Raw genomic sequence first — 43,814 nt, 5'->3', positions numbered from 1 at the left:
ATCACCGGCGCGGTCGCGTCGATTTCGCCTTTGTCTTGGGCGGTGCTGCTGTTGCCAGCTGCGTCGCTCACGCTCGCGTCAACGGTGTACACGCCGTCTGCCAAGGCACCCGGTACTTCAACTTGGTAGTCGCCGTTGGCGTCGGTTTGGGCGGTGACGGTCTGGCTTGCGCCTTGGGCATCGGTCACCACCAGGGTCACGGTGCTGCCCGCAGGTACGCCTTCAACGTGGCCTTTGATCAGCGGAGTGTTGTCTGTGCTGACGCCGTCCGGTGCGTCTACGGTAATCACCGGCGCAGTTGTGTCAACAGAACCAGGATCTTGTGCTACTGCCTGATTTTGCGCAGGATCAATTACCACAGCATCAACAGTATAATTGCCATCTGGTAATGCTGCCGGCACCTCAACTGAATAATTGCCTTCCTCATCTACTGGCACACGAATTGTTTGCTGATTTCCTTTGCTATCAGTTACAACAAGCGTCACTATAGAACCTTGAGACGCATTCGTCGTGCCTGTAATAATGGGGGTGTTATCAGTAGTATTATCAGGAGCATCAACCGTAATTGTAAGGGGTTCAATGACAGAACCAGGATCACTAACAGCAGCACGTTGTCCGTTGTCAGAATTAACAACAACAGCTGAAGCAGTATAATCACCCACAGCCAACGGATTAGGCATCCGAACCGCAAATTTACCTTCCTCATCAACCGGTATCGTCACTTCTTGGACATCACCATTGGCATCCTTAACAGTGACAGTTACCATGCTACCTGGCACGGCCGTCGTTGTACCTGAGATAACAGGAGATTTATCAGTTGTTAAATCAGGAGCATTCAAACTAACAGTAAGTGCCTGATTAGTATCCCCTCCTCCTTTGGAGGCAGAAGCAGCCCCCCCTATTGCTGCCAATGATGCGGCACCAGCAGCTCCCCACAAAGGACTCAACGCTCCAGCTGCGATAAGCTCACCACCCAGTGCCTGACCTGCTGCAACATCCTCGGCCAGCATTGTCACAGCTTCCTCTTGCATTGTACTTTCCGGAACATAAGGGTACATACTGCCATTTTCATGCTGCCCTACCAATATACTTCCACTTTCCGCCGCAGCAGCATCAGCATAATATCCCTCAATAATTAAATCCGGATTAGATATATCCGTCCCTTCAAATGCGATTTCCAAATTATCGCCAACGCGTTTAGTCATAATATTCTCAGGACCAAACCCTGTCGCATCATCAATAAATTGATAATTAACTTTATTTTGCGCCGGAATACGGAGCGCTTGACCACCAGCCGTCTTAAACTGCATTGTCTCAATAGTTGATTTAGAATTATTGATATTTAATGTAATATTTTTAGACATTATTTTCACCTATTTATTAAATGTTTTATTACTACTGACTTATTTTCCCAAACCATGCACAACAATTTCTACACGACGATTTGGCTGATCACATTCCTGCCGATCTTTTGCATTATTCGGGTACTTAACACGACAGTTAGAAATTACCAACTCCCGAGCCCCCTTACCCTCAAGTAATATCAAATGGGAAGAAACACCATTTTCCTCCAATACTTGTTTTACCGTAGCTGCCCTTTGATAAGATAATTTATCGTTATAATCATGCCGACCTTCCGGATCTGTATGACCTATCACAGAAATACCACCAATCTGTCCTGCATTTTGCTGAATCTCTTGAGCAATGGTGGCAATCTCCTCCTTACCTTTTTGCAACATATCTTGATACGACGACTTATTAAAATAAAACAGCGCGGATGCCTCCAACGTATATTTCTTCATAACAAAAGAGGAGCAATCTTGATTTGCAGATACCCTAGACAAAGTATGATTCTGGCGCTTTACTCCCTTCATTTCGCTTTCCGCCTGCTCTGGAGAAACAGCTTCTAACTCAGGGTGTCCATTCTCATTTTTAACAACCCTAAAAAATGAGACAGCCCCTTCAGGAAGATTATAGTAATTCCCTTTACTCGCCTTCTCTAAATAAGCCTTATCCCACTTAGTAAATTCAGCAAAAAAACGTTGATTTTTGGCGCATACAATTTCTTGACGGTAGGCATTAGGCTGCAATGAACCCATATATTGGTTATTTGTATATATATTTACAGTAGGTCCATCAAGTGCATCCGCCTGACGATAAAATACAACCGATGCCCTATCTGCCGGCACATCCGTGTTGTATCCGCCATCTACAACATCAATCCATCTTTCCCTTTGACCACTGGTAGAACAACCTGCCAAGATTACAGATAAAACCAGCAGGCTAATTTTATTACACGTTTTCATTCACCCATAAACTCCAGTTTATACAATTTAAATTGCTAAATTTAAGTGACAAACCACCAACAGAATTTAAAATATCATGCCATACAAATATGGCGCAGTAATAAAAAACAACCGCCAGTGGAATAAATTATCAAATTCAACCTACTGACCATAACTCAAAAGTAATAGGCGCAGTTAGATTTACTTTATCCTACATGATATACGAATTTACACTCCGTTTACCCTTGGTGGAATTAAACGGCAGTTTATTACAGACAAACGGTTATTCCGCAAAATTCTTCGTAATATTATTACCATATTATTCAACCTCCAGACTCAACAATCGAAATCCCTGTTATCTGACAGATTTTTTGTTTTCATTTAGAATACCCCGCTTTTCTCCCCGTCCTTATCCCATGCGCCTGACCCACATCAAACTCTCCGGCTTCAAATCTTTTACCGACCCGACCACGATTCATGTGCCGGGGCAGCTTGTTGCGGTTATCGGGCCGAACGGCTGCGGCAAGTCGAATGTGATTGACGCGGTGCGCTGGGTGTTGGGCGAGGCTTCGGCTAAGCAGCTTCGCGGCGAGAGTATGCAGGACGTGATTTTTAACGGTGCGGCGACGCGCCGTCCTGCGCCGAGGGCTTCGGTGGAGCTGGTGTTTGACAACAGCGACCACAGTTTGCAGGGGGCGTGGGGACAGTATGCCGAGGTGAGCATCAAGCGGCAGTTGACGCGTCAGGGTGAATCGACTTATTTCATCAACAATCAGACTGTGCGCCGCCGCGACATTACTGATTTGTTTCTGGGTACGGGCGTGGGCGCGCGCGGTTATGCCGTTATCGAGCAGGGAATGATTTCGCGCATCATCGAAGCGCGGCCGGAGGAGTTGCGCGCCTATATCGAGGAGGCGGCGGGTGTGTCCAAATATAAGGAACGCCGCAAGGAGACGGAAGGTCGTCTGAAAGACACGCGCGAGCATTTGCAGCGTTTGGGCGATTTGCAGAACGAGTTGGCGCGTCAGGTGGAAAAGCTGGAGAAACAGGCGGAAACCGCCGAACGCTACAAATCCCTGACTGCGCAGTTGAACCAACAACAGGATTTGCTCGATTACGCCCAATGGCAGCAATCGCTTGCCGCCGCCGACAAGGCGACCGCGCAGCATCAGTCTTTGCAGGCGCAGCAGGACGAAACCGCCGCGCAGGTTCAGGAGTTAAATGAAGAAGTGCACGCCTTGCAGACCGCCGAACAATCGCAGCAGCAGGCGGTGCATGAATTGAGCAACAAACGCGGCGTGTTGCGCGAGCAGATTGCCCGTTTGGAAGAACAAATCCGCCATCAGCAAAACCTGCACCAACGCATCGAACGCGACAAACAGGCGGCGCAGGCGCAGATGCAGCGCATCCATCAGGAGCAGCAGCAAATCCGCGTGCAGCTTGAGGAAAACGAGTTGCAGGCCGAAGAAAAGCAAACCGAGTTGGCAGAATGGGCGATGCAGGTTGCCGAACACGAAGAGCGTCTGCCCGAATTGGAAGAAGCCCAAGCCACGCTCAACGCCGCCTTCCAAACCCAGCAGGACGAGGCAAACCGCATCCGCCGCGAACTGGCGTTGAAACAGCAGCAGCTTGCCCATGCCGAACAAACCGTTGCCAAGCACGAAGAGCGCAAAGGTCGTCTGAAACAGGAAAACCAAGCCCTGAACCTGCCCGACGAAGCGGAAACCGCCGCCGCGCAGGAAGCCGCCGCCTTGTTGCAAAGCCAGCAAGAGCATTACGAAGAACAAATCATCGCCGCCGAAGAAGCCTTACACGCCGCCCGCGAGGCATTTCAGACGGCCTCGAGCCGCTTCCAAAGCCTGAAGCAGCAACACATCACCTTGCAGGCGCAGCAGCAGGCGTTATCGCAAATCCTGTCGCAACAGCAGGAAACCGCCGACTTCTGGCAGGCAACCGACCACGCCGCCGCGCCGCAACTGTGGCAACACATCACCGCCCCCGCCGAGTGGCAACACGCCTTGTCCGTCATCCTGGCCGAACGCCTGCACGCCCGCGCCGTGCCACACGGCTTTGTCCCGCCCGCGCCGTTGCCGCAAGGGCAGGCGGCATGGCTTTCAGACGACCTCTCCGGCGGCATCAAAAAATCCCTGCCCGTACAGGCATTGCTGAACCAAATCCAAACGCAGCCGCCGTTTCAGACGGCATTGCACCACTGGCTCGACGGCGTATTGTGCGCGCCCGATTTGAGCTACGCCTTCGCTCATCAAAGCGATTTGGGCGCACACCAAATCTGGCTCACGCCCGAAGGCCATCAGGTCGACAAAGTCAGCGTCCTGCTCTATGCCAAACCCGCGCAGGAAAGCCTGATTGCCCAAAAAGCGCGCCTCGACGGCATCGCGTCCGAACTGGAAAACCTCGCTCCCGAACTCTCCGCCGCCGAAGCCGCGTTCAAACAGGCGGAGGCTACCGTGCGCTCGTCCGAAGTGCAGCACAAAAACCTGATGCAGCAGCAACAGCAGCACACGCGCCAATACAGCCAAGCGCAGCAACGCGCCGCCGAACTTCTGGCGCGCACCAACCAAGGGCAAATCCGCCGCGAACACATCGAGCGCGAACTGGCGCAGTTGGCGGAAGAACAGACCGTGTTGCAACACACGTCCGACGGGCTTTCAGACGACATTGTTACTTTGCAGGAAGCCGCCGCCGAACTCGAACACCAGCAGCAAACTACCGCACACAGCCGCCAAGAGCAGCAAGGCCGTCTGAAACAGGCGCAGCTTGCCCTGCTGGAAGCCAACCGCCAATACGGGCTGGCCGAAGTCGCCGTCCACAAACTCAACCAGCAAAAACAAAACTGCCAACAGCAAATCGTCCGGCTCGAACAGCAAACCCTGGACTGGCAAGAACGCCAGCAAGAGCTTGCCCTCGCCTATGAAACCGAGTTCCAAAACGACGAGCAGCACATCAAGCTCGACGAGCTGACCGAAGCCGTGCACACGCTGGACGAAGAATACATCGCCGTGCAGGAAAAACTCGCGCAGATTCAGGAGCAGGGCAGGGAGCAATACGCCCGCGTACAAGCCCTGCAAACCAAGCTGCCGCAGCTTCAGGCCGCCACCCAAACCGCCCTGTTGCAGCAGCAGGAAGCCCTGATCAACGCCAAACGCTACCATCAAAACCTGACCGAACGCGCCGCCGATTTGGACGCGCTCGAAGCGTTGGCGAAAGAATCGCCGAAAGTATTGAACAGTAGCATCGGCAGCCTCACCCAGCAAATCGAAGCCCTCGGCGCCGTCAACCTCGCCGCCCTGCAAGAACTCGAAGAAGCGCGCGAACGCGACGGCTACTACCGCAGCCAGAGCGAAGACGTGCAGGCAGCCATTACCCTTTTGGAAGAAGCCATCGCCCAAATCGACGACAAAACCAAAGCGCGCTTCAAAGAAACCTTCGATGCCGTCAACGGCAAAGTCCAAACCTTCTTCCCCACCCTGTTCGGCGGCGGCGAAGCCACCCTCAAAATGATAGGCGACGACCTCCTGACCGCCGGCGTGTCCATCATGGCGCGCCCGCCCGGCAAGAAAAACAGCACCATCCACCTCCTCTCCGGCGGCGAAAAAGCCCTCACCGCCATGAGCCTCGTGTTCGCCCTGTTCAGCCTCAATCCCGCCCCCTTCTGCCTTCTGGACGAAGTCGACGCCCCGCTGGACGACGCCAACACCTCGCGTTTCTGCAACCTGGTCAAAGAAATGTCGGCGCAAACCCAGTTCCTCTACATCTCCCACAACCGCCTGACCATGGAAATGGCAGAGCAGCTCGTCGGCGTAACCATGCAGGAAAAAGGCGTATCGCGCGTCGTCGCCGTAGACATCAAACAGGCGTTGGAAATGGCGGAACCGGCCTGACAGGGTTTTCCGGCACACAAAAGGCCGTCTGAATCTTTCAGACGGCCTTTTTTCAGATATTTACACTGCGGATTTAATCGTCGTCGTAATCGTCCCAATCATCGTAATCATCGTCCCAGTCGCGGTGTTTGCGATGATAGTGGTGTTGACAGTATTGTCTGCGTTGTTTTTGCAATACGAACGCCCCGAAGCCGGAATGCGGTTTCGGGGCGGTGTTTTTTTTTCAGACGGCCTATAAGGCTGGGGCGGCTTATTGATCGACGAACGCGCGTTCAATCAGGAAATCGCCGCGCACGCCGACTTTGGGCGATTCGACCAGGCCGAAATCGTTCAATACGCGGCGTGTGTCTTTCAACATGGCGGGACTGCCGCACAGCATGGCGCGGTCGTCCTGCGGGTTGATTTTGGGCAGGCCGATGTCTTCAAACATCTTGCCGCTTTCCATCAGGTCGGTCAGGCGGCCGTGGTGTTCGTAGTCTTCGCGGGAAACGATGGGGTAGTAAATCAGTTTTTCACGGATCATTTCGCCCAGGTATTCGTCGTTCGGCAATTCTTTGGTGAAACGGTCGTAATAGGCCAAATCTTTTTTGTACCGCACGCCGTGCACCAAAATCACTTTTTCAAACATGTCGTAGATTTCAGGGTCTTTGGTAACAGCCAGGAAGGGGGCGATGCCTGTACCTGTGGAAAGCAGGTAGAGGTGTTTGCCGGGATTGAGGTCGCCGGCCACCAGTGTGCCGGTGGGCTTTTTGCTGATGAGGACTTCGTCGCCGACTTTGAGGTGTTGCAGGCGGCTGGTCAGCGGGCCGTCCTGCACTTTGATGCTGAAAAATTCGAGGTGTTCTTCGTAGTTCGCGCTGGCGACGCTGTATGCGCGCATCAGCGGTTTGCCGTCCACCATCAGGCCGACCATGACGAACTGGCCGTTTTCAAAACGCAGGGATTCGTCGCGGGTGCAGGTGAAGGTGAAATAGGCGTCCGTCCAGTGGTGTACGGACAGGACTTTTTGGATGTTGTAGGCTGCCATTTTGGGTTTCCTGTAAATAAGGTTAATCGGTTGGAAGGGTATTTGAGGCCGTCTGAAAGACAGTTTGCGGAAAATCGGTTTTCAGACGGCCTTTGTCTGTCGGCCGAAGTCAGGCTTCGGCGGCGGCGTTGCCGCTTTTTTTGCGTTTGCGCGGGCGGCGGCGTTTTTTCGTGCCTTCGTTCGGGTTTTGCGGGGCGGCGGCGGTCATGGCGGCGCGTTCGGTTTCGTCGGCATGTTGGAATGTCGTCCACCAGTCGGCCAGTTCGCGGGCGGCTTGGCCGAGCTGGGCGCGCAGCATGAGGAAGTCGTAGGCGGCGCGGAACCGTGCCTGCGCCAGTAGGCGGTGCGGCCGTGCGCCGCGGCGGTTGTCGAACTGGGGCTGCAATACCCAGATTTCGCGCATGGTGGCGGCGTATTTTTGCGGCACGCCCCAGCCTTTTTCCATGGTTTCGCGCAGTTCGGCAATGGCTTCCGTCAGGGCGGGGGCGGCTTTTTCGCCGCGTTCCATGCGTTTTTGCCAATAGCCGTTGAGCGGTTCCCACATCAGGGCGGCGAGGACGAAGCCGACGGAAACGGATTTGTCGGCGCGCAGGCGTTCGTCGGTGCTTTTCAGGGAGGCGGTTACCATGTTCGGCCTGCCGCCGCGCGATGCCTGCTGCAATGCGTCGAGCAGCGGGTGGATGGGGGTGTCTATGCCCAATGTGTGAAACTGGTCGAGGCAGCGGCGGGCGTAGCCTGAAAAGAGGAGTTTCATGATTTCGTCAAACAGGCGGGCGGGCGGCTCTTCTTTCAGACGGCCTGCGTATTTGGCAATCGGTGCGGCGGTGCGTTCTTCCACCGTAAAGCCGAGTTTGCCCGCCAGTCGAACGGCGCGCAGGATGCGGACGGGGTCTTCCTGATAGCGTTCGGCCGGGTCGCCTATCATCACCAGCCTGCGGGCTTTGACATCTTCGACGCCGTTGTGGAAATCGATGATTTCGCCTTTCACAGGGTCGAAATAGAGGGCGTTGCAGGTAAAGTCGCGCCGCCCCGCGTCTTCGGCCAGCGTGCCGTAGGTGTTGTCCTTCATAATCCGACCCTGCTCGTTCTGCACTGCCTTGCCGCCGCCTCGGAAGGTGGTAACTTCGATGGTTTCGGGCCCCACCATGACGTGGACGATGCGGAAGCGGCGGCCGATGATGCGGCTGCGGCGGAAGACGGCGCGGACTTCTTCGGGCGTGGCGTTGGTGGCGACGTCGAAGTCTTTCGGTTCCGCGCCGATCAGGAGGTCGCGCACTGCGCCGCCGACCACATAGGCTTCATAGCCGGCCTGTTGCAGGCGTGAGACGACTTTTTCGGCGGCGAAGCTGATGTGGTCGGCGGTAAAGCCGTGCCGCTCTAACGGCAGGACGGTTTTGACGGCTTCGGCGGCGGGTTTGCCCGCCACTTTGCGCCAGAGTTTTTTCAGCATAGGGATTCCGTGAAGCAGGCCGTCTGAAACACTGCTTCGGCGGGAAACGCGGCGGCAAGGCCAAACCGCGGCTCAAGCCGGGAAGCGGGGTTTCCATACGCCGGAAACGCCGGAACGCCGACGGGCGGCGCGGTCGTTTTTCCGAATAAAACCTTTGCCCAATCTTGTGCGCACACAATGTTCGGCAAAGGTTTCAGACGGCCTTTGTTGAAAATAGGCCGCATTATACCTGCTGCATGACGGGAATTGAAACAGGCCGTCTGAAAACCGCGCCCGCGCAGAAGGCGCAGCAACCTTGCCCACCCCGAACTGCGCCCCGCTGCGGATGCTTCGTTTTCAGACGGCCTTGGCCTATAATGCGCGCCTCGCTGCGGACGCTGCGTTTCATGCTTTTCCCGCCATCGGCAGGGCTGCAATCCGCCGTCCGCCGGCTTCATTTTAACTTTCGCGACAACCGCGCCTGTTGCGGAAGCCCCGTTTGGGCATACGCAGCAGGCGGGGTTTTCAGACGGCCTGTCCGCAACCGTTATGGATATAAAGATTTGAAAAATGGATAAAACCAATCATGCCCTTCTGCCGCAGCGTTTGGCGGTGTTCAGCCTGTCGGCCTTGATTGCGCTGTGCCTGGCCTGGGAATTGTGGTTCGCGCCGTTGCGCGAGGGCGGCTCCTGGCTGGCTTTGAAGGCTTTGCCCTTATGCCTGCCGCTGGCGGGGGTGTTGAAAGGCCGCGTATATACGTTTCAGTGGTCGTGCATGATGATTCTGCTGTATTTCGCCGAGGCGGTGATGCGTTTGTTCGACCATACGCCCGCCGGACGGTGGTGTGCGGCGGGGGCGGTGGTGCTCAGTTTGCTGTATTTCGTTTCCTGCCTGCTGTATGTGAAACGGATTCGGGAGCGTACTCATGCGTGATGATTTTTCCCTGACCAACAAGGGCGGCGCGTGGGCGTTTGCTTGGCTGTTGTCCGCCTTTTTCCTGATTGCGGCGGTGCCGTTTTTATCGATTTTGCGCGTCGGCCCTTTGAGCAGTTTTTATTTGGAAAGCGGTTCGCTGGTGTTCGCGCTGCTGTTGGTGCTGCTGACTTTCGCCACAGGCCGTCTAAATGTATTGCCGCCGCGCGGAACGGTGTATTTCCTCTTGCTGGCGGCCTTTTGGCATGTACAGGCGCGGGTGATGGGGCTGGATTATCTAGGCATGAGCGATATGGCGGCCTGGGCGTTCGTCGTGCTGTCGCTGGCGGCATGGGCCTGCCGGGGTTGGGTAGCCTCGCTGGGGCAGGAACGGGTTACCGCCGCGCTGGCCTGGGTTTTGCTGATCGGCGGCTGCCTGCAGGCGGCGGTGGCGGTGATGCAGTATGCGGGCTGGACAAGCCATTTCACGGGTTATCTGGCCTTGGGGGCGAAAAACAATATTACCGGCCAGCTCGGCCAGCGCAATCATTTGGGGCATTACCTGATGTGGGGCCTGCTTTCAGCGGCGTGGTTGTGGTCGCAACGCCGCCTGCATGCCCTGCTCGGCGCGGCGGCGGTGCTGTTCCTGTCGGGTACTATGGGGCTGGTCAATTCGCGCACGATTTTGCTGTATGTGGCCGCCGTCGGCCTGCTGGCCTTGTTTTGGCGGTGGCGGCAGGGGCGCGGAGGCAACCGCCTGCTGTTGATTACTTTGTTTGCGCTGGGCATGGTGGTGGCGGTGCAGTTTTCGCTGAACGCCGTCTTGGGCTGGCTGGGCATCAGTCAGGTGGAAACCGCCTTGCAGCGGATAGAGGGCAGCTCTTTCGCCATGTCCGCCCGCGACCTCGAATGGCGCAACGCCTGGCGCGTGTTCCGAGATGCGCCGCTGTGGGGGCACGGCTGGGACAGCTATCCCCTTCAGGGCTTCCTTGCCGGCAGTTTTCCCAACGGTTTCAGCCCCAACGGCATCAGCGTGTTGTTTACCCATTCGCACAACATCGTTTTGCAGCTGTTGTCCGAAATGGGGCTGGTCGGCACGCTGCTGGTATTCGGCGGCGCGCTGTGGGTGATATGGCCGTATTTCAGACGGCCTGCTTCCGCCGAAAGCATGCTGCCGCTCGCGCTGATGACCGTCAGCCTGTGCCACAGCATGTTGGAATACCCGCTGTGGTACATCTATTTCCTAACCGCCTTTGCCGTCATGATGAGCATCACGCCGTCTGAAACCCGCATTCGGACGGGCTACGGCATCAAAGCCATGCTGCCCGCCGCCTCCGCCTTCCTCATCATCTGCGGCATCGTCAAACTCGGCTTCGTTTACAACGATTTGGTGAAATTCGACCACCATGTAAAAACCGACACCGCCGAAGAAGTTGTCCGCAAAGTTGCCGGATTGGAACGCATCGCGCGTACCGAACCACTACTGGCCTACTACGCCGACCTCTCGCTGACCCGACGCGGCACGCCCTTCGACCCGGAAATCCGCCCCTGGGCGGCCGAAGCGTCCAAACGCGCTCTGCGGCACCGCCCCTACGCCACCGCCTATCAATACGCCCTCTACGAATACCGCGAGGGCAATACCGAAAAAGCGGCCGAATGGCTGGAAAAACTCTATCACTACTACCCTTCTTCGCTGAACTATTACGCGAAGCAAATCCACGCCTCGCCGTATTTCAAAAACCTCTACCCCGACCTCTACCGAGCCTGCGAGGCCTATCAGAAACTCAAACCGCGCACCGAAAGCTGCCCGAGGCCTGAAGCGCAGTAGGCGCAATCCAAAATCGAGGCCGTCTGAAAACCTGCGATACGGGTTTTCAGACGGCCTCTTTGTCAAACCGACGGCCCAAGATTTATTGACCGCCGGTTTTCAAGCGGATTTTGGCTAAAAAGCGGCAAATTCAAAGCGGAAACCGCAGTAAGGTCGGACACCTCGAATTTGCCGCTTTTATTAGTGAACGGATGCGGAAACCGCAGCGGCCAACTCACAAACCCTATCCCAGCGACACCATTTCAATCTGCTGCAAACTGCGCCCCAAAAAGCGTTCGCCTATGGTTTGGAAACGCAGCGGGATATCGCTGACGTAGAAACGGTAGTCGGCAGTCTGCCCCGTACCGTCGTTAAGCAGCCCTTCGGCCTGCAAGGCCCGGGCGGCAGCTTCGGCAGTGGTCAGTGCCGAATCGACCAGTTGCAAATGCGGCGCCTCCTGCTGCAAAAGCGGCTTGAGCAGCGGATAGTGGGTGCAGCCCAACACCAGCGTGTCCACGTCTTCGGCCAACAGCGGCTTCAAATATTCCCGCGCGGTCAGGCGGGTAACTTCGTGATCCAGCCAACCCTCCTCCACCAACGGCACGAATAGCGGACAGGCCTGCGATTGCACGCGCGCGGCGGGATTACGGCGGTGGATTTCGCGCGCGTAGGCGTTGCTGTTTACCGTAGTGTTGGTGGCAATCACGCCGATGTGGTTGTTGCGCGTGGTGGCCAACGCCGCCTGCGCCCCAGCACTGATTACGTCCAAAACCGGCATATTGCCCGCCATCTGCCGTACTTTATGCCCGGCCACGGCCGCGATGGTGTTACAGGCGATGACAAGTGCCTTTACGTCGTGTTCGAGCATGAAGCCGACGATTTGGGCGGTAAAGGTTTCGATGGTCGCCCGCGACTTCACGCCGTAGGGCACGCGGGCGGTGTCGCCGAAATAAACAATGTTTTCCAGCGGCAGGCGTTCCATCAGGGCGCGCACGTTGGTCAGGCCGCCGACACCGGAATCAAAAACGCCGATGGGGCGTTGGTTGGGTGTATTCATAACAATCAGCCGAAAGAGGCCGTCTGAAAAAAGAAAACGCGCATTCTATACCAAACCGCTTCCGCGCCTAAACGCCTTTCACGCCGTTTGCCTGCCGCTTGTCGGGAAATACGGGTATTTTTGCCGTTTCTGCCGTTTCAAAGGTTTGCAAGGGCGGCGGTTTGACGCATAATCCGTGCTTTTTTCAGGTCAGGCCGACATGTCCGTTTCCCACACGCCCGTTTTCCTGCCGGATGAAACCGCCACCGCCGCTTTCGCGGCCGCGTTTTCAGACGGCCTCTCCGCACCGCTGACGGTTTGGCTCGAAGGCGGATTGGGCGCGGGCAAAACCACCTTTACCCGCAGCCTGCTGCGCGCGCTCGGTTTTGAAGGAGCGGTCAAAAGCCCCACCTACGCCATCGTCGAATCCTACCCCCTGCCCCGCTTTACCCTGCACCACTTCGACCTCTACCGCTTCTCCGCGCCGGAGGAATGGGAAGACGCGGGGCTGGACGATTTGACCGGCGGCAACACCGTCTGCCTGATAGAGTGGCCGCAAAAAGGCGGAAACTTCACCCCGCCCGCCGACCTGACACTCACCCTGACGCATTGCGCCAACGGCCGCAATGCCGCCCTATCCGCACAAACCGAAAACGGCCAAAGAAGTTTAGAAGCATGGATAAAAAATTTACCCGTCGCCAAATAGTCCGCAGCGCCGCCGCAGGCCTGCTGTTTACCGTTACACCGGCCGCTTTTGCCAAAGCCGCCCCGCAGTTTGTCGCCGTCCGTATCTGGCCGGCCAACGCCTACAGCCGCATCACGCTGGAATCGACGGAAAAGCTGCAATACAACTACTTCACCCTCGACAACCCGCGCCGCCTCGTACTCGACCTCAAAGGCGTGCAGCTTAATGAAGTTTTGCAGAGCATCAACAGCAAAGTCCAACGCAGCGACCCCTATATCGGCATCATCCGCGTCGGTCAAAACACCGCCGACACCGTACGCATCGTCATCGACCTGAAAACCGACGTCAATCCGCAGCTTTTCACCCTCGCGCCCGTGGCCACCTTCAAACACCGCCTAGTGGCCGACCTCTACCCGATGCACGCCCAAGATGCCAACGACCCGCTGATGGCACTGTTGGAAGACTACTCGAAAGGCAAAATCAGCAACCAAGGCACAGGCAGCAGCACCCCGCCGGTACAGCCGCCCCCCGAAGTACCGAAGCCGCCGAAAACGACCAAAACGCCGGACGATACCCCGCCCCCCCCACCGGCCGACCGCAGACATAGCCGCCAGCCGGTTATCGTGCTCGACCCCGGCCACGGCGGCGAAGACCCCGGTGCCATCGGCAAGAGCGGCCTGCGCGAGAAGGACGTCGTCCTTTCCATTGCGCGCGAAACCAAAAAACGCATGGAAGGCATGGGCTACAAAGTCTATATGACACGCAACGAAGACGTATTCATCCCGCTGGGCGTACGCGTGGCCAAAGCGCGCAAACTGAACGCCGACCTCTTCATCTCCATCCACGCCGACGCATTCACCAGCCCCAGCGCGCGCGGCACCGGCGTTTATACCCTCAGCACCAAAGGCGCCAGTAGTGCTGCGGCCAAATTCCTCGCGCAAACGCAAAACAATGCCGATGCCATCGGCGGCGTCAAAACCGGCGGCAACAAAGACATCGACAGCACCATCCTCGACATGACCCAAACCGTTACCAACAAAGACAGCGCGATTTTGGGCAAAAAAGTGCTGAACGAATTGGGCAAATACAACAAGTTGCACAAAGGCGACATCGATCAGGCCAACTTCGCCGTCCTGCGCGCGCCCGACATCCCGTCCATCCTCGTGGAAACCGCCTTCCTCTCCAATCCGGAAGAAGAGCGCAAACTCAGCGGCATGGTCTTCCGCCGCCAGTGCGCCGACGCGATTACCGCCGGCGTACGCTCCTACCTCGCCGGAGCCGTATTGGCCAGACGTTAAACATCAACGGACAACAGGCCGTCTGAAAATCCTCTTTCAGACGGCCTGTATTTTTTCCAGCCTTCCGTTACAATAACGCCCCGCCTTATCCTTACTGAGAAAGAAATCATCATGCAAAATAAAATCCTCTCCCAAATCACCCGCACAATCAGCCGTTTCCTGCTGGTTATCGGCAGCATCGCCGCACTTGCCGCCTGCGGCAATCCGCAGCAATCCGACTTAATCTCCATTGCCGGCGCATTGAAAGATGCCGGATTCCACCCGAATCTGGAAGCCGAATACCGGCAACGCATCAGCCAAGCGAAGAATGAAGAAGATGTCCGCGGCGTTTTGCGCGATCAGCTCGCCCTTACAGAAAAAGTTGCCCCCAAACTCAAAGCCCTCAAACTGAAAAGCGACGAAGGCCGCTCCATCCAAAACAAACTGGCCGGAGGTTTTGAAAAAATGGGCAACGGCTTGAGAACCGCAATCAATGCCGACTTCAACAGCCAAAGTACAATGCTGTCCGCCCAAAACGATATGCGTGCGGGCGGCCAGGATATTTTAGCCGGCATGCAGGAATTCGCCACAGTGGCCAAAACGCATGGCCTGAACCTCGACGAAACCTTATTCCAGGACAAGATACAAGGTTTGAAGAACAGCTTGAAATAACCCCGTGCCACTATCAAAAAGGCCGTCTGAAAACTGTTCCAAGCAGTTTTCAGACGGCCTTTCCGCATTATCCGGCAAATCAGCGGCAACGGATTAACCAATATTCGTCCAAACGGCGAACCGCAGAACATTGAAACCCAATAAAGCCGATTGGGCAGACGTTTCCGATATTTTAGAAATTACTGCCTTTCGGTTCGGATAAAACAACGCCACCCAACAGCCCGACCAACCTGCGCCGGCGCAACATTGCCGCACGGCCGCCATCATTTCCCACCGCCCGCAACAGTTTCGACAAACACGCCCTGAACGTCATTCTCGGCCAAAGCCGCCGACACAGCCTCGCGCGCCGCCCGTTCCGCATCATCGTGCAAACTACGCCGAACATAATCCAAATGGGCTTCTGCCGCCCGTTGCGCCGCCGATGCATCCTGCCTCTCAATGGCGCGGAAAATCGCCTCATGCTGTTCCGACAACTGCGCGTAACGGTCGGCGGCAAACATATTGGCCAAATTACGCCGCGTATGCCCCTTCAGCAAACGCAACAAACTCTCCGACAGGCGCGTGAACATCACATTATGTGCCGATTCCGCCACAACCTGATGAAACGCCGCATCGGCCGCCGCCTGCCGTTCCGAATCATGCTGCCCGTAAGCCGACTCCAGCTCCGCAAGCCAATAGCGCAGACGCTGCAAATCCGCTTCCGTCCGCCGCTGCGCCGCCAAACCTGCAAGCAAACCCTCCACACTGCGGCGGAAATCCAATACCTCGTCGGCCATATCGTGCCTGCCGGCCACCTCCTCCCAACCGAGTTGCAAAGCCTGACTCACCCGCGCGGAAACATAATGTCCGTCCCCCTGCCGCGCATAAAGCATCCCGCGCGCCGACAAAATCCGCAAAGCCGCCCTCACCGACTGGCGCGACACACCGAACTCTTCAGCCAACTGCCGTTCAGGAGGCAGCTTCCGGCCCACCGGATAAATATTCTGCAAAATCCGTTCCTCAAGAATATCGGCAATCTGTGTACCGACACACTGTCTGCCGACCGTTTTTTCTTTCTGCATCACACCCTCCTCCGCTTATGGCCGCCCGACAGATTTTTCAGACGGCCTAATTGTCGTCAATTTTACTTAATTCACCGCAAAACCTTATTTTTTATCAGGTTAAAAATATAAAAAACCACATGCCACTTGACCGCTTACATAAGATTACTTAAAGTAACCCTACTCCAATAAAATTGGTCTGACCAATTTACCAAAACACAAACCAAAAGCCAAACCATGAACACAAATACCGAACCCACTGTCGGCAGCAAACCTGCCGATGTGTATTTTTTCGGCACATGCCTGCTGGACATTTTCATGCCCGAAGCGGGTATGGATGCGATTACGCTGATCGAGCAGCAAGGCATCCGCGTGCATTTCCCGATGGCGCAAAGCTGCTGCGGCCAACCCGCCTTCACATCGGGGCATCCGAAAGAAGCCTTTGAAATCGCCAAAGCCCAACTGGACCTGTTCCCCGAAAACTGGCCGATAGTCGTGCCTTCCGGTTCCTGCGGCGGCATGATGAAACACCACTGGCCGGACGTATTCAAAGGCAGCCGGTATGAATCGCAAGCGCAAAAAGTGGCCGACCGCGTGGTCGAATTCACCCACTTCCTGCTGGATATCGGCTATACGCCCGAAGACAAAGGCGACAACATCAAAGTGGCCGTTCACACCTCCTGCGGCGCACGGCGCGAAATGGGCGTGCACATCACAGGTTGGAAACTGATAGACAGCCTGAAAAACGTCGAACGCGTGGTACACGACCATGAAAGCGAATGCTGCGGCTTCGGCGGCACATTCTCCGTCAAGCAGCCTGACATTTCGGGCGCGATGGTGGCCGACAAAGTAGCCTCCTTAAAAGCAACCGAAGCGGTAGAAATCGTCAGTGCCGATGCGGGCTGCATGATGAATATCGGCGGCAAAATCGCCAAAGACGAACCCTGCATGCCCAAACCCAAACACATTGCCACCTTCTTGTTGGAACGCACGGGAGGCAAAGCATGAGCGCACGCGACAACATCCTGGCCAAACTGAGAAAGGCCAACGCCTACCCGATGATCGAACCAAAGGTGGACGAATACTACCGCGAAACCTCGCAGGAATGGGACAGCGAAACCGAACGCCTGAAACACTGGGCGAAAACCATGCGGGCGGTCAAAACTGAAATCTACTGGGTAACACCCGAAACCTGGCCGCAAACCATGGTGCGCGTAGCCGGAGAAAAAGGATTGAAAAACATCCTGCTGCCCCTGAAGACCGAGCACGGCCAAACCGCCGAACGTGCTTTTCAGACGGCCTCGGATATCGAAGTCAAATCCTTCGACAAACCGATTGAAGATTGGAAAGACAGTTACTTTGCCGACATCGACGCAGGCTTTACCTCCGCCCGCTGCGGCATCGCCCTCACCGGCACGCTGGTGTTGTGGCCGGACGTTGAAGAGCCGCGCAGCCAAAGCCTGGTTCCGCCGGTACACTTCTGCCTGTTTGATGCGGCAAAAATGTACAACACCTTCCACCACGCCATGAGCGGGGAAAAAATGGCCGACGGTATGCCGACCAACGTCGTATTGGTATCCGGCCCGTCAAAAACCGCAGACATCCAACTGACCCTGGCCTACGGCGCGCACGGCCCGCGCGATTTGGTGGTACTCGCACTCGTACCGCCCCACATCAACCCGGCAGACCTGGAGGACGCGGCATGAGTACGCAAACCATACATTTCCATCCGAAACCGGAAACCTTCAAACAAAACGCGAAAGACGCCCTGTCCGACAAACCCCTGCGCAAAAGCCTGCGCACGGCCATGGACATGCTGATGACCAAACGCAAGGCCGTATTGTCGGACGAAGAAGAACTGCAATTATTGCGTACCCTTTGCGAACACATCCGTCAACGTTCCCTGTCCCGCCTGCCCGACTTATTGGAGCAGCTGGAAGAAAACCTGACCCGTTTGGGCGTGAAAGTGCACTGGGCGGAAACGCCTACGGAAGCCTGCGAAATCATTCACGGCATCGTCAGCGCCCACAACGGCAAACTGATGGTCAAAGGCAAATCTATGGTCAGCGAGGAAATCGAGCTGAACCATTATTTGGCCGACAACGGCGTGAAAGCGGTGGAAAGCGATTTGGGCGAATTCATCGTTCAAATGGCGGGTGAAAAACCCACCCACATCGTGATGCCCGCGATTCACAAAACCAAAGAGCAAGTCAGCGAACTGTTCCACCAAAACCTCGGTACACCGCTGACCGACGACGTAGATCAACTGACCGGCTTCGCCCGCCAAGCCCTGCGCGACGTATACCGCACGGCAGATGTCGGCCTGAGCGGCGTAAATTTCGCCGTCGCCGAAACGGGAACGCTGTGCCTGGTCGAAAACGAGGGCAACGGCCGCCTGAGCACCACCGTGCCGCCCGTGCATATCGCGATTACCGGCATTGAAAAAGTCGTGGCCAAGCTGTCGGACGTTCCGCCTTTGTACAGCCTGCTGCCGCGTTCGGCCATCGGTCAGAACATTACGACCTATTTCAACATGATTACCGGCCCGCGCCGCAGCGGCGAACTCGACGGCCCGCAGGAAATGCACTTGGTGCTGCTGGACAACGGCCGCAGTCAGGCCTATGCCGAAGAGCAAATGCGCCGTACCCTGCAATGTATCCGTTGCGGCGCGTGCATGAACCACTGCCCGGTTTACACCCGCATCGGCGGCGCGGCCTACGGCACGACCTACCCCGGCCCCATCGGCGAAATTATCTCTCCGCACCTGTTGGGCTTGGACGCCACTCGTGACTTACCGACCGCCTGCACCATGTGCGGCGCGTGTGACGAAGTTTGTCCGGTAAGAATTCCGATTACCGCTCAAATGCGCCGCCTGCGCGAAGAAGCCCAACGCTCGCCCGACGAAAAAGTGGCACACCCGATACGCGGGCAAGGCGCATCGCATACTTTGGCCGAAACGCTGGCTTGGCGTACGTATAACGGCATTTTCAGCGGCAAAAAGGCCTATCGTGCCTTCGGCTGGGCGGCCACCACATTCCGTATGCTGACACCGGGCAAACAATTGGGCTGGACAGATCACCGCAAACCGATGAAGCCCGCCGCGAAAACGCTGCACGAACTGATTAAGGAAAAGCAGCAACGTTAAGCAAATAGGGCAACAGGCCGTCTGAAAACACTTTCAGACGGCCTGTTTAGAAAGTCCCTTTGCTTCATTCATACATTAAATTTAATTTGCCATATTTTTCAAACGGCCTGTTATCCGCAATAGGCCGTCTGAAAACGGTTCATACGAACCGTTTGGGTTTCAGACGGCCTGTCCGAAGAGGGCAGACAAATACGATAAGGCTGCGCCGTGCCGTATCCGCCGTCCGAAAAGCAGCCGCACGACACCGGTCAGAGGCCGCACAGCGCATATCGACTGCGATATGAAATTAACAACAACTTGTCCGCAAAGGATATTTTTATGCCTTTATTTTTAAGCATCTTCCCCATCGTGCTGCTGATTTGGCTGATGGTGAAGAAAAACAGCGTTCCATCCTATATCGCACTACCCGTTACGGCGGTACTGATTTACATCATTCAGATGTTTTATTTCAACAGTCCGACATTGGCACTCAACGCCAACGTTGCCGCCGGCCTTGTCGCCACCCTCACACCGATCACCGTGATTTTCGGCGCCATCATGTTCAACCGCATGATGGAAACCACCGGCTGTATCGACACTATCCGCAAATGGCTGGCCAATATCAGCCCCAACCCCGTTGCCCAGCTGATGATTATCGGCTGGTCGTTTGCCTTCATGATTGAAGGCGCATCAGGCTTCGGCACACCCGCCGCCATTGCCGCCCCCATCCTGATGAGCCTGGGTTTCAACCCCTTGCGCGTCGCCATCTTTACCTTGGTGATGAACTCCGTACCGGTATCGTTCGGCGCGGTCGGCACACCGACATGGTTCGGCTTCGGCCAACTGAATTTGAGCCACGACGAAATCATGGCCATCGGCAAACAAACCGGCATTATCCACTTTGTCGCCGGCTTCATTATTCCGCTGATCGGCCTGAGCTTCATCACATCATGGCAGGAAATCCGTAAAAACATCGGCTTCATCTACATCGCCATCCTCTCATGCACCATCCCTTATGTCATCTTGGCACAGGTAAACGAGGAATTCCCATCGCTGGTGGCGGGTGCCATCGGCCTGTTGATTTCCGTATTCGCCGCCAACCACGGCATCGGCCTGAGCAAAGAATACCCGAAAGACCCGAATGCGGAAAAACCGTCCTTCGGCGCAGTGGCCAAAGCACTGGCACCGCTGGGTATGCTGATCGGCATGCTGGTGGTAACGCGCATCAAACAAATCGGCCTGAAAGGATTGATGACCAGCACCGAGCCTTGGTTCTCCTTCTCACTGCCCGGCTTGTCCGAGATTACGGTTACCGAATCGCTGACCATCATCTTCGGCAACATCTTCGGCTCCGGCGTGGCGGAAAAATACCAAACCTTGTACGTTCCCGCGTGGATTCCGTTCGTGATTACCGTCTGGATCTGTATCGTGCTGTACAAAACCAAATTTAAAGATGCCTGGACTTTCTACGTCGCCACTTTTAACCAAACCAAAAAACCGCTGTTGGCCCTGATGGGTGCGCTGATTATGGTGAAACTGATGCTGGTCGGCGGCGACAACTCGATGGTGAAAATCATCGGCCGCGAATTTGCTTCCGTTGCCGGACAACACTGGGTGTACTTCTCATCCTATCTGGGTGCGATCGGCGCATTCTTCTCAGGTTCCAACACCGTATCTAACCTGACCTTCGGCTCGATTCAGCAACAGATTGCTCTCGACACAGGTCTGTCGGTTACACTGATTCTGGCCTTGCAATCGGTTGGCGGCGCCATGGGCAACATGGTCTGCATCAACAACATCATCGCCGTGTGCTCGGTATTGGACGTCAAAAATTCGGAAGGCGCGATTATCAAGAAAACCGTGGTTCCGATGTTCCTCTACGGCATTATCGCCGCACTGATGGCCGTATTGATTATCCCGCTGCTGCCGTTGTAATACCATAAGCAGATAAGGCAAAAGGCCGTCTGAAACCCTGCAAAGGAGTTTTCAGACGGCCTTTTCGATTACCACAATAGGACAACTTAAAGTTCATCCGCAAAACGGCTGTAGCCGCTCGTCAGCCTTTCCGGCATCATAGGAAAAGCAACCCACAATAGGCAGGCAATCTTTGCCGCATATTGCCCGTCCGATCTTCAACCTTGACTCCCAACCTTTCAGACGGCCTCCCGCAACACGGAAAAATTGAAACGCAAAACAGGAAGGTAATCGCAGGCAAACCGGGCAGTAAAAAGGCCGTCCTCCCTACTGGTAATAGCCAAACTCTCCACCCTCAAACCGCATTCGTCATCGCCGTCCTCGGCACAAACGGCGGCATATTGCCGCAACCAGTGTTCGAACACGGAAACATCGGTACAACCCTCAAATTCAAGCCGCACTTCTTTTCCGCCCGGGTAATACACCGGATACAGCAACACATCCAAGCTGAACACCCTGCCCGCCAATGCCGCTTTCAACAGCACGGCATCGTGATAAACATATTCGGTTTCCATTTTTCCAATCCACCAAAAAGGCCGTCTGAAAACATCGGCTTTCAGACGGCCTCCATCTTGCGTCAACCCGTCAAACCGTGCCTTGCGCCTTCATTTTTTCTTCGCCGAACTCCAGCTTGCTCAAAGCGGCCAGATAGGCTTTGGCCGTGGCGGCCAAAACGTCGGTATCCGCGCCCTGCCCGTTGACGACGCGGTTGCCGCGCGCCAGACGCACGCTGGTTTCGCCTTGACTTTCCGTGCCCTGCGTTACCGCGTTCACAGAATAAATCTGCAAGGTCGCACCGCTTTGCGCCACGCTTTCAATCGCTTTGAAAATCGCATCGACGGGGCCGGAACCGGTGGCGGATGCGCGTTTTTCTTCGCCCTTGATGCTGAACACAATGTCGGCGCGTGGCTCTTCGCCGGTTTCGGTGCTGATTTTTTGGGAGATGAATTTGTAGCTCTCGGCGTTCAGGCTGCCCATTTCGTCGGACACCAGCGCGTGCAGGTCTTCATCGAAGATTTCCCGTTTTTTGTCGGCAAGTTCTTTGAAGCGGGCAAACGCGGCATTCAATGCTTCTTCGCTTTCCAATTCGATGCCCAATTCGGCCAATTTGCTGCGGAACGCGCTGCGGCCGGATAACTTGCCCAAGGTCAGGCGGTTGGTGGCCCAGCCGACCGATTCGGCAGTCATGATTTCATAAGTTTCGGGGTGTTTCAGCACGCCGTCCTGATGGATGCCCGATTCGTGCGCGAAGGCGTTTGCGCCGACCACCGCCTTGTTGGGCTGCACGGGATAGCCGGTAATGGTGGACACCAGTTTCGATGCCGGCACGATTTGCGTGGTGTCGATGCCCGTTTCCAAGCCAAACAAATCGTGGCGTACTTTCAACGCCATCACAATTTCTTCCAAGCTGGCATTGCCCGCGCGTTCGCCCAAACCGTTGATGGTGCATTCCACCTGGCGCACGCCTGCCTGAACGGCAGCCAGCGAGTTGGCAACCGCCATGCCCAAATCGTTGTGGCAGTGTGTGGACCAGATGACCTTATCGCTGTTGGGCACGCTTTTGATGATATTGCTGATACGCTCGTACCAAACGGAAGGGATGGAGTAGCCGACGGTATCGGGAATATTGATGGTGGTTGCGCCCGCCTCAATCACCGCCGTAAAAATTTTAGCCAAAAAGTCCAAATCGGAACGCACCGCGTCTTCGGCGGAAAACTCTACATCATCCGTATATTCTTTGGCGATTTTCACCGCTTTCACCGCCGCATCAATTACCTGCTGCGGCTTCATTTTCAGCTTGTACTCCATATGGATGGGGCTGGTGGCGATAAAGGTGTGGATGCGTTTTTTCGGCGCGGGGGAAACGGCTTCGCCCGCCTTGCGGACATCGTTTTCAACGGCACGCGCCAACGAGCAGACGGTGGCGTTGGTGATGATTTTGGCAATCGCGTTCACCGATTCGAAATCTCCCGGGCTGGCGGCGGCAAAACCCGCTTCAATCACGTCCACGCCCATTTTTTCCAACTGGCGGGCAATACGGATTTTCTCTTCTTTAGTCATGGATGCGCCAGGCGACTGTTCGCCGTCGCGCATGGTGGTGTCGAATATAATGACACGGTTGTTTTGGCTGGTGGTCATGGTGTTTTTCTCCAAGGTGGTTTGCTGCTGCATAAAGGCGTTCAAATCCAACGGCCGCCCCTGCGCTTCGGCCAGCGCGGTCAGCTTTTGCAGTTGCGCCAAAGGCAGCGAACCGCGCGTGCGCCATTTATAGATGGCAGCCGTGCTGGCGGCATTTTGCGGGTCTTGCTGCTTCAAGGCTTCGGCCAGAGCGTTTACACCGCCGAAATAGGCAATTAAGCGGTCGATATTCAGTTGCATATTTTGTCCAATCGTCATCGGGCATTTTCTTCAAAGAAGCGGCGATTATACTTTTTTTAGACATTTTAGCAATGAATTTTTTAAAAACATGCCAAAAATCCCATTTCAAAATTAAAATTTAAGACTTTTTGTCTAATTTTAGGCAGTAGTTTTCAGGGAAAAAACGCAAACATTTTTTCAAATCAATCTGTTAAAATATACCCCTTTTATTTACGAGTTACGAGTACCACCATGCCTGTTGCCGCCGTCGAACAAATCAACCGCCTGCTGCCGCAAACCCAATGCCGCGAATGCGGTTACGACGGCTGCCTGCCCTATGCGCGCGCGTTGGCGGCAGGAGAAGCGGCAGTCAATTTGTGCGCCCCCGGCGGGGAAGCCGTGATGCTGGACATCGCCGGCCTGTTGGGCAAACCGCCGGTTGCGCCCGCCAAAACCCAAGCCAAAGCACTGGCATGGATAGACGAATCGGCCTGCATAGGCTGCACCGCCTGCATCCGCGCCTGCCCGGTTGATGCGATTATGGGCGCGTCGAAGCTGATGCACACGGTGATTGCCGAAGAATGTACCGGCTGCGGCCTGTGTGTCGCCCCCTGCCCCGTCGATTGCATCCACATGCTGCCGAACGGTGCCGACTATTTGCCGCAATCACGCAGCCTGTCGGGCGGGGAAACCGCGCCGCGCTTTGCCGCCGCCGCCCATGCGCAAGCGCGTTTCGAACGGCACGAAAGCCGCAAAGCGCGTGAAGACGCGGAGAGAAAAGCCTACTATGCCGAACGGGAAGCTGCCACCCGCCGCGCCGCCGCAGCGGCTGTTCCGACCGCGCCGTCCGCCGTGCAGCCGTCGGCCAAACCCGCCTTCAACCCCGCCGACCTGATTGCGCAGGCCATGGCGCGCGCCAACGCCCAGCAAACCCAACGCAGCGTACCGTCCAACCGCGAACATTTCAAACAGGCGCAAATCAAGGCGGCTCAGGAAAAGGCAACCTTCCGCCGCTACCAGCGCGACGCGCAATACGGCAACGAAACGGAAAAAGCCGCCGCCATCGAGTGGCTGCGGCAATACAAAGCGGCGCAGGAGCAGGCAGACGAAATCTGAATACGTCCAAAGGCCGTCTGAAAACTGATTTTCGGTTTTCAGACGGCCTTTAATCTATATCTGATGAATACTATACGCTTTACCTGTTGATTCACCCTCAATTTTCCTGAAAACTCATCGCCCGCTTCATTGAACCTATCGGTGCAGTCCAAGATTTTTGCGGCTTTCACGGCCTGCATCCCTCAAGCACGGACAACAAGCATGAAACAAAAAAAGACGGCGCGGCAAGGCCGCCCGTCCGATACGGTTGAGGCCGTCTGAAAACACCAAAACGGTTTTTCAGACGGCCTTTTGATTATACGGCTGCCGCCGTGTTGTGCTCAAAATCCAACACGGCTTCTTCCTTCTCCGCATCCCAATCCAGCCGCACGAAACCGCCCTCGGCCAGCCGTCCGAACAGCAATTCGTCGGCCAGCGCGCGGCGCAGTTTATCCTGAATCAGGCGGCGCATCGGGCGCGCGCCCATTTGCGGGTCGAAGCCTTTTTCGGCCAGATAGGCGCGCAGGGCGGGGGTGAACTCGGCCTCCACCTTTTTCGCCAAAAGCTGCTGTTCGAGTTGCAGCAGGAATTTATCGACGATGCGGGTGATGACTGTGCCGTCCAGCGGTGCGAAGGGGATGATTGCGTCCAGGCGGTTGCGGAATTCGGGCGTGAAGGTTTTGTTTACCGCCTGCATCTCGTCGCCGCGCTCATGCCGCCCGGTAAAGCCGAAGCTCGGGCGGCTCAGGCTTTCCGCACCGGCATTGGTGGTCATAATCAGCACCACGTTGCGGAAATCCGCGCTTTTGCCGTTGTTGTCGGTCAGCCTGCCCGCGTCCATGACCTGCAGCAGGATGTTGAAGATGTCGGGGTGGGCTTTTTCGATTTCGTCCAAAAGTAAAACGCAGTGCGGCTGCTTATTGACCGCTTCGGTCAACAGGCCGCCCTGTTCGAAGCCGACGTAGCCCGGCGGTGCGCCGATGAGGCGGGAAACGGCGTGGCGTTCCATGTATTCGGACATGTCGAAACGTTGCAGCGGCACGCCCAGCGAGAAGGCCAGTTGTCGGGCGACTTCGGTTTTACCCACGCCGGTGGGGCCGGAGAACAAGAAGCTGCCTATCGGCCGATCTGGCGAACCCAAGCCCGAACGGGACATTTTTACCGCCGATGCGAGCGCGTCTATGGCGGCATCTTGGCCGAACACCATGTTTTTCAGGTCGCGCGCCAGATATTTCAGCACTTGTTTGTCGTCGTGGGAAACGGTTTTTTCCGGAATACGGGCAACTTTGGCGATAACGGCTTCGATTTGGGCTTTACCGATGACTTTTTTCTGTTTGGATTTGGGCAGGATTTTCTGCGCCGCACCTGCTTCATCAACGATGTCTATGGCTTTGTCGGGCAGGAAGCGTTCGTTTATGTAGCGGGCGGAGAGCTCGGCCGCCGCTTCGAGTGCGCCGTTGGTGTAGCGCACGTCGTGGAAGTTTTCAAACACGGGCTTCAGGCCGCGCAGGATTTCGACGGTTTCGGCCACGCTGGGTTCGGCGATGTCGATTTTTTGAAAACGGCGGCTCAGGGCATGGTCTTTGGCGAAGATGGTGCGGTGTTCGTCGTAAGTGGTCGCGCCGATACAGCGCAGCGCACCTTTGGCCAGCGCGGGTTTGAGCAGGTTGGACGCGTCCATCGTGCCGCCGCTGGTGCTGCCCGCGCCGATAATGGTGTGGATTTCGTCGATAAAGAGTATCGCGCCGTCCACTTTTTCCAAGGCTTTGACCACGGCCTTCACACGCGCTTCGAAGTCACCGCGGTATTTTGTCCCCGCCAGCAGCGCGCCCATATCGAGCAGGAAGACGGTGTGCCCGGCCAGCACTTCGGGCACGTCGCCGCGGACGATTTGGTATGCCAGGCCTTCAGCCAGCGCGGTTTTGCCCACGCCCGCCTCGCCCACCAAAAGCGGATTGTTTTTGCGGCGGCGGCACAATACCTGTACCAGCCTCTCCATTTCGTTTTTTCGGCCGATTAACGGATCGATGCGTCCGGCCTGCGCCTCGGCATTGAGGTTGACGGTATATTTCGTCAATGCATCGCCTCCGGCTGCGGCATTTTCTTCCTCTCCGCTTTCAGACGGCCTCTCCGCGCCGTCGTCTCCCGCGTCGCCATGCGCCAGATAACGCAGGATTTCGACGCGGCTGACAGATTGCAGTTGGAGGAAATAAACGGCCGGACAGTCTTTCTCGCTCATCAGCGCCACCAGCACGTCCACCGGCCGCACTTCGCGTTTTTCCACCGACTGCGCGTGAACAATCGCCCGCTGCATCACACGTTGGAAACCGAGTGTGGGCTGGGTTTCCACCTTATCCATCAGATTGGGCGGCAGCGTGGGCGTGTTGTCCTGAATGCTGCTGACCAGCTGGCCGGACAGGACATCCAAGTCCACATGCAAGGCTTCCAGCACCTGCTGCACGTCGTCCGACTGCTCCATCAATGCCAGCAGGAGCTGTTCCAAAGTAATCAGCTCGAAACTGCGCGCGCGGGCATCGGCATAAAGTTCTTGCAAAATCCGTTCCATCGCATCCGAAATCATGAAACCTCCTCCAAAATACATTTCAACGGAAATCCGGTGTCTTCGGCGCGGTGGTGTACCTGCATCTGCTTGGTCTGCGCGATATCGCGGGTATAGACGCCGCACAAGCCCTTGCCTTCATGATGCACCAGCAGCATCACCGCCACCGCCCTGTCTTCGGGCAGCCGGAATACTTCGGTTAAAACCTCCACCACAAAATCCATGGTGGTGTAGTCGTCGTTGAGTAGGAAAACGCCGTATTTGCGCGGCGGGCGAAGTTGCAGCGCGCTGCCGCCTTCGGCCTGTTGGTGTTGTGTTCCCATGATGTTCTTTTTTCTGTCGCGATTCGGAAGCCGCCTATATTTTGTCTGCTTAGGCGTTTTTCAATCTTTTCAGACGGCCTCTTCAGCCTATAAATAGGAATGGTTATACTTTATCACAAATCATCAGAGGCCGTCTGAAAATCACCCGATCCATCCTATCCCCCTTACACCCGCTTTTAATCTGCTAAAATCCCGCTTTTACAACCCACCACGGCAGCCCGAAAAATTTTCCGGCTGCCGCAAGCCATTGTCCCTACGCCATGACCTACCCTATCCCAAAACCCCGTGAAAAATCCCGTTGGCTCAATCTTTCGCAAGGCTCGCTGCCGCTGGCTTTGGCGCGTTATCTGCCGCATAAGCGGCTCAAAGTCGTGCTGACCCAAGATGCGGAACAGGCATTGCGCCTTCAGACTGCATGGCGTTTTTTCCGCCCGCACGATACGGCGGTGTTCCTGCCGGACTGGGAAACGCTGCCTTACGAGCGTTTTTCGCCGCATCAGGATTTGGTGTCGGAGCGGCTCTCGGCGTTGTGGCAGATTAAAAGCGGCACGGCGGACGTGTTGTTCGTGCCGGTTGCCACGGCAATGCAGAAGCTGCCGCCCGTGCCGTTTCTGGCGGGGCGCACGTTTTGGCTGAAAACGGGGCAGACTCTGGATATAGGTCGTCTGAAAAGCGATTTGGTGGATGCGGGCTACAACCATGTTTCCCATGTTGTCGCGGCAGGCGAGTTTGCCGTGCGCGGCGGCATTGTGGATTTATTCCCGATGGGCAGCGAAATGCCGTACCGCATCGATTTGTTCGACGATGAAATCGACAGCATCAAAACCTTTGACACCGACACACAGCGCACCATCTCCCCCGTTTCCGAAATCCGCCTGCTGCCGGCGCACGAGTTCCCCACCGACAGCGAGGCACAAAAAATCTTCCGCAGCCGCTTCCGCGAGGAAGTCGATGGCAATCCGAACGATGCCGCCGTGTACAAAGCCGTCAGCAACGGCCACTTCGGCGCGGGCGTGGAATATTACCTGCCGCTGTTTTTTGAAAACGAGCTGGAAACGCTGTTTGACTATATCGGTGACGATGCGCTGTTTGTTTCATTGGGCGACGTTCACGCCGAGGCAAACCGCTTTTGGAGCGACGTCAAATCGCGTTACGCCATGGCGCAGGGCGATGAAACCTATCCGCCTTTGCTTCCACAGCATTTGTATCTCTCTGCCGATGTGTTCGCAGGTCGTCTGAAAAACTACGGACAAGTGCTGCCCGATGTTTCCGGCAAGGAACACATCCTGCCCGACCTTGCCGTCAACCGCCAATCCGACGAACCTTTGCAGGCATTGAAGGATTTTCAGACGACCTTTGACGGGCGGATTTTGCTGTGCGCCGAAAGTTTGGGACGGCGCGAAACCATGCTCGGCTTCTTGCAGCAAAACGGTTTGAAGGCCAAACCTGTGTCCGACTGGCAGGGCTTTTTATCGGCACACGAGCCGCTGATGATTACGGTCGCGCCGTTGGCATACGGATTCAAACTGGGCGGGCTGCAATCTCCGAACCAACAGCAACCTACTCCCGACTCCGAGGGAGAAGGTTGGGGAGAAGGCAAAACGGTTACCGACCAAACCAAATTTTCCGCAGCCGCAACAAACCCTCTCCCTAGCCCTCTCCCGCAGGAGAGGGAACAGAATGTCGCTGCCATTTCAGACGACCTGAAAACTGAAAGCAGCCTACCCCCCATCGAAAATAGTCTGCATGGGCAAATCCGACAGCAACCTGCTCCCTCCCCCGTGGGGGAGGGTTGGGGAGAAGGCAAAGCGGTTGCCACCCAAACCAAATTTTCCGCAGCCACAACAAACCCTCTCCCACAGGAGAGGGAACAGAATGCAGCCGCCATTTCAGACGACCTAAAAACCAAAAGCAGCCTGTACCCCGTCGAAAGTAGTCTGTACGGGCAAACCCGACAGCAACCTGCCCCCTCCCCCGTGGGGGAGGGTTGGGGAGAGGGCAAAGCGGTTGCCGACCAAAGTGCCATCGCCGTCATCACCGAATCCGAGCTCTACCAATACGTCGCCCGTTCGCGCGTCCACAACCGCCGCAAGAAACACGCCGCCGTTTCAGACGGCCTGTTACGCGACCTTGCCGAAATCAACATCGGCGACCCCGTCGTTCACGAAGAACACGGCATCGGGCGGTATATGGGCTTGGTAACGATGGATTTGGGCGGCGAAACCAACGAAATGATGTTGCTCGAATACGCGGGCGAAGCGCAGCTTTATGTACCTGTTTCGCAACTGCATTTAATCAGCCGCTACTCCGGCCAGGCGCATGAAAACGTCGCCCTGCACAAGCTCGGCAGCGGTGCGTGGAACAAGGCGAAACGCAAAGCCGCCGAAAAAGCACGCGACACCGCCGCAGAGTTGCTCAACCTCTACGCCCAGCGCGCCGCCCAATCGGGACACAAGTTTGAAATCAACGAGTTGGACTATCAGGCGTTTGCCGATGGCTTCGGCTATGAAGAAACCGAAGACCAGGCCGCCGCCATCGCCGCCGTGATTAAAGACCTAACGCAGGCGAAGCCGATGGACCGCCTTGTTTGCGGCGATGTCGGCTTCGGCAAAACCGAAGTCGCCCTGCGCGCCGCGTTTGTGGCGGTGATGGGCGGCAAACAGGTCGCCGTACTCGCCCCGACCACGCTTTTGGTCGAGCAGCACGCGCAAAACTTCGCCGACCGCTTCGCCGATTTCCCTGTGAAAGTCGCCAGCCTTTCGCGTTTCAACAACAGCAAAGCCACCAAAGCCGCGCTGGAAGGCATGGCGGACGGCACGGTCGATATCGTTATCGGCACGCACAAATTGGTGCAGGATGACATCAAATTCAAAAACTTAGGTTTAGTGATTATCGATGAAGAACACCGCTTCGGCGTGCGCCAGAAAGAGCAGCTCAAACGCCTGCGCGCCAATGTCGATATCCTCACCATGACCGCCACACCGATTCCGCGCACCCTCAGCATGGCGCTCGAAGGCCTGCGCGACTTCTCGCTGATTACCACCGCGCCCAGCCGCCGCCTTGCCGTCAAAACTTTTGTCAAACCCTTCAGCGAAGGCAGCGTGCGCGAAGCCGTGTTGCGCGAACTCAAACGCGGCGGGCAGGTATTTTTCCTGCACAATGAAGTGGATACCATCGAAAACATGCGCGAGCGGCTGGAAACCCTCCTGCCCGAAGCCCGCATCGGCGTGGCGCACGGACAACTGCGCGAGCGCGAGCTGGAACAAGTCATGCGCGACTTTTTGCAGCAACGATTCAACGTGTTGCTCTGTTCCACCATCATCGAAACCGGCATCGACATCCCCAACGCCAACACCATCATCATCAACCGCGCCGACAAATTCGGGCTGGCGCAACTGCACCAGCTTCGCGGGCGCGTCGGCCGCAGCCACCACCAAGCCTACGCCTACCTGCTCACGCCCGAATACATCACCAAAGACGCAGAAAAACGCCTCGACGCCATTGCGGCAGCAGACGAACTCGGCGCAGGTTTCACCCTCGCCATGCAGGATTTGGAAATCCGCGGCGCAGGCGAAATCCTCGGCGAAGGGCAATCCGGCGAAATGATACAGGTCGGCTTCACGCTCTACACCGAAATGCTCAAACAAGCCGTGCGCGACCTCAAAAAAGGCCGCCAGCCCGACCTCGACGCACCGTTGGGCATCACCACCGAAATCAAACTGCACAGCCCCGCCCTGCTGCCCGAAAGCTACTGCCCCGACATCCACGAACGGCTCGTCCTCTACAAACGCCTCGCCGTCTGCGAAACCGTGCAGCAAATCAACGCGATACACGAAGAACTCGTCGACCGCTTCGGCCTGCCAGAACAACCCGTCAAAACCCTCATCGAAAGCCACCACCTGCGGCTCGCCGCAAAAGAATTGGGCATAGACGCCATCGACGCGACCAGCGAAGCCGTCACCGTTACCTTCGGCAAACACCACCAAATCGACCCGACAGAAATCATCCTGCTGATTCAAACAGATAAAAAATACCGGCTGGCTGGGGCGGATAAGCTGAAGTTTACGGCTCAGATGGAGGATGTGGAGACGCGGATTAAGACGGTGAAAAGTGTCGTAAAGACTTTGAAAGAAAGAGTGATAGCAAAGTAGAGGATAGTGAAAAAAGGCCGTCTGAAACGATTTTTCAGCTTTCAGACGACCCTTTATAAAGACGATATGGAATATAAACGCAATTAATCTTGTCAAATTTTCTAACCGCGTGCGTCCCAAACGTTCACTATAAATAGACTTCATGTAGGCTATGGCTTGCTTAAACGCTCCCGTCATCGCAATTTATTGTTATTTCACCGATAATATCGGGTTATAATTTAACATTTAGATTAAATTTATTTAGACAAACAATTATTTGGAGACAATAAAATGCTAGATGAAAAAAATAAGCTAATTTTTCAAACTTGTTTATTGCTGGTTCGTCATATTATAAATTTAGTTGAACATGAAAAGAGTACAGGAATACGAATAGGTTATCATAGCCGAATATTCGATTCTTTATTACACCCACAAGAGTATTTTATTTCTTTAGGGAAATCAGAAAAACTATTAGATGGTGTTCAGGGTCGTATTGAGCACGTTGTCCCTTGTGCGTATATAGTTGAAAAGCTTGAAGAGTTAATTAAGAACAAAAATATACACAAGAAGAATTGGCGCATGCATTACAGAAAAATTGGAAGGTAGCACATATTACGAAAGAAGAAGCAAAGTTTATGGACTTCAATTTAAAACTCAAATCCACCATGCCCAAAGATTGGGATTTTATGACAGGAAGGCCTGAAATTAGATTGGAAGCAGCAGGAATCAGATTAGTCCCTAACAATCCACATTAAACAACACACGCTCATATTTACGTTGTTTATTTCAAGTGGCACACGATAGCAAGCCGTAGCCCGCATTAAACCTGCAGGCAGGGTGTGCGCGGCACGCACGCGGGCTTTAAGTGTAAATACAGAAGCAGTATAAAAAGGTCGTCTGAAAATACCAAAAATGTCAGATTCGAGTACCGAATCTACGGCTGCTTTAATGTACCTATCAATGTAATCTGTTTTAAGCCTAAGAGATTTATTGGGGAAAATATCCAACAGATCGTTCCTCAATGACTCAAATTAAAACGAAGCAGTTCTGCAGCTTCATGCTTAGGCTGTTCCAACATCGCCTGCATTGCATCGATTGTAAAACGGCACATTAAAGCCTGCTCTTCAGCCGTATATTGCTTTATTTCATCCTCATTGTCGTTATTGATTAACGCCAACTCCTGTTCACTATATTTCGTCCGTAAAATCTGATGTACTTTATCTTGTGTTTGCGCTATTTCAGTTTCGTCCGGCATTTTTCGATGAATATCGGCAGATTGCAAAGCACGTACTCTGGCTTGTTTAATAGGGACAAGATACGGCTTTATCTGTTTTGAAAAAAGCAAAACATCAGGAGCTAAATGCGGGTAATCCAAATAAAAGCAATTTGTCGTATCCTTTTCGTGAAGAAGTTGGGTGCGCAACTGCATATCTTCCCGAAACACAGCAATTAAGCTGTCATCATCCGCATACGGCAGTTTTTTCAATGCAATATCAATTATATTTGAAAGAAAAAAATCTAAGTCTTGTTTAGAATTATTTGACTTCATAAATTTTTCAGTTTGCGCCACAATTTGGGCATAATCCTGTGGAAACTTATCTTTGAAAATTAAGAAGATTATTTGATTTCCCGAATCTTCCATCATCAATTCCTCCGCTGTATGCGTCGGACGCAGAGTTTTGCTTGCAAAATGGTAAACAGGATTCAAGCCAAGAAACAGAAAGAATAAAATAGGTACGCCCAAAAATTTTGCCAGCCTGCTTTTACAATATTTTTTCACACAGATATAAGTTAACCATACTGATAATAATAGGCAAAATAGAAAAAGAATATAAGGCATTATATTGCACCCTTAATAAACAGCGAAATTTGGATATTGGAGGAATGAATATCTAGATACCGAGTCATTTATACTGAGCACAGACAAGCATAACGGGGTGTCACACCTGAATGCGATACCCTACAACATAGTCTGGCAAAATTTTTAGACTGCCTCCCGCATTATACATACCTATGGTAGCAAGTATGTCTTACGGTGTTGCCATGGTACTTAGATTTTTAGGGTTAATGCACACTAACCCATCTTTAAATAAACCTTACAAATTAGTTGATAATTATTTTTAATTCAATAATTATTGGTATTGTAGCAAAAGCACCATATTTTACAAAATAAAAATTAAAATCTTTAGGAATATGATTTATTGATGATTTACCCAATATAATAGCCCAAATCAATTTATTACTTTCTAAGTTTTTAGTAATAAGCATTTCCCAGATAGAGTTTATTTTTTGGTATTTTTTACATATTTTGTAAGCGAAATACCAATATGCAGCAACCCACGATAGGGTAAGTAATAAAATTAATAATTCTGATGTATTCATCTTTAAGCTTAAAACCTCATATTATTAAATATATAATTAGGATGCGGATCATTTAAATCTATTATCGGCGGTAATTAAATTCTCTTCGGCAAGTATCGTGGTTGGGCTTTAAAAAATAAATTATTTTATCAAATTGTTATATTAAAACCACACTAAAAAACGATACAAATTCCTACCTGGCCTAGAAATTATGCGCCATAACTAAAATTGCCATTCTATCGCTCCGATTCAACATGATTAGAAGCTAATATTTCAGGCCGTCTGAAAAATGTAGGAAACAGCCATAAATTTAACTTAAACACTTCCGGCTACGACAAAACAACCGAATCATTTGAATGAAAAGCAAAAAATATCCCCGTTTCCCCCGTCTGAAAGAAGAAACAGTCCGCATCAAACGCGTGCTTCCACTCAGCCCCGCTTATTGCGGCAATGTCGCCCACCTGATCCGTCTGTACCTACGGATTTGCCGCAATCCCTATCTGCATCTGCCGCGCGTACACGCCAACCGTACGCCATGGCATTTTATCGAACTGGACGGTCATTTTTACTTGGATTTGGGTCTGGATTTACCCGCAGGCCAAAGAGAATGGGGCTTTACGCTTCAAACCTGCCAACTGCCCGCTTGCCTGCAAGAGGGAGATGGGGAGGCTGAAGAGCATTTCTGCGACATTCTCAAGGCAATGTTGATGATGTTTTATCTACCCGTATTTGCGCTCAAGCAGTCTCAGTCCTGCGTATGCAACAAAACCGTGCTGCTGCCTGAGGCCGCCAATCCTCCACAAGACGATGAACAGCGCACCGATTTGATTCAAAATTTGTTTTTTAACAGCCATATAATGGATGCGCGCCGCAGGTTGATACAAGAAGGGGGAATTCTGTATTTTACGTTAGACGAAACCGCCCCCGTCAAACGCCGCCCATTGCGCAAATTGATAGATGAAATAAACATTCAGCCTCAAACAAGCGAACCGGAGCGGCAAAAAATACAAACCGTTATGGCGTTTTATCGGGAAATGGCCGATTTCCTGCAATCCGGCCTGCCCAAAAAACTGCCTGAATATTAAGGCCGTCTGAAACGTTTTTCCGGCTTTTAGACGACCTTTTATCAAATGATGCGGAATATCACTTATCTAACCTTCTAACCTCGTACCTACCTCATCAAGTTTTGGGCAGACTACGACTTGTATCGTTTGTTGATTTTTATAATTGCCAAAATTTCCAATAATCCCGTCCTTCAATTTTCCAATAACAAAATTCATCTGGTATTAAATACCCAAAATCCATCGCCTTTGAAAACCAACCGTCATAAATATAATCTTCATGACATCTGTCCCAATCCATATGTAAGTACACTTCAGTGTCAAAATTGACATAGAATAAAGGCAGCCTCGAGGAAATCTGATTGATTTTTAAGAAATCACTTTGCTGGCCAGAGTCTGAGATAGGATCATTGTACGACAGCTTGTTCTCGACAACGGAATATAACCTTACCGCTTCATCAGAAGTAAACCCCTGAAACATCAGTTCCTTCAATTCATCCTTTTTTAATTCAATGACTGAATCTGATTGAAGATAGCTTTCAAAATTGTCCTTAGTTAACTGCCAGATACCATTACGGTAATTTTTATAATCATAATTATATTGTTCTTTAGTTATAATTCCTTCTCTTAGGTAAATATCAAAAGATATTTTTGCGTTTAATTCAAAATTTTCCTTATAATCAATCAAATAATATATCTTTTTCTTATGGACAAAAATAGATATACACTGAATGTACTCAAAGATGTTATCTAATAATTCAGATTTAAATTTCTCAATCTTTTCCATATTTGCCAAATTCCTTAATAACTTTTATCTTCAGCAAGCCGTAGCCTGCATGAAATCTGCAGGCAGAGTGTGCGCGGTACGCACGCACGCGAGCTTGAGTTTAATAAAAAAGGTCATCTGAAACAATTTTCCGACTTTCAGACGGCCTATCCAACCGAAAAACCATGCTATTTCGAATAGCACGGCAATGTAAGTCATGAGTCTGACGAATTGCCCGTCCTGCGCGCCTACTGCTCGCGCAACCATCCCGTCTTTCGCGCAGCACTTTGCACCACAGGCCTGACCAACGGTTGATTACCGTGCGCCATTCGGGTGATGAACACTGAATTTGTTCGGCGTGTTCCAAGCCTGCATGAAGCGTGTCTGACTTTAAATTACCTCACCTTGCCGTAATCAGTTCAGGCCGTCTGAAAATTTGTTTTCAGACGGCCTGAATGGCACATGTGCAGTCGATAAGGCCTGCCGTTCTATGTTTGGCGGTTTCAGACGGCCTTTCGCCTACAAAATATCGCAGGTGCCGTCCACTTCGCAGTTGGCGCGGCGGTAGAGGCGGATAAGGCGTTCGGTGGACGCGTCGTGCGGCTGCGGCGGGATTTCGCCCGTCAGTTCGGCCAGAATGGTTTTGGCCAACTGTTTGCCCAGCTCCACGCCCCATTGATCGAAGCTGTTGATGCCCCATACCACGCCCTGCACGAAAACTTTGTGTTCGTATAAGGCAATCAGGCTGCCCATGTTGCGCGGGTCGATTTTGTCGAGCAGCAGGATATTGGTCGGGCGGTTGCCGCTGAATGTTTTGTGCGGTACGAGTTTTTCGATTTTTTCGCCGTCCATACCCTGCGCTTGCAATTCCATGCGCACTTCTTCCGCCGTTTTGCCGCGCATAAAGGCTTCGGCCTGGGCGAAAACGTTGGACAACAGGATTTCGTGATGGCCGGGCAGGTTGCTGCGTTTTTCCAGGCTGGCAATCAGGTCTATGGGGGTAATGTGGGTGCCTTGGTGCAGCAGTTGGAAGAAGGCGTGCTGGCCGTTGATGCCGGTTTCGCCCCAGATGATGGGCCCGGTATCCGTACCGACGGGTGTGCCGTCGCAGGCCGTCTGTTTGCCGTTGCTTTCCATGTCGAGCTGCTGGATGAATCGGGGCAGGTGGTGCAGGTGTTGGTCGTAAGGGGCGATGACGTGGCTGCCGCCGCCGAGATAGTTGATGTACCAAATGCCTATCATGCCGAGCAAGACGGGCATATTTTGTTCGAAGGGGGCGTTGATGAAGTGCTGATCCATCAGGTGTGCGCCTTCGAGCATTTCGATGAAGTTTTCTTCGCCCAGGTAAATCATGATGGGCAGGCCGATGGCCGACCACAGGCTGTAGCGGCCGCCCACCCAATTCCAAAACTCAAACATATTGACCGTGTCTATGCCGAAGGCGGATACGGCTTCTTTGTTGGTGGAAACGGCAACGAAGTGTTTGGCGATATCTTCTTCGCGTCCGGCTCGCAAAAACCAGTCGCGGGCGGTGTGGGCGTTGGTCAGGGTTTCCTGCGTGGTGAAGGTTTTGGATGCGATGATGAACAGGGTAGTTTCGGGGCGGACTTGTTCCAAAACGTCGCGCAGTTGCGTGCCGTCCACGTTGGAAACGAAGTGCATGTTCAGACGCGGGTGGCCGTAGGTTTGCAGGGCGGTGCACATCATCAGCGGACCTTGGTCGGAACCACCGATGCCGATATTGACGATGTCGGTGATGGCTTGCCCGGTATAGCCCGTCCAATCGCCGTTGCGGACGGCATGGGAAAACTGCCCCATATGCCGGAGTACGGAATTGACTTTGGGCATGACGTTTTCGCCGTCCACATAAATCGGCGTGTCGGCGCGGTTGCGCAGGGCGATGTGCAGGGCGGCGCGGTTTTCGGTGTTGTTGATTTTCTCTCCGGCAAACATGGCGCGCATTTTTTCCGGCAAACCGCTTTCGCGTGCCAACTCGAACAGGCCGTTCAAAGTTTGGCCGGTGATGCGGTTTTTGGCGTAGTCGAGCGTCAGGCCGCCGACTTCGAGCCAGTAGCGGCGGGCGCGGTCGGGGTCTTGGGCGAAAAGGTCGCGCATGTGCACGCTTTTCATTTCTTCATAATGCGGCCACAGTTGCCGCCATGCGGGCAGTTCGGACAGGTGTTTCATGATGTTCCTTGAGTGTGGGCGGTTCGGGTGTTTTCAGACGGCCTGCGCCGTTTATTCTTTGGTTTTGGTTTCGACATGCCGCCTGCGCAGGCTGCGTTTGCCTTTTTCCAGTTGCAGGCTGGCGGTTTCGCCCAGCCGCAGTGCGAGGCCGATGGCTAAAATGTCGATGACGGCCAGTTGCAGCAGGCGTGAAACCATGGGGGTGTATTGGCCGCTGTCTTCGTGCGAAAACACGTTTAACACGCAGTCGGCCAGATGCGCCAGCGGCGAGCCCATGCGCGTGATGGCGATGACGGCGGCACCGTTTTCCTTGGCCGTGCTGACCGCGTCGAGCAACTCGATGGACGCGCCGGAATTGGACACCACCACCACCACGTCCTGATCGCTCAGCACGGATGCCGCCATCAGTTGGATGTGCGGGTCGGAATAGGCCACGGTGGACATGCCGAAGCGAAAGAATTTGTGCTGCGCGTCCTGCGCCACAATGCCCGAATTGCCCACGCCGTAAAACTCGATGCGGCGGGCATGGGTCAGCATGGCGATGGCGTTTTCCAGTTCGGCTTCGTGCAGGAAGCGGCGCGCGCCCAGCAAGGCGGCGGCGGTGTTGCCCAACACTTTTTCCATCACGCCGCCCATGTCGTCGTCGGCATTCAGTTCTTCGTGTACAAACGGCATCCCTTCGCTGCCCAATCCGGCCGACAGGGCGAGTTTGAATTCCGGCAGGCCTTTATAGCCCAGCGTGCGGCAGAAACGGATAACGGTGGGCTGGCTGACGGTGGCGCGTTCGGCAATTTCGGCCACGGCGGCATGGACGAACCATTTCGGCTCGGCCAGGGCGCATTCGGCCACTTTGCGTTCCGCACCCGACAAGTCGTTCAAGGCTTGGCTGATTTTATCCAACATATTTTTCTCCTTATTTTGCTTTTTGATTTTCAGACGGCCTCCCGTCATACGGTGAGGCCGTCTGAAAACACAGTTTGCCGTTTCCTTACGACCCGAGTTTGCCCGCCAAAGCCGCCGCCGCGCCGGTGATGCCGGGGAATTCGGCCTGCACGATGTACACGGGGATTTCGGCCAAATAGGCGGAAAAACGGCCTTTGTCTTCAAACCGGCGGCGGAAGGGCGAGGTTTTGAAATACGGGATGAAACGCGGAACGATGCCGCCGCACAGGTACACGCCGCCGCGCGCGCCCAGAGTCAGGGCCAAGTCGGCCGCAGCCGTACCCAGCGCGGCACAGAAAATATCCAACGCGCGGCCGCACAGCGGCGAATCGCCGCGCAAGGCGGAGGCGGTGATTTCGGCGGCGGTTTGCGGCCTGCCGCCCGTTTCCTGCCTCAGGGCTTCGTGTATCAGTTCCAAACCCATGCCGCTGATCAGGCGTTCTGCCGACACATGGCCGAATTTTTTCCGCGCATAACGCCACACTTCGGCTTCTTCCTCGTTACCCGGCGCAAAGCTGACGTGGCCGCCCTCCCCCGCCAGCGGGATATAGCCGCCGCGCCCGTCAGGAATCAGCCCGCTGACACCCAGCCCCGTGCCCGCGCCCAAAACCGCTTTGGGCGCATCTTTTGCCGCCTCGCCGCCGCCGACCTGTATCAGCTGGTCGTCGGACAACAGGGTAACGGCCAAAGCCTGCGCGGTGAAGTCGTTCATCAGCAGCAGGGTATCCAAGCCCAAGGCGCGGCGGGTGTCGCGGATGGAAAAATTCCAATGGTGGTTGGTCATCTGCACATGGTCGCCGGTAACGGGGTTGGCAATCGCCACCGCCGCGTGCTTCACCTCGGGTTTGCCCATGCGGACAAGGTACTCCGCCACCGCATCGACGATGCCCGCATAATCTTTACATGCCAGCACTTGCACCTGCTCGAAATGCTGCGGCGCGGTTTCCAGTGCGAAACGCGCGTTCGTGCCACCGATGTCGGCAATCAGGCGCGGCCAGAGGCCGTCTGAAAAATCAGTCCGCATAATACACTCCGCATTCTCCGGCCATCTGCAGCACTTTGCCGACGGGATAGGTTTCGGGTTCGCCGATTGCGCGTTCGTAAACCGCTTTTTTCTCCGCCCCGCCTATGGCCAGGTAGAGGTGCGGCACGCGGGCGATTTCCGCCGCCGTCAAGCTGATGCGGCCGTGAGGCGCGGTAACAGGCTCGGTGTACATCAAAGGCTGCGCGCAGTCGGGCGACATGGCCGCGGCCAACTGCGGCGACTGCGGAAACAGCGAGGCGGTATGGCCGTCCGCACCCATGCCCAACACCAGCACGTCGGGGCGGCAGTAATGCGCGGATGCCGCGCGCACTGTGCGTTCGGGCTGCAAATCGGCCGCATCGTCTTCAATCAGGGGAATCCACCGTGCGGCGGCGGCGCGGTTTTGCAGCAGGTTTTGCCGCACCAGCGCGGTATTGCTGTCGGCATGATCGGTCGGGACGACGCGCTCGTCCGCCAGTGTAACGCCCACCTTACCCCAGTCCAAATCCGATTGCGACAGGGCGTGGAAAAAGGCAACGGGCGAACGTCCGCCCGACACAGCCAATACTGCTTCGCCGCGTTGTTCGAGCGTTCGGCGCAAATCCTGCGCCACCGCTTCTGCCAAGGCCAGGGCGGCCTGCTGCGCGGAAGGGAAGGAATGGAATCGTATGGTCATGGGTGTTCCTTGTGCGACGGCTCAGGCCGTCTGAAAACTGGTTTTCCTGCAAAGCAGAAGCATTATGATTAAAACCCCGGATCCGGCCGTGCCTTTCAGACGGCCTGAGGGAAAACAATATATTGCGGCGGCACGCTTTCGGTCAGCCATACGCCGTTGTCGGCCAGATAGAATTTGTGGCCAGCGGCCGTCATGGCGGCGGTGTCGATGCGCAAAACAACGGGTTTGCCGTGGCGCGCGCCGACTTTGACCGCAGTCTCCTCATCGGCAGAAAGGTGGACGTAGTGGCGGCTCGCACCGTGCAGCCCCTGCCCGCGTATGGACGAAAGCGATTTTTCCGCCGTGCCGTGGTACAGCACGGCGGGCGGTTCGGCAGCTTGGTGTTCTATTTGCACCTGTTGCATGGAATGTCCCTGCGCGGCACGGATGCGGCTGCCGTCTTCGGAAACGGTGAACCGTTTTTTGTCGTTGGTTTCCACAACTTCCATCAGCACTTCGCGCGTGATGCAAAGGCCGGTGCGGTTGTGGAGATTGGCTTTTGCCAACAGCTCGTCTATGTCCGCCCAACCGTTTTTATCGAGTGTCAGGCCGATTTGCTCGGGACGGTGGCGCAAAATCAGGCTGAAGAATTTGCTGACCGATTTACGCTGCTGTTCGTTTAATTCGTTGTTTTGCATTATTTTATTCCATGCACACCGTTTTCAGACGGCCTCGGGAGCAGCAAAGCCGCCGCCACCCCTGCCACCGCCGACAAAGGAGGAATGGTTGTTATCACGAGTATGACAGACCACGGCTGATCGACTGCCAACGCCGCGGCATTCACAACGACAAGCCACATGATGATCACAATCAGTGCTGCCGCCGCAGCCAATATCACCGACAACAATATCCCGGCCGCAGTGTACCGAAGCTTGAAGAGTTTGGCTGCCGCGGCATACAGCAAGGCGGTCGGCAATGTAAAAGCCATAGACTGCATACACAGTTCGAAAGCGAATGACAGCATTTTCATGCCGAAGCCGCTTTTTGCATCCAAATAACCGATAACCAGGCCAAATCCCGCCGCAACCGCGCCAACTATTAACGGCAGCATGACGGCAGGTTTCCAATATGACGAAATTTTGATTTGATCCATACGGTTCTCTGCATCTGTTTTCAGACGGCCTGATGATTGAAACAGGCCGTCTGAAACTTCAGTCCTGCTCTTCCAGCCACAAATCGCCGTTTTCGGCCAGCATGGCGCGGGCGGCTTCCACCCCGTGGCTGCCGGCGGGATAAAGGTGCGGCGGCACGGGCGATGCCGCCCAATGTTCCAACACAGGGGTCAGCCATGCCCAGGCGGCTTCGAGTTCGTCGCGGCGGTTGAACAGGTTCAGACGGCCGTCTATCACTTCGCGCAACAGGAGTTCGTAGGCTTCGGCACGGCGGCCTGCCGCGGCCTGCGCCAAATCCAACACCATTTCGGCGGGTACGGTACGGTCGCTGCCGACAGCCTTGACGGCCAGCCGCACGCGCACGGTTTCCTGCGGCTGCAGGCTGATGACGATGCGGTTCGGTACGGCGGCATAGAGTTTGCCGTCGTCGGGCTGCGGTTTGAAATTCAGCACGATTTCGGCCGTCCTGCCTGCCAGCCGTTTGCCGGTACGCAGGTAAAACGGCACGCCCGCCCAGCGCGGATTGTCGATTTCGGCTTTGATGGCGACATAGGTTTCGGTGCGGCTGCCGGCGGGGACTTTGTGTTCCTGCGTGTAGCCGTTCAAGCCGGCCGACGGGGCGTATTGGCCGCGTATGGCCTGCTTGTCGATGTCGTTCAGCGGTTTGAGCGATTGGATGACTTTGAGTTTTTCGTCGCGCACGTCGTCGGCCGCCAGTGATTTGGGGCGTTCCATGGCGGTAAAGCACAGCATTTGCACGATGTGGTTCTGCACCATGTCGCGCAACGCGCCGGTGATGTCGTAAAACTCGCCGCGCCCTTCCACGCCCAGCGTTTCGGCAATGGTAATCTGCACGGATTGGATGTAATCCTTATTCCACAAGGATTCGAACAGGCTGTTGCCGAAGCGCAGCGGCAACAGGTTTTGCAGGCCTTCTTTGCCTAAGTAGTGGTCGATGCGGTAGATTTGGTTTTCTTGGAAATAGGCCGCCACGTCTTCGTTGATTTTGCGGCAGGAAGCCAAATCCGTGCCAAGCGGTTTTTCCAGCACGATGCGGACTTTGGACGAATTCAGGCCTGCGGCGGCCAGTTTTTCGCAGGCGGGGGCGAAAAATTTGGGCGCGGTGGAAAGGTAGACGACTACGGCGTCGGTGTCGGGGCGTTGGTTCACTTTGTCGGCCAGCGCAGAAAAATCGGCCGCTTCGGCCACGTCCAGCGACAGGTAGTCTATGTGTTGTTCAAACTGCGCCCATGCCGCATCTTCGATGTTTTTGATGTGGATTTTGCTGTCGCGCCCCACTTTGGCCAAAAATTCTTCGCGGCTGAATTTGCTGCGGCTCACACCCAAGATGCGCCCCTGCGGATGCAGCAGTCCGGCCGCATGCGCCTGATACAGGGCGGGCAGCAGTTTGCGCATGGCCAAATCGCCGGTTGCTCCGAATAAGACCAAATCGAAATTTGTCTGCGGTTTCATTTTTTTCCTTATATTGATGCGGAAAAGGCCGTCTGAAAACGTGCCGCACGGTAAAAACGTAGCAATGCTACACGCGGCTACATGATTTGTCTACGACCCGCCGTATAACGGATAGAGACCTTTGCAAAATCCCCCCAAAATCCCCTAAATTCCCATCAAGACATTTAGGGGATTTCTCATGAGCACCTTCTTCCAGCAAACCGCACAAGCCATGATTGCCAAACACATCGACCGCTTCCCACTATTGAAGTTGGATCAGGTGATTGATTGGCAACCGATCGAGCAATACCTGAATCGTCAAAGAACCCGTTACCTTAGAGACCACCGCGGCCGTCCCGCCTATTCCCTGTTGTCTATGTTCAAAGCCGTCCTGCTCGGCCAATGGCACAGCCTCTCCGATCCCGAACTCGAACACAGCCTCATCACCCGCATCGATTTCAACCTGTTTTGCCGTTTCGACGAGTTGAGCATCCCCGATTACAGCACCTTATGCCGCTATCGCAACTGGCTGGCGCAAGACGACACCCTGTCCGAATT

Annotated in this window: 37 protein-coding genes; 15 read left to right on the top strand and 22 right to left on the bottom strand. The window is 54.7% G+C overall.

Annotated elements, in window-relative coordinates; translation table 11 throughout:
- Both BM261_RS10870 and BM261_RS10865 read right to left on the bottom strand, forming a co-directional pair.
- A partial coding sequence (locus BM261_RS10870; RefSeq protein WP_218149077.1) for an Ig-like domain-containing protein occupies nucleotides 1–1,364 on the bottom strand: 1,364 nt, incomplete at its 3' end.
- A 39-nt stretch (nucleotides 1,365–1,403) separates the two neighbouring features.
- Complete coding sequence (locus BM261_RS10865; protein WP_074898212.1) at nucleotides 1,404–2,306, bottom strand: OmpA family protein; 903 nt, start codon at nucleotides 2,304–2,306, stop codon at nucleotides 1,404–1,406.
- A 395-nt stretch (nucleotides 2,307–2,701) separates the two neighbouring features.
- On the opposite strand from BM261_RS10865, the gene smc reads away from it, so the two are divergent.
- Complete coding sequence (gene smc / locus BM261_RS10860) at nucleotides 2,702–6,187, top strand: chromosome segregation protein SMC (protein WP_074898208.1); 3,486 nt, start codon at nucleotides 2,702–2,704, stop codon at nucleotides 6,185–6,187.
- Between the two features lie 250 nt (nucleotides 6,188–6,437).
- Here the strand turns inward: smc and BM261_RS10850 are convergent, their stop codons facing one another.
- The 3 genes from BM261_RS10850 to BM261_RS12715 all read right to left on the bottom strand — a co-directional run bounded on the left by BM261_RS10850 (nucleotide 6,438) and on the right by BM261_RS12715 (nucleotide 9,052).
- The gene (locus tag BM261_RS10850) at nucleotides 6,438–7,214 is read right to left on the bottom strand and encodes a ferredoxin--NADP reductase (protein WP_070454233.1); all 777 of its coding nucleotides are present in this window, start codon (nucleotides 7,212–7,214) and stop codon (nucleotides 6,438–6,440) included.
- 109 nt (nucleotides 7,215–7,323) lie between these two features.
- Nucleotides 7,324–8,664 (bottom strand): polynucleotide adenylyltransferase PcnB, encoded by a 1,341-nt coding sequence (gene pcnB / locus BM261_RS10845; RefSeq protein ID WP_074898205.1) that lies wholly within the window; start codon nucleotides 8,662–8,664, stop codon nucleotides 7,324–7,326.
- A 223-nt stretch (nucleotides 8,665–8,887) separates the two neighbouring features.
- The gene (locus tag BM261_RS12715) at nucleotides 8,888–9,052 is read right to left on the bottom strand and encodes a hypothetical protein (protein ID WP_159069878.1); all 165 of its coding nucleotides are present in this window, start codon (nucleotides 9,050–9,052) and stop codon (nucleotides 8,888–8,890) included.
- A gap of 161 nt (nucleotides 9,053–9,213) precedes the next feature.
- Here BM261_RS12715 and BM261_RS10835 point away from each other — a divergent pair, with 161 nt between their 5' ends.
- Both BM261_RS10835 and BM261_RS10830 read left to right on the top strand, forming a co-directional pair.
- Nucleotides 9,214–9,576, top strand: coding sequence for a DUF2069 domain-containing protein (locus BM261_RS10835; RefSeq protein ID WP_074898199.1), 363 nt, complete (start codon nucleotides 9,214–9,216; stop codon nucleotides 9,574–9,576).
- Nucleotides 9,569–11,383 (top strand): PglL family O-oligosaccharyltransferase, encoded by a 1,815-nt coding sequence (locus BM261_RS10830; RefSeq protein WP_074898196.1) that lies wholly within the window; start codon nucleotides 9,569–9,571, stop codon nucleotides 11,381–11,383. The genes BM261_RS10835 and BM261_RS10830 overlap by 8 nt, the downstream gene beginning before the upstream one ends.
- A 223-nt stretch (nucleotides 11,384–11,606) precedes the next feature.
- On the opposite strand, the gene murI is transcribed toward BM261_RS10830, so the two are convergent.
- Entirely contained in the window at nucleotides 11,607–12,419 is an 813-nt protein-coding gene (murI, locus tag BM261_RS10825) for a glutamate racemase (RefSeq protein WP_074898194.1), read from the bottom strand.
- Nucleotides 12,420–12,618: 199 nt separating this feature from the next.
- Here murI and tsaE point away from each other — a divergent pair, with 199 nt between their 5' ends.
- The 3 genes from tsaE to BM261_RS10810 all read left to right on the top strand — a co-directional run bounded on the left by tsaE (nucleotide 12,619) and on the right by BM261_RS10810 (nucleotide 15,032).
- Nucleotides 12,619–13,104: a tRNA (adenosine(37)-N6)-threonylcarbamoyltransferase complex ATPase subunit type 1 TsaE gene (gene tsaE / locus BM261_RS10820; protein WP_074898192.1), complete on the top strand. Its 486-nt coding sequence runs from the start codon at nucleotides 12,619–12,621 to the stop codon at nucleotides 13,102–13,104.
- Complete coding sequence (locus tag BM261_RS10815; protein WP_074898189.1) at nucleotides 13,074–14,381, top strand: N-acetylmuramoyl-L-alanine amidase; 1,308 nt, start codon at nucleotides 13,074–13,076, stop codon at nucleotides 14,379–14,381. Before tsaE ends, BM261_RS10815 begins: the two co-directional genes overlap by 31 nt.
- Before the next feature lie 111 nt (nucleotides 14,382–14,492).
- Entirely contained in the window at nucleotides 14,493–15,032 is a 540-nt protein-coding gene (locus BM261_RS10810; protein ID WP_074898185.1) for a hypothetical protein, read from the top strand.
- Between the two features lie 263 nt (nucleotides 15,033–15,295).
- Here BM261_RS10810 and BM261_RS10805 read toward each other — a convergent pair whose 3' ends face one another.
- The gene (locus BM261_RS10805) at nucleotides 15,296–16,093 is read right to left on the bottom strand and encodes a FadR/GntR family transcriptional regulator (RefSeq protein WP_074898175.1); all 798 of its coding nucleotides are present in this window, start codon (nucleotides 16,091–16,093) and stop codon (nucleotides 15,296–15,298) included.
- 216 nt (nucleotides 16,094–16,309) lie between these two features.
- Between BM261_RS10805 and BM261_RS10800 the strand changes: the two genes are divergently transcribed.
- The 4 genes from BM261_RS10800 to BM261_RS10785 all read left to right on the top strand — a co-directional run bounded on the left by BM261_RS10800 (nucleotide 16,310) and on the right by BM261_RS10785 (nucleotide 21,131).
- The gene (locus tag BM261_RS10800; RefSeq protein WP_074898173.1) at nucleotides 16,310–17,080 is read left to right on the top strand and encodes a (Fe-S)-binding protein; all 771 of its coding nucleotides are present in this window, start codon (nucleotides 16,310–16,312) and stop codon (nucleotides 17,078–17,080) included.
- Nucleotides 17,077–17,778 (top strand): LutC/YkgG family protein, encoded by a 702-nt coding sequence (locus BM261_RS10795; protein ID WP_074898170.1) that lies wholly within the window; start codon nucleotides 17,077–17,079, stop codon nucleotides 17,776–17,778. The genes BM261_RS10800 and BM261_RS10795 overlap by 4 nt, the downstream gene beginning before the upstream one ends.
- Nucleotides 17,775–19,217 (top strand): LutB/LldF family L-lactate oxidation iron-sulfur protein, encoded by a 1,443-nt coding sequence (locus tag BM261_RS10790; RefSeq protein ID WP_074898168.1) that lies wholly within the window; start codon nucleotides 17,775–17,777, stop codon nucleotides 19,215–19,217. Before BM261_RS10795 ends, BM261_RS10790 begins: the two co-directional genes overlap by 4 nt.
- Nucleotides 19,218–19,535: 318 nt before the next feature.
- Entirely contained in the window at nucleotides 19,536–21,131 is a 1,596-nt protein-coding gene (locus tag BM261_RS10785) for an L-lactate permease (RefSeq protein WP_074898165.1), read from the top strand.
- A gap of 218 nt (nucleotides 21,132–21,349) precedes the next feature.
- Here the strand turns inward: BM261_RS10785 and BM261_RS10780 are convergent, their stop codons facing one another.
- The gene (locus BM261_RS10780; protein ID WP_143095780.1) at nucleotides 21,350–21,751 is read right to left on the bottom strand and encodes a hypothetical protein; all 402 of its coding nucleotides are present in this window, start codon (nucleotides 21,749–21,751) and stop codon (nucleotides 21,350–21,352) included.
- Nucleotides 21,752–21,755: 4 nt separating this feature from the next.
- Nucleotides 21,756–23,549, bottom strand: coding sequence for a 2-isopropylmalate synthase (locus BM261_RS10775; protein WP_074898161.1), 1,794 nt, complete (start codon nucleotides 23,547–23,549; stop codon nucleotides 21,756–21,758).
- Nucleotides 23,550–23,780: 231 nt separating this feature from the next.
- Between BM261_RS10775 and BM261_RS10770 the strand changes: the two genes are divergently transcribed.
- Nucleotides 23,781–24,644 carry an RnfABCDGE type electron transport complex subunit B gene (locus BM261_RS10770; protein ID WP_074898158.1) on the top strand — a complete coding sequence of 288 codons (864 nt, stop codon included), beginning with the start codon at nucleotides 23,781–23,783 and terminating at the stop codon, nucleotides 24,642–24,644.
- Nucleotides 24,645–24,939: 295 nt separating this feature from the next.
- Here BM261_RS10770 and clpA read toward each other — a convergent pair whose 3' ends face one another.
- Nucleotides 24,940–27,204, bottom strand: coding sequence for an ATP-dependent Clp protease ATP-binding subunit ClpA (gene clpA, locus BM261_RS10765; protein WP_074898155.1), 2,265 nt, complete (start codon nucleotides 27,202–27,204; stop codon nucleotides 24,940–24,942).
- Nucleotides 27,201–27,506 carry an ATP-dependent Clp protease adapter ClpS gene (gene clpS / locus BM261_RS10760; RefSeq protein ID WP_074898152.1) on the bottom strand — a complete coding sequence of 102 codons (306 nt, stop codon included), beginning with the start codon at nucleotides 27,504–27,506 and terminating at the stop codon, nucleotides 27,201–27,203. The genes clpA and clpS overlap by 4 nt, the downstream gene beginning before the upstream one ends.
- A gap of 260 nt (nucleotides 27,507–27,766) precedes the next feature.
- Here clpS and mfd point away from each other — a divergent pair, with 260 nt between their 5' ends.
- Both mfd and BM261_RS10750 read left to right on the top strand, forming a co-directional pair.
- Nucleotides 27,767–31,657, top strand: coding sequence for a transcription-repair coupling factor (mfd, locus tag BM261_RS10755; RefSeq protein WP_074898150.1), 3,891 nt, complete (start codon nucleotides 27,767–27,769; stop codon nucleotides 31,655–31,657).
- A gap of 270 nt (nucleotides 31,658–31,927) precedes the next feature.
- Nucleotides 31,928–32,242: a hypothetical protein gene (locus tag BM261_RS10750; protein ID WP_240317860.1), complete on the top strand. Its 315-nt coding sequence runs from the start codon at nucleotides 31,928–31,930 to the stop codon at nucleotides 32,240–32,242.
- Between the two features lie 412 nt (nucleotides 32,243–32,654).
- Here the strand turns inward: BM261_RS10750 and BM261_RS10745 are convergent, their stop codons facing one another.
- Together BM261_RS10745 and BM261_RS12550 are read right to left on the bottom strand one after the other, a co-directional pair.
- Nucleotides 32,655–33,476, bottom strand: coding sequence for a hypothetical protein (locus BM261_RS10745; RefSeq protein ID WP_074898148.1), 822 nt, complete (start codon nucleotides 33,474–33,476; stop codon nucleotides 32,655–32,657).
- A gap of 263 nt (nucleotides 33,477–33,739) precedes the next feature.
- Complete coding sequence (locus BM261_RS12550; RefSeq protein WP_143095779.1) at nucleotides 33,740–34,018, bottom strand: hypothetical protein; 279 nt, start codon at nucleotides 34,016–34,018, stop codon at nucleotides 33,740–33,742.
- Nucleotides 34,019–34,353: 335 nt separating this feature from the next.
- Here BM261_RS12550 and BM261_RS10740 point away from each other — a divergent pair, with 335 nt between their 5' ends.
- Nucleotides 34,354–35,082: a hypothetical protein gene (locus BM261_RS10740; RefSeq protein WP_074898145.1), complete on the top strand. Its 729-nt coding sequence runs from the start codon at nucleotides 34,354–34,356 to the stop codon at nucleotides 35,080–35,082.
- A 136-nt stretch (nucleotides 35,083–35,218) separates the two neighbouring features.
- Here BM261_RS10740 and BM261_RS10735 read toward each other — a convergent pair whose 3' ends face one another.
- The 9 genes from BM261_RS10735 to zwf form a co-directional block, all read right to left on the bottom strand.
- The gene (locus BM261_RS10735; RefSeq protein WP_074898143.1) at nucleotides 35,219–35,845 is read right to left on the bottom strand and encodes a hypothetical protein; all 627 of its coding nucleotides are present in this window, start codon (nucleotides 35,843–35,845) and stop codon (nucleotides 35,219–35,221) included.
- Nucleotides 35,846–35,875: 30 nt separating this feature from the next.
- Complete coding sequence (locus tag BM261_RS12710; RefSeq protein WP_074898141.1) at nucleotides 35,876–36,091, bottom strand: hypothetical protein; 216 nt, start codon at nucleotides 36,089–36,091, stop codon at nucleotides 35,876–35,878.
- 252 nt (nucleotides 36,092–36,343) lie between these two features.
- Nucleotides 36,344–38,011 carry a glucose-6-phosphate isomerase gene (gene pgi, locus BM261_RS10725; RefSeq protein ID WP_074898138.1) on the bottom strand — a complete coding sequence of 556 codons (1,668 nt, stop codon included), beginning with the start codon at nucleotides 38,009–38,011 and terminating at the stop codon, nucleotides 36,344–36,346.
- A gap of 51 nt (nucleotides 38,012–38,062) precedes the next feature.
- Nucleotides 38,063–38,914: an SIS domain-containing protein gene (locus tag BM261_RS10720; RefSeq protein ID WP_049249973.1), complete on the bottom strand. Its 852-nt coding sequence runs from the start codon at nucleotides 38,912–38,914 to the stop codon at nucleotides 38,063–38,065.
- Nucleotides 38,915–38,999: 85 nt separating this feature from the next.
- Complete coding sequence (locus BM261_RS10715; protein ID WP_074898135.1) at nucleotides 39,000–39,977, bottom strand: glucokinase; 978 nt, start codon at nucleotides 39,975–39,977, stop codon at nucleotides 39,000–39,002.
- A complete protein-coding gene (pgl, locus tag BM261_RS10710) occupies nucleotides 39,967–40,653 on the bottom strand; it encodes a 6-phosphogluconolactonase (protein ID WP_074898132.1) in 687 nt (228 codons plus the stop codon). Before pgl ends, BM261_RS10715 begins: the two co-directional genes overlap by 11 nt.
- Before the next feature lie 95 nt (nucleotides 40,654–40,748).
- Nucleotides 40,749–41,330, bottom strand: a complete 582-nt coding sequence (locus tag BM261_RS10705) for an RNA 2'-phosphotransferase (protein WP_074898129.1) — start codon at nucleotides 41,328–41,330, stop codon at nucleotides 40,749–40,751.
- A complete protein-coding gene (locus BM261_RS10700) occupies nucleotides 41,330–41,785 on the bottom strand; it encodes a hypothetical protein (RefSeq protein WP_074898127.1) in 456 nt (151 codons plus the stop codon). Before BM261_RS10700 ends, BM261_RS10705 begins: the two co-directional genes overlap by 1 nt.
- Nucleotides 41,786–41,843: 58 nt before the next feature.
- Entirely contained in the window at nucleotides 41,844–43,277 is a 1,434-nt protein-coding gene (gene zwf, locus BM261_RS10695; RefSeq protein WP_074898125.1) for a glucose-6-phosphate dehydrogenase, read from the bottom strand.
- Between the two features lie 178 nt (nucleotides 43,278–43,455).
- On the opposite strand from zwf, the gene BM261_RS10690 reads away from it, so the two are divergent.
- Nucleotides 43,456–43,814 (top strand): transposase (locus tag BM261_RS10690; RefSeq protein WP_143095778.1); only part of this gene is annotated, 359 nt, incomplete at its 3' end.

This window comes from Neisseria elongata subsp. elongata (assembly GCF_900113545.1).
GTDB lineage: Bacteria > Pseudomonadota > Gammaproteobacteria > Burkholderiales > Neisseriaceae > Neisseria > Neisseria elongata.
The sequence above is the reverse complement of the archived record's forward strand: the minus strand, read 5'-3'. Positions and strand labels throughout refer to the sequence as shown.

What these genes read in the sequence shown, in the direction of transcription:
- smc (WP_074898208.1), top strand. Translation starts at nt 2,702, where the DNA reads ATGCGCCTGACCCACATCAAACTCTCCGGCTTCAAATCTTTTACCGAC.
- BM261_RS10865 (WP_074898212.1), bottom strand. Translation starts at nt 2,306, where the DNA reads ATGAAAACGTGTAATAAAATTAGCCTGCTGGTTTTATCTGTAATCTTG.
- pgi (WP_074898138.1), bottom strand. Translation starts at nt 38,011, where the DNA reads ATGAAACACCTGTCCGAACTGCCCGCATGGCGGCAACTGTGGCCGCAT.
- zwf (WP_074898125.1), bottom strand. Translation starts at nt 43,277, where the DNA reads ATGAAACCGCAGACAAATTTCGATTTGGTCTTATTCGGAGCAACCGGC.
- BM261_RS10715 (WP_074898135.1), bottom strand. Translation starts at nt 39,977, where the DNA reads ATGCGGACTGATTTTTCAGACGGCCTCTGGCCGCGCCTGATTGCCGAC.
- clpA (WP_074898155.1), bottom strand. Translation starts at nt 27,204, where the DNA reads ATGATTTCGGATGCGATGGAACGGATTTTGCAAGAACTTTATGCCGAT.
- pgl (WP_074898132.1), bottom strand. Translation starts at nt 40,653, where the DNA reads ATGACCATACGATTCCATTCCTTCCCTTCCGCGCAGCAGGCCGCCCTG.
- BM261_RS10745 (WP_074898148.1), bottom strand. Translation starts at nt 33,476, where the DNA reads ATGCCTTATATTCTTTTTCTATTTTGCCTATTATTATCAGTATGGTTA.
- BM261_RS10800 (WP_074898173.1), top strand. Translation starts at nt 16,310, where the DNA reads ATGAACACAAATACCGAACCCACTGTCGGCAGCAAACCTGCCGATGTG.
- BM261_RS10700 (WP_074898127.1), bottom strand. Translation starts at nt 41,785, where the DNA reads ATGGATCAAATCAAAATTTCGTCATATTGGAAACCTGCCGTCATGCTG.
- BM261_RS10735 (WP_074898143.1), bottom strand. Translation starts at nt 35,845, where the DNA reads ATGGAAAAGATTGAGAAATTTAAATCTGAATTATTAGATAACATCTTT.
- pcnB (WP_074898205.1), bottom strand. Translation starts at nt 8,664, where the DNA reads ATGCTGAAAAAACTCTGGCGCAAAGTGGCGGGCAAACCCGCCGCCGAA.
- BM261_RS12550 (WP_143095779.1), bottom strand. Translation starts at nt 34,018, where the DNA reads ATGAATACATCAGAATTATTAATTTTATTACTTACCCTATCGTGGGTT.
- BM261_RS10775 (WP_074898161.1), bottom strand. Translation starts at nt 23,549, where the DNA reads ATGCAACTGAATATCGACCGCTTAATTGCCTATTTCGGCGGTGTAAAC.
- BM261_RS10805 (WP_074898175.1), bottom strand. Translation starts at nt 16,093, where the DNA reads ATGCAGAAAGAAAAAACGGTCGGCAGACAGTGTGTCGGTACACAGATT.
- tsaE (WP_074898192.1), top strand. Translation starts at nt 12,619, where the DNA reads ATGTCCGTTTCCCACACGCCCGTTTTCCTGCCGGATGAAACCGCCACC.
- BM261_RS10790 (WP_074898168.1), top strand. Translation starts at nt 17,775, where the DNA reads ATGAGTACGCAAACCATACATTTCCATCCGAAACCGGAAACCTTCAAA.
- BM261_RS10830 (WP_074898196.1), top strand. Translation starts at nt 9,569, where the DNA reads ATGCGTGATGATTTTTCCCTGACCAACAAGGGCGGCGCGTGGGCGTTT.
- BM261_RS10705 (WP_074898129.1), bottom strand. Translation starts at nt 41,330, where the DNA reads ATGCAAAACAACGAATTAAACGAACAGCAGCGTAAATCGGTCAGCAAA.
- BM261_RS10785 (WP_074898165.1), top strand. Translation starts at nt 19,536, where the DNA reads ATGCCTTTATTTTTAAGCATCTTCCCCATCGTGCTGCTGATTTGGCTG.
- BM261_RS10815 (WP_074898189.1), top strand. Translation starts at nt 13,074, where the DNA reads ATGGATAAAAAATTTACCCGTCGCCAAATAGTCCGCAGCGCCGCCGCA.
- BM261_RS12715 (WP_159069878.1), bottom strand. Translation starts at nt 9,052, where the DNA reads ATGAAACGCAGCGTCCGCAGCGAGGCGCGCATTATAGGCCAAGGCCGT.
- clpS (WP_074898152.1), bottom strand. Translation starts at nt 27,506, where the DNA reads ATGGGAACACAACACCAACAGGCCGAAGGCGGCAGCGCGCTGCAACTT.
- BM261_RS10835 (WP_074898199.1), top strand. Translation starts at nt 9,214, where the DNA reads ATGGATAAAACCAATCATGCCCTTCTGCCGCAGCGTTTGGCGGTGTTC.
- BM261_RS10750 (WP_240317860.1), top strand. Translation starts at nt 31,928, where the DNA reads ATGCTAGATGAAAAAAATAAGCTAATTTTTCAAACTTGTTTATTGCTG.
- mfd (WP_074898150.1), top strand. Translation starts at nt 27,767, where the DNA reads ATGACCTACCCTATCCCAAAACCCCGTGAAAAATCCCGTTGGCTCAAT.
- BM261_RS10770 (WP_074898158.1), top strand. Translation starts at nt 23,781, where the DNA reads ATGCCTGTTGCCGCCGTCGAACAAATCAACCGCCTGCTGCCGCAAACC.
- murI (WP_074898194.1), bottom strand. Translation starts at nt 12,419, where the DNA reads ATGAATACACCCAACCAACGCCCCATCGGCGTTTTTGATTCCGGTGTC.
- BM261_RS10720 (WP_049249973.1), bottom strand. Translation starts at nt 38,914, where the DNA reads ATGTTGGATAAAATCAGCCAAGCCTTGAACGACTTGTCGGGTGCGGAA.
- BM261_RS10810 (WP_074898185.1), top strand. Translation starts at nt 14,493, where the DNA reads ATGCAAAATAAAATCCTCTCCCAAATCACCCGCACAATCAGCCGTTTC.
- BM261_RS10740 (WP_074898145.1), top strand. Translation starts at nt 34,354, where the DNA reads ATGAAAAGCAAAAAATATCCCCGTTTCCCCCGTCTGAAAGAAGAAACA.
- BM261_RS10850 (WP_070454233.1), bottom strand. Translation starts at nt 7,214, where the DNA reads ATGGCAGCCTACAACATCCAAAAAGTCCTGTCCGTACACCACTGGACG.
- BM261_RS10795 (WP_074898170.1), top strand. Translation starts at nt 17,077, where the DNA reads ATGAGCGCACGCGACAACATCCTGGCCAAACTGAGAAAGGCCAACGCC.
- BM261_RS12710 (WP_074898141.1), bottom strand. Translation starts at nt 36,091, where the DNA reads ATGGTTGCGCGAGCAGTAGGCGCGCAGGACGGGCAATTCGTCAGACTC.